At 70.5% G+C, this 57204-nt stretch carries 51 protein-coding genes and 5 pseudogenes (1 of these 56 only partly in view); 29 read left to right on the top strand and 27 right to left on the bottom strand.

Annotated elements, in window-relative coordinates:
- From AB0L95_RS32430 to crcB (AB0L95_RS32380), 11 genes are all read right to left on the bottom strand, one after another.
- Positions 1–82 carry the start of a glycosyltransferase 87 family protein gene (locus AB0L95_RS32430; RefSeq protein WP_365167842.1) on the bottom strand. Its footprint begins 1283 nt before the window's first position, so the window shows 82 of its 1365 coding nt (coding positions 1–82); the start codon lies at positions 80–82; the stop codon falls past the left edge of the window.
- Positions 79–1467 (bottom strand): polyprenol phosphomannose-dependent alpha 1,6 mannosyltransferase MptB, encoded by a 1389-nt coding sequence (gene mptB / locus AB0L95_RS32425; RefSeq protein ID WP_365167840.1) that lies wholly within the window; start codon positions 1465–1467, stop codon positions 79–81. The genes AB0L95_RS32430 and mptB overlap by 4 nt, the downstream gene beginning before the upstream one ends.
- Positions 1468–1586: 119 nt before the next feature.
- On the bottom strand, positions 1587–2519 hold the full coding sequence (locus AB0L95_RS32420) for a glutaminase (RefSeq protein WP_365167918.1): 933 nt from the start codon (positions 2517–2519) through the stop codon (positions 1587–1589).
- A gap of 145 nt (positions 2520–2664) precedes the next feature.
- A complete protein-coding gene (gene aspA / locus AB0L95_RS32415; RefSeq protein ID WP_365167838.1) occupies positions 2665–4077 on the bottom strand; it encodes an aspartate ammonia-lyase in 1413 nt (470 codons plus the stop codon).
- A gap of 45 nt (positions 4078–4122) precedes the next feature.
- Positions 4123–5139, bottom strand: a complete 1017-nt coding sequence (locus AB0L95_RS32410; protein WP_365167916.1) for an asparaginase — start codon at positions 5137–5139, stop codon at positions 4123–4125.
- Positions 5140–5150: 11 nt separating this feature from the next.
- The gene (locus AB0L95_RS32405; RefSeq protein WP_365167836.1) at positions 5151–6593 is read right to left on the bottom strand and encodes an amino acid permease; all 1443 of its coding nucleotides are present in this window, start codon (positions 6591–6593) and stop codon (positions 5151–5153) included.
- Complete coding sequence (locus AB0L95_RS32400) at positions 6590–7267, bottom strand: FadR/GntR family transcriptional regulator (RefSeq protein WP_365167913.1); 678 nt, start codon at positions 7265–7267, stop codon at positions 6590–6592. Before AB0L95_RS32400 ends, AB0L95_RS32405 begins: the two co-directional genes overlap by 4 nt.
- A 187-nt stretch (positions 7268–7454) precedes the next feature.
- The gene (locus AB0L95_RS32395) at positions 7455–8288 is read right to left on the bottom strand and encodes an undecaprenyl-diphosphate phosphatase (RefSeq protein ID WP_365167833.1); all 834 of its coding nucleotides are present in this window, start codon (positions 8286–8288) and stop codon (positions 7455–7457) included.
- Positions 8289–8370: 82 nt separating this feature from the next.
- Positions 8371–8748, bottom strand: coding sequence for a fluoride efflux transporter CrcB (gene crcB / locus AB0L95_RS32390; RefSeq protein WP_365167830.1), 378 nt, complete (start codon positions 8746–8748; stop codon positions 8371–8373).
- Positions 8745–9188 carry a DUF190 domain-containing protein gene (locus AB0L95_RS32385; RefSeq protein WP_365167911.1) on the bottom strand — a complete coding sequence of 148 codons (444 nt, stop codon included), beginning with the start codon at positions 9186–9188 and terminating at the stop codon, positions 8745–8747. Before AB0L95_RS32385 ends, crcB (AB0L95_RS32390) begins: the two co-directional genes overlap by 4 nt.
- A 35-nt stretch (positions 9189–9223) precedes the next feature.
- Positions 9224–9700 (bottom strand): fluoride efflux transporter CrcB, encoded by a 477-nt coding sequence (crcB, locus tag AB0L95_RS32380; protein ID WP_365167828.1) that lies wholly within the window; start codon positions 9698–9700, stop codon positions 9224–9226.
- A gap of 313 nt (positions 9701–10013) precedes the next feature.
- On the opposite strand from crcB (AB0L95_RS32380), the gene AB0L95_RS32375 reads away from it, so the two are divergent.
- From AB0L95_RS32375 to AB0L95_RS32360, 4 genes and pseudogenes are all read left to right on the top strand, one after another.
- Positions 10014–10301 carry an ArsR family transcriptional regulator gene (locus AB0L95_RS32375; RefSeq protein ID WP_365167825.1) on the top strand — a complete coding sequence of 96 codons (288 nt, stop codon included), beginning with the start codon at positions 10014–10016 and terminating at the stop codon, positions 10299–10301.
- A 192-nt stretch (positions 10302–10493) separates the two neighbouring features.
- Positions 10494–11431: pseudogene (locus AB0L95_RS32370) on the top strand (LacI family DNA-binding transcriptional regulator).
- 191 nt (positions 11432–11622) lie between these two features.
- Positions 11623–11973, top strand: a complete 351-nt coding sequence (locus AB0L95_RS32365) for a VOC family protein (protein WP_365167823.1) — start codon at positions 11623–11625, stop codon at positions 11971–11973.
- A gap of 129 nt (positions 11974–12102) precedes the next feature.
- Positions 12103–12507 (top strand): MarR family transcriptional regulator, encoded by a 405-nt coding sequence (locus AB0L95_RS32360; RefSeq protein WP_365167821.1) that lies wholly within the window; start codon positions 12103–12105, stop codon positions 12505–12507.
- Between the two features lie 8 nt (positions 12508–12515).
- Here AB0L95_RS32360 and pqqB read toward each other — a convergent pair whose 3' ends face one another.
- The 5 genes from pqqB to AB0L95_RS32335 all read right to left on the bottom strand — a co-directional run bounded on the left by pqqB (position 12516) and on the right by AB0L95_RS32335 (position 16328).
- Positions 12516–13400, bottom strand: a complete 885-nt coding sequence (pqqB, locus tag AB0L95_RS32355) for a pyrroloquinoline quinone biosynthesis protein PqqB (RefSeq protein WP_365167819.1) — start codon at positions 13398–13400, stop codon at positions 12516–12518.
- Positions 13397–14575 carry a hypothetical protein gene (locus AB0L95_RS32350; RefSeq protein ID WP_365167817.1) on the bottom strand — a complete coding sequence of 393 codons (1179 nt, stop codon included), beginning with the start codon at positions 14573–14575 and terminating at the stop codon, positions 13397–13399. The genes pqqB and AB0L95_RS32350 overlap by 4 nt, the downstream gene beginning before the upstream one ends.
- 137 nt (positions 14576–14712) lie before the next feature.
- Entirely contained in the window at positions 14713–15114 is a 402-nt protein-coding gene (locus tag AB0L95_RS32345) for an SseB family protein (protein ID WP_365167815.1), read from the bottom strand.
- 237 nt (positions 15115–15351) lie between these two features.
- Positions 15352–16158, bottom strand: coding sequence for an Lrp/AsnC family transcriptional regulator (locus AB0L95_RS32340; RefSeq protein WP_365167812.1), 807 nt, complete (start codon positions 16156–16158; stop codon positions 15352–15354).
- A gap of 20 nt (positions 16159–16178) precedes the next feature.
- On the bottom strand, positions 16179–16328 hold the full coding sequence (locus AB0L95_RS32335; RefSeq protein WP_365167810.1) for an AsnC family transcriptional regulator: 150 nt from the start codon (positions 16326–16328) through the stop codon (positions 16179–16181).
- A 247-nt stretch (positions 16329–16575) separates the two neighbouring features.
- Here AB0L95_RS32335 and AB0L95_RS32330 point away from each other — a divergent pair.
- Together AB0L95_RS32330 and AB0L95_RS32325 are read left to right on the top strand one after the other, a co-directional pair.
- Positions 16576–16728 (top strand): annotated as a pseudogene (locus AB0L95_RS32330) (inositol monophosphatase); the annotation flags it as partial.
- 217 nt (positions 16729–16945) lie between these two features.
- A complete protein-coding gene (locus AB0L95_RS32325; protein ID WP_365167807.1) occupies positions 16946–17230 on the top strand; it encodes an inositol monophosphatase family protein in 285 nt (94 codons plus the stop codon).
- 59 nt (positions 17231–17289) lie between these two features.
- Here the strand turns inward: AB0L95_RS32325 and AB0L95_RS32320 are convergent, their stop codons facing one another.
- From AB0L95_RS32320 to AB0L95_RS32310, 3 genes are all read right to left on the bottom strand, one after another.
- Complete coding sequence (locus AB0L95_RS32320; protein ID WP_365167805.1) at positions 17290–19131, bottom strand: alkaline phosphatase family protein; 1842 nt, start codon at positions 19129–19131, stop codon at positions 17290–17292.
- A gap of 187 nt (positions 19132–19318) precedes the next feature.
- Positions 19319–20548: an iron uptake transporter deferrochelatase/peroxidase subunit gene (gene efeB, locus AB0L95_RS32315; protein WP_365167803.1), complete on the bottom strand. Its 1230-nt coding sequence runs from the start codon at positions 20546–20548 to the stop codon at positions 19319–19321.
- Positions 20545–21747 (bottom strand): peptidase M75 family protein, encoded by a 1203-nt coding sequence (locus tag AB0L95_RS32310; RefSeq protein WP_365167801.1) that lies wholly within the window; start codon positions 21745–21747, stop codon positions 20545–20547. The genes efeB and AB0L95_RS32310 overlap by 4 nt, the downstream gene beginning before the upstream one ends.
- Before the next feature lie 258 nt (positions 21748–22005).
- On the opposite strand from AB0L95_RS32310, the gene AB0L95_RS32305 reads away from it, so the two are divergent.
- Positions 22006–22956: a Ku protein gene (locus tag AB0L95_RS32305; protein ID WP_365167799.1), complete on the top strand. Its 951-nt coding sequence runs from the start codon at positions 22006–22008 to the stop codon at positions 22954–22956.
- Positions 22957–23481: 525 nt separating this feature from the next.
- Here the strand turns inward: AB0L95_RS32305 and AB0L95_RS32300 are convergent.
- Positions 23482–23952: pseudogene (locus AB0L95_RS32300) on the bottom strand (epoxide hydrolase N-terminal domain-containing protein); the annotation flags it as partial.
- Between the two features lie 451 nt (positions 23953–24403).
- Between AB0L95_RS32300 and AB0L95_RS32295 the strand changes: the two are divergent.
- From AB0L95_RS32295 to AB0L95_RS32270, 6 genes are all read left to right on the top strand, one after another.
- Positions 24404–24847, top strand: coding sequence for an ANTAR domain-containing protein (locus AB0L95_RS32295; protein WP_365167796.1), 444 nt, complete (start codon positions 24404–24406; stop codon positions 24845–24847).
- 354 nt (positions 24848–25201) lie between these two features.
- Positions 25202–27754 (top strand): discoidin domain-containing protein, encoded by a 2553-nt coding sequence (locus AB0L95_RS32290; protein WP_365167794.1) that lies wholly within the window; start codon positions 25202–25204, stop codon positions 27752–27754.
- Between the two features lie 133 nt (positions 27755–27887).
- On the top strand, positions 27888–28502 hold the full coding sequence (locus AB0L95_RS32285) for a cytosine permease (RefSeq protein WP_365167791.1): 615 nt from the start codon (positions 27888–27890) through the stop codon (positions 28500–28502).
- Positions 28503–28670: 168 nt separating this feature from the next.
- Positions 28671–29588 (top strand): site-specific integrase, encoded by a 918-nt coding sequence (locus tag AB0L95_RS32280; RefSeq protein ID WP_365167788.1) that lies wholly within the window; start codon positions 28671–28673, stop codon positions 29586–29588.
- Entirely contained in the window at positions 29588–29914 is a 327-nt protein-coding gene (locus AB0L95_RS32275; RefSeq protein ID WP_365167786.1) for a helix-turn-helix transcriptional regulator, read from the top strand. Before AB0L95_RS32280 ends, AB0L95_RS32275 begins: the two co-directional genes overlap by 1 nt.
- Positions 29911–31374, top strand: a complete 1464-nt coding sequence (locus tag AB0L95_RS32270) for a hypothetical protein (RefSeq protein WP_365167784.1) — start codon at positions 29911–29913, stop codon at positions 31372–31374. Before AB0L95_RS32275 ends, AB0L95_RS32270 begins: the two co-directional genes overlap by 4 nt.
- Before the next feature lie 31 nt (positions 31375–31405).
- Here AB0L95_RS32270 and AB0L95_RS32265 read toward each other — a convergent pair whose 3' ends face one another.
- Positions 31406–32035 (bottom strand): TetR/AcrR family transcriptional regulator, encoded by a 630-nt coding sequence (locus AB0L95_RS32265; protein ID WP_365167781.1) that lies wholly within the window; start codon positions 32033–32035, stop codon positions 31406–31408.
- Between the two features lie 107 nt (positions 32036–32142).
- On the opposite strand from AB0L95_RS32265, the gene AB0L95_RS32260 reads away from it, so the two are divergent.
- The 5 genes and pseudogenes from AB0L95_RS32260 to AB0L95_RS32240 all read left to right on the top strand — a co-directional run bounded on the left by AB0L95_RS32260 (position 32143) and on the right by AB0L95_RS32240 (position 39706).
- Positions 32143–33195, top strand: a complete 1053-nt coding sequence (locus AB0L95_RS32260) for an aldo/keto reductase (RefSeq protein WP_365167779.1) — start codon at positions 32143–32145, stop codon at positions 33193–33195.
- A 160-nt stretch (positions 33196–33355) separates the two neighbouring features.
- Positions 33356–33991, top strand: a pseudogene (locus tag AB0L95_RS32255) (cytosine permease); the annotation flags it as partial.
- Between the two features lie 273 nt (positions 33992–34264).
- Positions 34265–35665, top strand: coding sequence for a dihydrolipoyl dehydrogenase (gene lpdA / locus AB0L95_RS32250; RefSeq protein WP_365167908.1), 1401 nt, complete (start codon positions 34265–34267; stop codon positions 35663–35665).
- Between the two features lie 198 nt (positions 35666–35863).
- Positions 35864–37318, top strand: a complete 1455-nt coding sequence (locus AB0L95_RS32245) for a glyceraldehyde-3-phosphate dehydrogenase (RefSeq protein WP_365167778.1) — start codon at positions 35864–35866, stop codon at positions 37316–37318.
- Positions 37319–37462: 144 nt separating this feature from the next.
- The gene (locus AB0L95_RS32240) at positions 37463–39706 is read left to right on the top strand and encodes an FUSC family protein (protein ID WP_365167776.1); all 2244 of its coding nucleotides are present in this window, start codon (positions 37463–37465) and stop codon (positions 39704–39706) included.
- Positions 39707–39766: 60 nt separating this feature from the next.
- On the opposite strand, the gene AB0L95_RS32235 is transcribed toward AB0L95_RS32240, so the two are convergent.
- Positions 39767–40384 carry an FMN reductase gene (locus tag AB0L95_RS32235; RefSeq protein WP_365167774.1) on the bottom strand — a complete coding sequence of 206 codons (618 nt, stop codon included), beginning with the start codon at positions 40382–40384 and terminating at the stop codon, positions 39767–39769.
- A complete protein-coding gene (locus AB0L95_RS32230) occupies positions 40381–41478 on the bottom strand; it encodes an LLM class flavin-dependent oxidoreductase (RefSeq protein WP_365167772.1) in 1098 nt (365 codons plus the stop codon). The genes AB0L95_RS32235 and AB0L95_RS32230 overlap by 4 nt, the downstream gene beginning before the upstream one ends.
- Before the next feature lie 171 nt (positions 41479–41649).
- Between AB0L95_RS32230 and AB0L95_RS32225 the strand changes: the two genes are divergently transcribed.
- Positions 41650–42705, top strand: coding sequence for an AraC family transcriptional regulator (locus AB0L95_RS32225; RefSeq protein ID WP_365167769.1), 1056 nt, complete (start codon positions 41650–41652; stop codon positions 42703–42705).
- Here the strand turns inward: AB0L95_RS32225 and AB0L95_RS32220 are convergent.
- Complete coding sequence (locus AB0L95_RS32220; RefSeq protein WP_365167766.1) at positions 42691–43668, bottom strand: alpha/beta hydrolase; 978 nt, start codon at positions 43666–43668, stop codon at positions 42691–42693. The two genes, AB0L95_RS32225 and AB0L95_RS32220, sit on opposite strands and share 15 nt — an antisense overlap.
- A 356-nt stretch (positions 43669–44024) precedes the next feature.
- Here AB0L95_RS32220 and AB0L95_RS32215 point away from each other — a divergent pair, with 356 nt between their 5' ends.
- Positions 44025–45023: a helix-turn-helix domain-containing protein gene (locus AB0L95_RS32215; RefSeq protein ID WP_365167763.1), complete on the top strand. Its 999-nt coding sequence runs from the start codon at positions 44025–44027 to the stop codon at positions 45021–45023.
- 42 nt (positions 45024–45065) lie between these two features.
- Here the strand turns inward: AB0L95_RS32215 and AB0L95_RS32210 are convergent, their stop codons facing one another.
- Positions 45066–46019 (bottom strand): helix-turn-helix domain-containing protein, encoded by a 954-nt coding sequence (locus tag AB0L95_RS32210; RefSeq protein WP_365167761.1) that lies wholly within the window; start codon positions 46017–46019, stop codon positions 45066–45068.
- 404 nt (positions 46020–46423) lie between these two features.
- On the opposite strand from AB0L95_RS32210, the gene AB0L95_RS32205 reads away from it, so the two are divergent.
- From AB0L95_RS32205 to AB0L95_RS32185, 5 genes are all read left to right on the top strand, one after another.
- Positions 46424–48769 carry a glycosyl hydrolase family 65 protein gene (locus AB0L95_RS32205; protein WP_365167759.1) on the top strand — a complete coding sequence of 782 codons (2346 nt, stop codon included), beginning with the start codon at positions 46424–46426 and terminating at the stop codon, positions 48767–48769.
- A 48-nt stretch (positions 48770–48817) separates the two neighbouring features.
- Positions 48818–50002 carry a PP2C family protein-serine/threonine phosphatase gene (locus AB0L95_RS32200; protein WP_365167756.1) on the top strand — a complete coding sequence of 395 codons (1185 nt, stop codon included), beginning with the start codon at positions 48818–48820 and terminating at the stop codon, positions 50000–50002.
- 173 nt (positions 50003–50175) lie between these two features.
- The gene (locus AB0L95_RS32195; protein WP_365167754.1) at positions 50176–51171 is read left to right on the top strand and encodes a lysylphosphatidylglycerol synthase transmembrane domain-containing protein; all 996 of its coding nucleotides are present in this window, start codon (positions 50176–50178) and stop codon (positions 51169–51171) included.
- 294 nt (positions 51172–51465) lie between these two features.
- Positions 51466–52035, top strand: a complete 570-nt coding sequence (locus AB0L95_RS32190) for a hypothetical protein (RefSeq protein WP_365167751.1) — start codon at positions 51466–51468, stop codon at positions 52033–52035.
- Positions 52036–52120: 85 nt separating this feature from the next.
- Positions 52121–52537 carry an SsgA family sporulation/cell division regulator gene (locus AB0L95_RS32185; RefSeq protein ID WP_365167749.1) on the top strand — a complete coding sequence of 139 codons (417 nt, stop codon included), beginning with the start codon at positions 52121–52123 and terminating at the stop codon, positions 52535–52537.
- Positions 52538–52601: 64 nt separating this feature from the next.
- On the opposite strand, the gene AB0L95_RS32180 is transcribed toward AB0L95_RS32185, so the two are convergent.
- Together AB0L95_RS32180 and AB0L95_RS32175 are read right to left on the bottom strand one after the other, a co-directional pair.
- The gene (locus AB0L95_RS32180) at positions 52602–53771 is read right to left on the bottom strand and encodes an aromatic acid exporter family protein (RefSeq protein ID WP_365167747.1); all 1170 of its coding nucleotides are present in this window, start codon (positions 53769–53771) and stop codon (positions 52602–52604) included.
- Between the two features lie 90 nt (positions 53772–53861).
- Positions 53862–54749 carry a ferredoxin gene (locus tag AB0L95_RS32175; protein WP_365167745.1) on the bottom strand — a complete coding sequence of 296 codons (888 nt, stop codon included), beginning with the start codon at positions 54747–54749 and terminating at the stop codon, positions 53862–53864.
- A 671-nt stretch (positions 54750–55420) separates the two neighbouring features.
- On the opposite strand from AB0L95_RS32175, the gene AB0L95_RS32170 reads away from it, so the two are divergent.
- The 4 genes and pseudogenes from AB0L95_RS32170 to AB0L95_RS32155 all read left to right on the top strand — a co-directional run bounded on the left by AB0L95_RS32170 (position 55421) and on the right by AB0L95_RS32155 (position 56905).
- Entirely contained in the window at positions 55421–55708 is a 288-nt protein-coding gene (locus AB0L95_RS32170; RefSeq protein ID WP_365167743.1) for an IPT/TIG domain-containing protein, read from the top strand.
- Positions 55599–56000, top strand: a complete 402-nt coding sequence (locus tag AB0L95_RS32165; RefSeq protein WP_365167741.1) for an IPT/TIG domain-containing protein — start codon at positions 55599–55601, stop codon at positions 55998–56000. The genes AB0L95_RS32170 and AB0L95_RS32165 overlap by 110 nt, the downstream gene beginning before the upstream one ends.
- Positions 55967–56086 (top strand): annotated as a pseudogene (locus tag AB0L95_RS32160) (cell surface receptor IPT/TIG domain-containing protein); the annotation flags it as partial. The gene AB0L95_RS32165 and the pseudogene AB0L95_RS32160, both read left to right, overlap by 34 nt.
- A gap of 33 nt (positions 56087–56119) precedes the next feature.
- Complete coding sequence (locus AB0L95_RS32155; protein ID WP_365167905.1) at positions 56120–56905, top strand: beta-propeller fold lactonase family protein; 786 nt, start codon at positions 56120–56122, stop codon at positions 56903–56905.
- Positions 56906–57204 lie beyond the last annotated feature (299 nt).

The raw sequence follows: 57204 nt of genomic DNA, 5'->3' as shown, positions 1-57204 counted from the left end.
CCGTGGCGGTGAAGACGGCGACGGCGGCGGCGAGCGTCAGTACGAGGGCCAGTCGGCCCTTCTCGGTGCGCGGCGCTCTCACGCGGTCCGTCCCAGCACCGGCGCCTGGGCCGCCTGGTGCGCCTGCCAGAGCACCACGATCGCGAGGACGCCGCCGGAGACGGCCAGCAGCACCTGGGCCAGGTCCGGGGCCGAGCCGCTCGGCAGCACGGCGAGCGCGAGGACCGCGGTGGCGGCGGCCACCCGGTGGCGCACGGAGGTGCTGGGCGCGGCGGCGGCGATGAGGAACAGCCCCCACAGGGCGTACCACGGACGGATCGCGGGGCCGAGGACGGCCATGACGGCAAGGCTCAGGCCGAGCGCGTAGACCGGGGCGGGCCGCAGCCGCAGCCAGATGAGCAGCACGGCGATCATTGTCGCCAACAATCCGGCCGCGTGCCACACCGGCGTCGCAAGGGGCGCCAGGTTACTGCCGAGGTCATCGAGCAGCCGCCCGGTGACCCGCCCGAGGACGCTGGTGGGTGACCAGTTGTGCGGGGAGATCGGCGTCTTCAGGGCCGCCACCCAGCCGTAGCCCGTACCGGCGACGGCCGTGACCACCACCGTCGTGGCCAGCGCGACCGTCGTCGTCGTCACCACCGTCCGGACCACACCGCTCTGCCGCCGCAGTGCGACGACGGCCACCAGACCGAGCGCGGCCGGCGCCTTGACCAGTGCGGCGAGCGTGATCAGGACGACGCCGAGGAGGTACAGCCGGCCGCGCGCGGCGAGCAGGCCGATGCCGAGCAGGCCCAGCATGATGGCGTCGTTGTGGGCGCCGGCCACCAGATGCAGCAGCACCAGCGGGTTGAGGGCGCCGAGCCAGAGTGCCGCCGCCGGGTCGGCGCCGCACTGCCGGGCCAGCCGGGGCAGCGCCACCGCCATCAGGGCCACACCGACGAGCGCGACCAGCCGCATGCCGAGCAGCCCGGCCGGCAGTTCCCCGCGGGTCAGGCCGGACAGCGCGGAGGCGACGGCGAGAAAGACCGGCCCGTACGGGGCGGCGGTGTCCCGCCACACCGGGGCGACCTCGTCCGCCATCGGCCCGCCGAACTGTGCGGGTCCGTTCGCGTACACGTCTATATGGGCGTGGACCATGGCGCCCTGGGCGAGGTAGCTGTAGACGTCCCGGCTGAACAGGGGCGGCGCGAGCAGCAGTGGTGCGGCCCAGACGGCGAGGACGAGCAGCAGGGCGCGCGGCGTCGGCGGCTCGGGGCCGCGGATCACCCGGCCCAGCAGCGCCCACGCCGCGATCAGCAGCACCACACCGAAGTAGACCCCCACCAGTCCGAGGGCGGCGCGCCCGGACTCGGGGGAGACCAGGTCCGCGACCGGCAAGGCCCCGGCGGTCTCACCGCCCAACGCGAGAAAGGCGGTACCGGCCAAGCCAAGTGCCTGACAGCGGCGGAGATCGACGGGGAAAGCCATGGCCAACACTCGGGAAGCGTGTCAACACCGAATGGACGGAAGGCGACGTTCGACCCTCAGGGCAGCGACCTGCGTGTGACCGCCGTGTGACCGGTACCGCCGCGCACCCGGTAGCTCGTTCAGAACACGGACAGTCCCGTGAGGGTGGTGAACCGGTCCAGTGCCGCGACGCCCGCCACCGAGTTGCCGCGCTGGTCCAGGCCGGGGCTCCAGACGCACAGCGTGCAGCGGCCGGGCACGACCGCGATGATCCCGCCGCCGACGCCGCTCTTGCCGGGCAGACCGACCCGGTAGGCGAAGTCGCCCGCCGCGTCGTAGGTGCCGCAGGTCAGCATCACCGCGTTGATCTGCTTGGCCTGGCTGCGGGTCAGCAGCCGGGTGCCGTCGGTGCGGATTCCGTGGCGGGCCAGGAAGCCGGTGGCGAGGGCGAGGTCCGCGCAGGACGCCTCGATGGAGCACTGCCGGAAGTACTGGTCGAGCAGGAGCGGCACCGGGTTGTCGATGTTGCCGTAGGACGCCATGAAATGTGCGAGGGCGGCGTTGCGGTCGCCGTGCGCGGTCTCGGAGGCGGCGACCTCCTGGTCGAAGTCCAGCTCCGGGTTGCCGCTCTCCGCCCGCAGGAAGTCGAGCAGGGTGCCGGCCGCGTCGTCGGTACGGCTGTGCAGCCGGTCGGTGACGACGAGGGCGCCCGCGTTGATGAAGGGATTGCGCGGGATGCCGTTCTCGTACTCCAGTTGGACCAGGGAGTTGAACGGGTTGCCGGAGGGCTCCCGTCCCACGTGCTCCCACAGTTCGTCGCCCTCGCAGGCCAGCCCCAGGGCGAGGGTGAAGACCTTGGTGATGGACTGCGCCGAGAACGGCTGCCGCCACTCCCCCACTCCGTAGACCGTGCCGTCCAGCTCGGCGACCGCCATGCCGAAGCGGTGCGGGTCGAGGGCGGCGAGCGCGGGGATGTAGTCGGCGGCCCGTCCGCGCCCGGGCCGCTGCTCCATCTCTTCGGCGATGCGCTCCAGCACGGGCTGGAAGGTCAGCGAGGAGGCCATGGTCACTATCGTGCCGTCCCGTCGAGCGAGCTGCTCACCTGAGGTCCTCATGATCATGTTCTGGATCCTGAACGCCATGCCGGCGTTCCGATGCGGCGGGGCGGCCGCGCCCGGCGGCCGCCCCGAGGTGTGTTCTCCCTGGTCGGCGGGCGGGTCAGAGCTTCGGCGAGTTGCTGCCCGCGACCACCTCGGGCCGCAGCAGGTCCGCGAGTCGCTCGGCTGGCAACAGGCCCTTCTCCAGGACGAGTTCGGCGACCCCGCGGCCCGTGGCGAGGGCCTCCTTGGCGATGTCGGTGGCCGCCTCGTACCCGATGTACGGGTTGAGGGCGGTGACCAGGCCGATGGAGTTCTCCACCGCGGCCCGCAGCTGCTCCTCGTTGGCCGTGATCCCGGCGACGCACCGCTCGGCCAGGGTCAGGCAGGCGCGCTCCAGGTGCGTGATGCTCTCGGAGAGGGAGTGCAGGATCACCGGCTCGAAGGCGTTCAGCTGGAGCTGGCCGGCCTCGGCGGCCATGGTGATGGTGACGTCGTTGCCGATCACCTCGAAGGCGACCTGGTTGACGACCTCCGGGATCACCGGGTTGACCTTGCCGGGCATGATGCTCGAACCGGCCTGCACCGGCGGCAGGTTGATCTCGTTCAGGCCGGCGCGCGGGCCCGAGGACAGCAGACGCAGGTCGTTGCAGCTCTTGGAGAGCTTGACGGCGATCCGCTTGAGCACGCCGGACATCTGCACGAAGGCACCGCAGTCCTGGGTGGCCTCCACCAGGTTGGCGGCGGTCACCAGCGGAAGGCCGGTGATGTCGGAGAGGTGGCGGCGGGCCGACTCGGCGTATCCGGCGGGGGCGTTGAGCCCGGTGCCGATCGCGGTGGCGCCGAGGTTGATCTCGTGGACCAGCTCGACGGCCTCCGCGAGGCGGCTGCGGTCCTCGTCGAGCATGACGGCGTACGCCGAGAACTCCTGCCCCAGCGTCATCGGCACCGCGTCCTGCAGCTGGGTGCGGCCCATCTTCAGCACGTCGCGGAACTCGACGGCCTTGCCCGCGAAGGCGTTCTGGAGCACGGCCATCGCCTTCAGCAGACCGCGCACCGCGAAGACCGTGGCGACCTTGACGGCGGTCGGGTAGACGTCGTTGGTGGACTGGCCGAGGTTGACGTCCTCGTTGGGGTGCAGGTACTGGTACTCGCCCTTGGCGTGGCCGAGCAGCTCCAGCGCGCGGTTGGCGACGACCTCGTTGGCGTTCATGTTCGTCGAGGTGCCGGCGCCGCCCTGGATGACGTCGACGACGAACTCGTCGTGCAGCTTGCCGTCGCGTATCTCACGGCAGGCCGCGACGATGGCGGCGGCCTTCCTCGGCGCCAGCAGGCCCAGTTCCTCGTTGGCGAGGGCGGCGGCCTCCTTGACGGCGGCGAGGGCGTCGATGAGATGCGGGTACGCGGAGATCGGCGTCCCCGTGATGGGGAAGTTCTCCTTGGCGCGCAGGGTGTGGATGCCCCAGTAGGCCTCGGCGGGTACGTCGCGGTGGCCGAGCAGATCGTGCTCGCTGCGGTGGGCTGCGGCGGTCATGGTGGTGCGGTTCCTCTTCCGAAGGTGGTCGGGGGGCGGTGGCCGTCAGGCGTGGGCGTCGGGCGTGAGCGGGTCGAGGGCGCGGACCGGACGGACGCTGCCGACCGGCCGGCCGCCGCCGAGCAGCGGCTCCCCCGCGAACGAGGCGAGCGCCGCCTGGTCGACCCCGGCCCGGGCGAGGGCCGCCGCGGCGACCGGGATACGGGCCCGGTTCGCCCCGTCGGCTATCTTCACGGCGACGGCCCGGCCGTCGGGCAGCGCGGCGACCTCGACGCCCTCGAAGCCGTCCTTGGCCAGCAGTCCGGGCACGGCGCGCATCAGCGCGGCGACATCGCGCCCGGAGCCGGAGGCCATCTCGGCGTGCTCGCGCATCGCGTCCGCCACCCGTGCCTCCGGAGTGCCGGCCGGCGCGGTGGTGATCCGGGCCGCGGCGCGCGCGAGCCCGTGCAGGGAGACGGAGAACAGGGGGGCACCGCAGCCGTCCACAGTCACCCTGGCGATCGCCTGGCCGGTGAGGTCCTCGACTATCTCGGCGATGGCCTGCTGAAGGGGGTGGGCCGGGTCGAGGTACCCCTCAAAGGGCCAGCCGTTGAGCCGGCAGGTGTAGAGCATGGCCGCGTGCTTGCCCGAGCAGTTCTGCGCGAGCCGGGACGGCAGCCGCCCCTCTCGCACCCAGGCGTCGCGCACGACCGGGTCGTACGGAAGGTCGGGGACGTTGCCGAGGTCGTCCTCGGTGGCGCAGGCCAGCTCCAGGATGCGGCGGGTGCCGGCCAGGTGCCGCTCCTCGCCGGAGTGGCTGGCCGCGGTGAGCGACAGCAGCTCCCCGTCGAGCGGCAGTCCGGCCCGCACCATCGCCGCCGCCTGTACCGGCTTGAGCGCCGAGCGCGGGTAGAAGGCGGCCTCGATGTCTCCGAGTTGGAGCTCCACCGTGCCGTCGGCGCCGAGGACGACGACCGAGCCGTAGTGGATGCCCTCGATGACGCCACCGCGGACGAGATGGGCGACCGGTGCGTGCAGGGGCTCCCGGATCGCGGGAGCCTCGGCCGGCACGCTTCCGTACAGTACTGCGTGGTTCACGGATTCACCTTGTGGGATTCAGCGCGGGCGACCCGCCCGCGTATGCCGTACCAGCCGGCCACCAGGGCCGCCGCGATCAGCGGCAGGCACAGCACGGTGGTGCGGCCGGCGCCGCCGTCCGCGTACATCAGGACGAACACGGAGACGAGGAAGCCGAGCGTGACGATCTCGGTCCACGGGGAGCCGGGCAGACGGAAGCCGGGCCGGGTGAGTTCCCCGTCGCGGGTCTTCTTCCAGAAGAGCAGATGGCAGAGCATGATCATGCCCCAGGTGGACAGGATGCCGATCGCCGCGAAGTTGAGCACGATCTCGAACGCGTCGGCCGGGACCACGTAGTTGAGGCCCACACCGAGGACGCAGATCCCGCTGGTGAGCAGGATGCCGCCGTACGGGACCTGGCGGCCGCTCATGACCCCCGTGAACTTCGGCGCGGAGCCCGACATCGCCATGGAGCGCAGGATGCGGCCGGTGGAGTAGAGGCCGGAGTTGAGGGAGGACATGGCCGCGGTGAGGACCACGAGGTTCATGACCCCGCCGGCCGCGGGGACGCCGATGCGGGACAGGACCGTCACGAACGGGCTCTCGCCGGCCGTGTACTTGTTCCAGGGCAGCAGCATCGACAGCAGGACGACCGAGCCGACGTAGAAGAGGCCGACGCGCCACATGATCGAGTTGATCGCCTTCGGCATGATCTTCTCGGGGTTCTCGGTCTCGCCGGCGGCGACGCCGACCAGTTCGACGGAGGCGTAGGCGAAGACGACGCCCTGGATGATCAGCAGCATCGGCAGCACACCATGGGGGAAGATGCCGCCGTGGCCGCTGATCAGGGACGGGCCGGGGGTGGTGCCGTCAACCGGGTGCCGGGTGACCAGCAGGAAGATGGCGATCGCCATGAAGACCACGAGGGCGCTGACCTTGACGATGGCGAACCAGAACTCCAGTTCGCCGAATATCTTCACCGAGATGAGGTTCACGGTGAGCACCACGGCCAGGGCGATGAGCGCGATCAACCACTGCGGGATGTCGGAGAACAGGCCCCAGTAGTGGGTGTAGGTGGCCACCGCGGTGATGTCGGCGATACCGGTGGTGGCCCAGTTCAGGAAGTACATCCAGCCCGCGGTGTAGGCGCCCTTCTCACCGAGGAACTCACGGGCGTACGACACGAACGCGCCGGAGGACGGCCGGTGCAGGACCAGCTCGCCGAGCGCGCGCACCACGAGGAACGCGAAGACGCCGCAGATCGCGTACGCGACGAAGAGGGAGGGGCCGGCGTCGGCGAGCCGGCCCCCGGCGCCGAGGAACAGGCCGGTGCCGATGGCACCGCCGATGGCGATCATGTTGACGTGCCGGGACTTCAGGGACTTGCTGTAGCCCGCGTCTCCGGCGTCGACGTGACCGGACGAGGGACGCGTCTCTTCTTTGAGGTGCTGCTCGCTCACGCCTCGGGTCCGCCTTCCGTGGGGAGATCCGTACGCCCCGGGCGCAGGATGTCGGTGAGGGTCGTCTCGACGCGGTCGAGGTGGTGGGCCATGGCCTCGACGGCGTCGTGCTCGGAACCGTCGGTCAGCGCCTCGACGATCGCCCGGTGCTCGCGATTGGACTGCTCACGCCGGTCGCCCAGCTGGTTGAGGAAGGTCGACTGACGCGCCAGTGCGTCACGGATCTCCTCGATCACCCGGCGGAAGACCGGGTTCTGGGCGGCCTCGGCCACGGCGAGGTGGAAGAGCGTGTCCATCGCGACCCACGCGGTGGTGTCCGTCTCCCGCTCCATCCGGTCCAGGAGATGGACCAGGTGGTCGAGGTTCTCCGGGGTGCGGCGCAGCGCCGCGTACCCGGCGACCGGGATCTCCACATGGCGGCGCACCTCCAGCAGATCGCTGGCCGCATAGTCGCCGAAGGTCGGATCCTCGACGGCGTTCGCGACGACGAAGGTGCCCTTGCCGGTCCTGGAGACGGTCAGCCCCATGGTCTGCAGGGCCCGCAGGGCCTCGCGCAGCACGGGCCGGCTGACCTCGAGGGTCCGGCACAGCTCCGCCTCGGAGGGGAGCTTGTCGCCGATCGCGTAGTCGCCGCGCTCGATGGCGCCGCGAAGGTGGGTGAGGACCGCCTCCATCGCGCTGACGCGCCGCGGCACCCTCCCACCTGTCTGGCTGTCTGACAGGTTCACGGGGGTGATCCTGCGGGTTGCGCGACGGGGCTGTCAAGGGGTGTCGGCAGCGGGATCACCAGGGGCGGGAAGCCTGGACAACGGCTTCCCGCCCCTGGGTGACACGGCGGTGATCAGCGACGACGGGTGGCGCTCAGCTCAGCACCCCGGTCGCGAGCAGCCCAAGGAGACCCACGCCGATGACGATCCGATAGATCACGAACGCGTTGAAGGAGTGCTTGGCGACGAACTTCAGCAGCCAGGCGATGGAGGCGTAGGCGACCACGAACGACACGATGGTGCCGACGGCGAGCGGCGCGGCGCCCACGCCCGCGCCCAGGGCGTCCTTCAGCTCGTAGATACCGGCGCCGGTGAGGGCCGGGATGCCGAGGAAGAAGGACAGGCGGGTGGCGGCGACCCGGTCCAGGTCGAGGATGAGCGCGGTGGACATGGTGGCGCCGGAGCGGGAGAAGCCGGGGAAGAGCAGGGCGAGGATCTGCGAGCTGCCGACGAGCATCGCGTCCTTGAACGAGGTGTCGTCCTCACCGCGCTTGTGCCGGCCCATCTGGTCGGCGGCCCACATCACACCGGATCCGATGATCAGCGAGCCCGCGACCACCCACAGGGAGGCGAGCGGACCGTCGATCAGCGGCTTGGCGGCGAGGCCCACCACGACGATCGGGATGGTCGCGGCGATCACCCACCAGGCGAACTTGTAGTCGTGGTGGTACCGCTCGCGCGGGTTGAACAGGCCTCGGAACCACGCGGAGACGATCCGCACGATGTCCTTGAAGAAGTACAGGAGCACGGCCGCGATAGCGCCGACCTGGATGACGGCCGAGAACCCGACGACGGCCGGGTCGTCGACGGGGATCTTCATGAGCCCCTCAGTGATCTTGAGATGACCGGTCGAGGACACGGGGAGGAATTCGGTCACCCCCTCGACGACTCCGAGGACGACGGCCTGACCGACGCTGATGACACTCATGGGATCCAGTTCTGAGGAGTTGGTCGACAGTGCTGTAGACGGTGGTGCTCAGGAAGTTGTACTACGTACGGGCGGGGACCGCCTACCGGGGCCATACCGCCCCGGCGATCGAGGCTCCCGCGAAGGCCGCCCCGAGGCCCGCCGTCAGGCTCGCGACGACATTGGCGGCAGCGTAGAACCCCGCCCCGGTCTCGGTGAGCCGCAGCGTCTCGTACGAGAAGGTCGAGTACGTGGTCAGCGCCCCGCACAGGCCCGTGCCGATCAGGAGCTGCAGATGGGGCGAGGCATGACCGGACGCCGCGGCCCCGGTCAGCAGACCGAGGATCAGACATCCCGTGACGTTCACGGCGAGGGTGCCCCAGGGGAAGACGGTGTCATGTCTGAGCTGCACCGCGCGGTCGGTCAGATAGCGCAGGGGCGCCCCGACCACGGCACCGGTGATCACCAGCAGCCAATTCACAACGAGTTCTCACCTTTCCCGTCCGGCGTGCCGCCGTTCCCGTCCGCGGCGGGGCCCTGTCCGGTCCCCGCGTCGCCTTCCCCGGCCGCCGTGCGCGGGGTTCCCCCGCGTCCCGTGTAGGTGATCACCTCGCACTCGTCGAGGGTCACCAGCCCCTCGGTGACGAGTTCGTCGAGTTGCGGCAGAAAGGCTCGGACGCGCTCCTCGGTGTCGACGACGACCACGGCCACCGGCAGGTCCTCGCTCAGGGACAGCAGCCGCGAGGTGTGGATGAGCGAGGAGGCGCCGAAGCCCTCGACACCGTGGAACACACTGGCGCCCGCCAGACCCGCGGCGTGTGCCCGGTGCACGATCTCTGCGTACAGGGGCTTGTGGTGCCATCGGTCGTGCTCGCCGATGTAGACGGTCAGTCGCAGGGCCCTGCCGGTCAGTCGCGTCATCGCCGCCTCCGTGGGGCGCCGTCCGGTGGTCTCGTTCATCGCTGCCGCCAGGCCAGGAGCCGGCGTGCGGCTTTCATCGCGAGCCACACCACGGCGAGGGCCCCGGCCAGGGTCGCGAACAGATAGGCGAGCGCGGTGCGCGGCTCGCCCGCGTCCACCAGTCTCTGGATCTCGACGGCGTACGTCGAGAAGGTGGTGAAGCCGCCGAGCACTCCGGTGCCGAAGAAGGGGCGCACCAGCCGGTGGGCGGCCCACACCTCGGCGATCACGACCATGAACACACCGATCACGGCACAGCCGACGAGGTTGATCCCGAAGGTGGTCCAGGGGAATTGGCCGGTACGGGCGGGCCAGAGCAGCGAGGCGGCGTAGCGGGCGGTGGCCCCGACGGCGCCGCCGAGGGCCACGACCGCCACGACGGCACCCTGCCCCTGCCAGGGCGAGGGTGCCCGAGTGGGCTCGGGCGCGGGGGAACCGGCCCGGTCGGCGCTCTTGGGGTGCGGGACTGTCATGGATGTACTGCTCCTACTCGCCGGGGCCCTGCCGGACGGGCACGCTCGATCGCAAGTAGGGACCGTTGGCGGCAGCACTGCCGCGGTTCGGGTACGGCGGGCCCCACCACCGCGCCGCGGAATGTGATCGCGGCCGGGGAACAGCCTAACCCGGTGCGCGAGCGGCCCGCACACGGCGGCCGGGGACGCGGGGCCCCTCCCCGGCCACCTGCGTGACATGGCTCACCGTGCTGCCACTTCGGCCCGTTCCCCCCTCGGCCCGGGCCCGACCGGCACGCCACAGTGGTCGGGAGGGCGGGCACGGAGGGACGAGATGCTGAAGACACCCGCGAGCGAGCGACGGATGCGGATTCTCGAGTGGTTGAAGGACCCGGTCACGCACTTCCCGCCGCAGCGCCGCCGTGACCTCGTCGAGGACGGGGTCACGGCGGCGGTGGTCGCCGAGAAGCTCCATGTGCCCCGGTCCGTCGCCGCCACCGATCTGCGGATCCTCACCGCCCTCGGCCTGCTGCGCACCAAGAGGATCTGCCGGCACACCTGCTACCGCCGGGACGAGGTCCGTATCGCCGAGGTTGCGCGCCTGTTCGAGAAGGGGTGGTAGACGGCGGGCCGTGGGCGACGGTGGTTCAGCGGTGGCCGAACCAGTTCATCGCGGGCAGCGCCCGGTCGTCGTAGTCGAACAGGGCCTGGTTCTCCCGGCCGTTGCCGGAGGAGGGGTCGGTGGGGTGTCGCTGTCCGGGCGGAAGGGGTAGGCCGTCTCCGCGACGAAGACGGGCTTGCCACCGTCTCGCGTGTGCTCAACGGCGGCCACTACGTCAGTCCGGCCGCGCAGGAGGCGGTCAACGCCGCGATCCGCAGCACGGGATACGTCGTCAACCGGCACGCCCGCTCCCTGATCACCGGCCGCTCGGACTCGGTCGGCTTCCTGCTGACCGAGCCGCAGGAGCGGTTCTTCGAGGACCCCAACTTCAACGTCCTGCTGCGCGGGTGCACCCAGGCGCCGGCCGCGCACGACATCCCGCTGCTGCTGATGCTCGCCGGCACCCAGGACGAACGGCGGCGCATCACCCGGTACATCACCGCGGGCCATGTCGACGGGGTGCTGCTGGTCTCCAGCCGCTCGGGCGACCCGGTCGCCGAGGAACTGCGCGAGGCGGGCGTACCGCTGGTCGCGTGCGGCAAGCCCATCGGCATGGGCGCGAAGGTGAGCTATGTCGCGGCGGACGACCGGGACGGGGCCCGGGACATGGTGCGCCATCTGCTGTCGCTGGGGCGCCGGCGGATCGGTGTGGTCACCGGGCCGCTGGACACAACGGGCGGTGTGGAGCGGCTCGCGGGCTACCACGAGGTGCTCACCGAGGCGGGCATCGCCCTCGACGAGCGGCTCGTCGTCCCGGGCGACTACAGCCGGGCCGGCGGCGAGGCGGGCGGCGAGCGGCTGCTGGGGCAGGCACCGGACATGGACGCGGTGTTCGTTGCTCCGACCTGATGGCGCATGGGGTGCTCACCGCGCTCCGGCGGGCGGGGCGCCGGGTGCCCGAGGACGTGGCGGTGGGCGGCTTCGACGATTCCCCGGCGGCGACGGCGGCCCGTCCCGCGCTCGCCACCGTCCGCCAGCCGTGGGACCGGATCAGCAGCGAGATGGTACGGGTGCTGCTGGCCCGGATCGGCGGGGAGGAGCCGGCGGCGGTGATCCTGCCGACGGGGGTGGTCAAGCGCGAGTCGACGTGATCCGACGGTCCATCGACGGGCGCACCGCGGCCCGCCCCCCGGGCGGTGGCGGCAGCACCGGGGAGGACCGGTCAGTTTTGGAGAAGCACCCCCGCACTCCCCCGCCCTAACGTGAGAACAGCGGCGCACGACGCCGGACCCACGTATCTCGGATCCCGTGTCTCGGATCCCGTATCCCGGAGGAGTACGCCATGACCACCGGCGTCCAGACGATCATCTATCCCGCCAAGGATCTCGCCCGGTCGAAGGCCGTGTTCAGCGCCCTGCTGGAGGTGGAGCCCTACGCGGACGAGCCGTACTACGTCGGGTTCAAGGCCGCCGGGCAGGACATCGGCCTCGACCCCAACGGCCATGCCAAGGGGATGACCGGCCCGGTGCCCTACTGGAAGGTGGCGGACATCCGGGCGCGTCTCGGGGCCCTGCTGGAGGCCGGGGCCGAGCTGCTCCAGGACGTCCAGGACGTCGGCAACGGCCGGCTGATCGCGTCGGTGAAGGACCCGGACGGCAACCTCGTGGGGCTGATGCAGGACCCGGTCGCCTGAGTTCGGCGACCGCTCGGCGGACGAGGGGCGGCCGTGCCCGGGCCGGGCCGCCCCCGCGTCGCCGATTGCACATGCCGGCACACTAATTGCACAGTAAACAAAAAGGTCGTTCTCTGTTACCGTGCAGGCATGGCAGTGAAAACGGCCGGTGCCCGGCTCGAGGAGCGGTGGCGGGACATCCTGTCCGTGCACGCCCGCACCCTGTGCGAGATCGACCGGGTGCTGCACCCGTACGGACTCGGCGCCAGCGACTTCGAGGTGCTCGACATCCTGGCCACCGAGGCGCCCGCACTCGGCGAGCTGTACCGGGTGCACAACATCGCCGGATGCGTCCATCTGAGCCAGAGCGCCCTGTCCCGGCTGCTCGGACGGCTGGAGAAGGAAGGCCTGTTGGTGCGCTCCGTGTGCGAGGAGGACCGCCGCGGCGTCTGGGTCGCGCTGACCGAGAAGGGCCGTGCCCTGTACACGCAGGTGCTGCCGCTGCAACGCGAGGCACTGGCCCGCACGCTGAACGCCGGGGCACCCCAGTTCTGACCGGCCGGTCAGACGACGAACTCGGCCCCGTCCGCGAGGACTTCGACCCCGGCCTCGGTCACCTGGCGCCGGGCGGCCGACGCCGGGTCGAGCAGCGGGTTGGTGTTGTTGAGGTGGGTGTAGATCCGGCGCGGGCCGGGGTACCGGGCCAGATGACGCAGACTGCCGTACGCGCCCGCGACCGGCAGATGCCCCATGGCCGCCTGTCCGGCCGCCCCGCGCACCGCCGCACCCATCTCGTCGGCGGCGTGGAACGTGCCGTCGAGCAGCGCGCAGTCCGCCGTCTCCAACAGCTCGTCCAGCACCGGCGACCAGGCGCCCACGCACGGCGCGTACACGAGGACCCCGCCGGTGGCCAGGTCCTCGATGCGGTACGCGATCACCCAGGGGGCGTCCGCGGCGGTATCCGGGAGGTAACGGGGCGCCTTGGTGCCGACCGGGTGCGCGGTGACGACCAGTCCGCCCGCCAGGACGAAACCTCCCTCGGTCAGGGCGTCCGCCCACTCCCACCCGGTGTAGCGGCCGAGCGCCGCACGCAGCGGCGCCAGTGCGGCCAGCACCGGCGGCCCCGCGTACACCTTCAGGTCCGGACCGCCGCGCAGCACGCCCAGGCCCATGACGTGGTCGGCCTCCGCGTCCGTGAGCAGCACACCTCTGACCGGGCTGTCCCGGGGCCCCGGACCGGGCCAGAGCGGGGCGCCGGCGGCCAGTTGCGTACGGATGTCGGGTGAGGCGTTCAGCAGCCACCAGTCGCGCCCGTTGCCGGTGACGGCGGCACACTCCTGGCTGCGGGAAGGCAGTTTGCCGTCACGGGCGGCCGTGCACAGCGCGCACGCGCAGTTCCACTGCGGGAATCCGCCACCGGCGGCCGTGCCCAGCAGGATGACCCTCACGACCAATCCCCTCCCTCATCGGGCCGCTCCCCTGGGATCTTCCCGCCGCAGGGGCCCGGGCTACCCCGCCATGGGGGCAGTTCCGGCCGACCTTGGTCCTCGGGCCGCCGGTCCGCCGGGCGCAACGGCGGCAGGGGGGCGGCGGCGAAGTCGCGCGGACCGCTCCACAGGGCCGGTACGGCGTCGGAGCGGCGGCACAGCTCGTAGGCGATCGCCTCGTAGTTGACCCGCCAGCCGTGGAAGTGCGGCCATGCCTCCTTGGCGGACCGCTCGGAGGGGAAGCCCGCCGCCTCCACCACCGCCACGGCCGCGTCGAACTCCGCGAAGCTGAGGTGGACGGGCGCGTCCGGTGCCGGGTCCACGTCGAAGGGGAAGCGCACGGAGCGGGCGATGTCCCGCAGGGCGGTGAAGCCGGCCCGGAGCACCAGACGGGCCTCCGGCGGCGCGGAGTGCGGGGCGAGCGAGAGCTGCATGGCCGCCGCGTCCATGACGGCGATCAGTCCGACCAGCCAGTGCCGGTAGGGGCGGGGCGAACGGAAGGCGACCAGCACCGGGTAGGTCGAGTGGCTCTCGCCGATGTCCGAGGCCAGCCGCTCCCAGGCGCGGTAGAGCTCGGACAGCGCGGTCTCCGTCTGGACCAGCCACTGCCGGGCCAGGATCTCCGGCCCCCAGGAGGGTTCACCGGCCCGGGACTGCAGCAGGGTGACCTCCAGCTCACGACGGTTGTAGGCGGCGTACAGGGTGGGCAGGTACGCGATCTGCAAGGCGATGACCAGGGGCCCGGTGGCCGCCGCCAGGAAGTCGACGGCGGACAGGTTCAGCCGCTGACCGCTGGCGTAGCCGAGCGTGAAGAGGCTGGATCCCGCCTCGCGGAAGGAATTGGCCCAGTTCAGTGTGGACAGGGCGTGCATCAGCAGTCCGTAGCCGGCGAAGGCCCCGCCGAGCCAGGTCGCGAGCATGCCCATCAGGATCAGCGGACCGAGCCAGGTCTGCGTGCGGTCGATGGCCTGGTAGCCGCCGCGCAGGGCCCCCAGACGCAGCAAGACGCGCAGCACCCGCCACAGCCGGTACACGAGTGCCGAGTAGAGGCCGCGGGGCACCACCAGGGTACGCAGGATGCTGGCCAGGACGCTCCCGAGGAGCAGTACGCCGGCCACGCCGGAGATCCATCTCATGGCGTCATTGTCAGGCGGGCCCGGTCCGCCTCCCCGGGGTGGATCGCATACGGCGTCCAGGACGCCCCGGGCCGCCACCGGGCCCGGGGCCGGGGCGGGCGGCCGCTCTGTGGCGGAACCCCGGTCGGCCGGTCACCCTACGGGCGGGCCAGGAGCGTGCGGACCCCGTCGGAGTTGAGCGTCAGGCCGTGCGGCGAGGCGGCGTCGATGGTGAGCGTGAGATCGCCGGTGGGCCACTGGGAGGCGAGCGCGCCGAGCGGCACGAGCCGGTAGCGCGAGACGAACGGCAGCAGATCGGTCATCTCCGTCTCGGAGGTGAACACGGGTACCGTCTGCTCGCCGTCCGGCTGCTCCAGGACCGGCAGCGCCACGGCGTTGGGATTGGTGGCGTCCTCCTCCGTGGCGTCGTCCGGCACGGGGACGAGCACTTCGCTTCCGGCCAGCGTGTCCAGCGCCTCGGTGTCGGCGGCGTCCACCACGAGGGTGTCCAGCGCCGTCTGCGCCGCATTCGGGCGGGGCGTCTTCTCGGGTATGTCCATGGCAGATTCCCAGGTAGTGACGGCCAGGCGTCCGGAACCGCCGGCTCCGGACGACGCGTTCCCGACACGTACCCGCGCGGGGACGGGCCATGCATACGGCGGCGACCGGAATCGGGTGGCCCGGGGTCGGGCGGGCCCCGCCCAGGCCGTGGTCGATCAAGGTCGATGCGTCGAGTCCCACGGCCGGAGCAGGGCCAGTCTGTCCTGGCGGTCACGTGCGTCCCCCGCGTGTCCGGCTCACACGGTCCAGGCGGCCCGAGTCTTGCCCGGGCGCTTGACCGCCTGGCCGACGATCACGGTCTCCGCGCCGTCGACCCCCAGGGCGCCGAGGTCCTGGGTGATGAACCGGTAGAGGTGCTCCAGGTCGCGCAGCCAGACCGCGACATGCAGATTGGACGCGCCCGTGGTGGCGAACACGCCGTGCACGGCGGGGTGTGCTGCGAGCGCACGCCCCACCCCGTCGAGGCGGTCGGGCGCGACGCGCATCAAGACGTTCGCGTCGATGAACAGCCCGAGCCGCCTCGGATCGACCACGACCTGGGTGAGCAGGCGGCCACTCCGGGAGAGCCGGGCGATCCGGCGCCGGACCGTGGAGTCCGGATGGCCCGTGCGGGCCGCGACGGCCGCCGCCGGCGCCCTGGCGTCGTCCTCCAGCGCCGCGAGGATGTCGCGGTCGATGTCGTCCACCGGCCCCGCCGCGACGCCTCCCGGCTGCCGTACCGGCGTCAGTGCCGTGCGTTCGGCGTCGCTGAGGACGGCGTGCCGCCAGTCCGACGCCTCGCCGAACACATGCAGCACGGTGACGGCGGCCACCGAGGTGACGGCACGGGTGGCGGGCAGATCGCGGAACACCAGGTGGTCCCGGGTGCCGGGGCGCGTCCACGAGATGGCGAGGATCTCGTCGCCGGACGTCGACACATCGATGAACGGGATCTCGGGGCGGGCCGCCAACGCGGCCGTGAGGGCGTCCAGCCTGCCGCCGAGCACCCGGATCCGCAGGAACAACGCGCCGACCGAGTCCGGCCTGGACGGCAGGGCGATCACCCGGAAGACGCCGTCGGCGATCAGCGCCCCCAGCGCCGGTGGACGGTCCGCGGGCTGATGTCGAGGACCTCGCCCGCCCGCTCGGCAGTCAGCCGCCCGTCGCACTGCAGCGCTGCCACCAGCCGCTGATCGCGCCGGTCGAGCACCTGCTGCGCCATTTCCTGAACCACAAATGGCAGTATCGCTCACTCAGTCCCTGCGGGAGGACCCGAGGCAGCCGGAACCGCGGACGATCGTGTCGTCGATCCGAACTCGCACGCGAGCCCACGATGACGTACCGCAACCTGCTCGCCCCCATGGCCGCCGCCGCTCAGGAGGTGGGCACTGCTGCTGGCCACGCCGCGGCCCGCACCCGTCACCACCTTCGACGAACTCGCCGCCGTCTACGGCGCGTTGGAGGCGCCCGCGGTCGCCGTCATGCGCCGGCACCTGGACGCGCTGCGGCCCGGCGTCGGCTGGGCGGACGAGTGGGAGGACCGTGCCGCGCTGCCCGTCGAGGGCGAGGTGTGGGTCGTCGACGGCGCGGTGCAGTTCCTCCAGGACCTGCCGCAGTTCTGCGTGAGCCTCGCGCTGGTGCGGGACGGCGAGCCCGTGGCGGCGGCCCTGCACGCGCCCCTGCTGGGGAGACCTACCTCGCCGCCCTCGGCCACGGCGCCGTCCGCAACGGGGTGCCGATCGGTCCGTCGGCCAAGACGGACCCGGCCGTCGCCGTCGTCGCCGCCACCCATCCCCCGTTCGTCGCCCGGCAGCCGAGGCCGCCGCGCAGGCGGGACGGGCGCTCGCCGCCGTGCTGCCGCGGGTGGCCGCCGTCCGCAATCTGGGTCCCACCTCGTGGCAGGTCGCCGACACGGCGGCCGGACGCCTCGACGCGTTCTGGGAGTTCGATCGCGACGACGCCAATCTGCTGCCCGGCGCCCTGGTCGCCCGTGAGGCGGGGGCCCTGGTCACCGACGCCGCGGGGCGGCCCTGGAGCGCCGGGTCCGACAGCTTCCTGGTGGCGCCGCCGGGGCTGCACGGGCATCTGGTGGAGGCGTTGCGGGCGGACGCCGGGGCGGTCACCGGCGCCCGGTGAAAGCCGCGGGCGGCGGCCCCGGGATCACCGGAGCCGCCGCCCGCCGAAGCCGTGCCGCGTCAGGCGCTACGGCGCTCCCTGCGGCGCAGGGTGAGGTAGGTGCCCGTCGCACCGGCCGCCAGGAGGGCGCCCGCCGCGATGCCCACCGGGACGGCCGGGAACGAGGCGTCCGTCGTCGCGGCCGTGTTCTGCATCGCCGGTCCCGGGGTGATGCTGGTGGCGACCGACTTCACGGGGCGGATCGGACCGACCGACTTCACCGACCCGTCGGCGTTCAGCAGCACCTGCTTGTTGTTGGAGTGCCGGAAGTCGAACATGCCTGCGAGCGAGCCGGCCGCGGCGTCGAACGAGTGGTCACCGACCCGGCCTGTGTGCCAGTTGTCCTCGATGAAGCGGATGATCGAGGACTGGTCGGTGAGCGTGTGGTCGACCTTGTTCACCTTGCTGTACGGGGAGACCACGAGCAGCGGCTGACGGGTACCCGGGCCGCAGCGGTCCGCGTAGCCGCCGGCGGCCGCCGGACCGGACTGGCAGGCGGGGCTGTCGGTCGCCTTGCCGTTGGAGCCGGTCGAGGTGTCCTTGGAGCCGTTGCGGGGCTTGGCGTAGGCGTGGTCGTACCAGCCGTCGGAGTCGTCGTAGGCGATGACGACAGCGGTCGACTTCCACTGCGGCGACTTCTGGACGGCGTTGATCTGCTGAACCAGGAAGTGCTGCTCGTCGATGGGGTCGGAGTAGCCGGCGTGGCCGTCCTGGTACTCCGGGGCCTTGACGAAGCTGACGGCGGGGAGCTTGCCCGCCCTGAGCGCCGCGTCGAAGTCGGTCAGGTCGTAGTTGTGGTTCGCCTGTCCGTTGTGGCCGATCTCGTCGACGCTCCGGGGCGGCAGGTGGTGCGGGTTGGACGTCGACTTGTAGTACTGGAACGGCGAGTGGTGGGGGCTGTAGTCCACCGCGGCGGCGCCGCCCACGTTGCTGTGCGTGGTGTCGCACTGGGCGTAGTGGCCCTGCTTGCCGTCCCACGCGGTGGACGGCCGGAAGCCGCCCTGGAACCAACCCCAGGTGATCTTCTTGGAGTTGAGCACGTCACCGATGTTGCGGCCCTGCATCGAGGCGAGCGCGTTCTTGCTGGTGTGGTCCTTGCCGGAGCAGTCGTCGTAGGCCGGGTCGGGGTCGTTGACGACCGTGCCGACGCCCTTGGCGTCGGGCGACTGGACGGTGTACGAGTCCGGCGTGGCGGTCCGCTGGGGGTTCTCGGTGCCGGAGGCGGGGTCCATGGAGACGACGCCGTGCGTCTGACCGGAGATCAGGTTGAGCGCGCCGGGCGTGGAGGGGCCGTAGACCGAGCCGTAGGAGCGGTCGCTCAGGGAGTAGTGCTGGGCGTAGTTCCACAGCGCGGTGACGGTGTTGCCGTCGTAGTAGTCCATGACCAGGCCCGGCTCGCCGAACAGGGCGCCGGAGCACTTGCCCGAGTCGGTGTTCTGCACGAACTGGTCGTTCTTGCCGCCGTTGTACGCGTACTGCTCAGGCCCGTAGGCGTGGTTCTGGTCGCAGGTCATGGCCTGGGACGGGGTGAGCCGCTTGGGCGCGTACTGGTTGGGGTTCTTCGTCAGCAGCCCGGCGGTGCGCAGGTTGTCGACGTTCTTCGGGGTCTTCTTGGACGCCGTGAACTTCGTACCGTCGGTGTTGGCGGCCTTGGGGTAGGTCGCGAAGTAGTGGTCGAAGGAGACGTTCTCGTCGAAGAGGACGACCACATGCTTGATCGGCGTGGCCGTGGAGGAGGAGCCCCGGCCTCCGTCGGGCGCGGCGGCCCAGGCGGGCGCGTACGCGCCGAGGAGCGTCAGCGCGGCCGCTCCTGCGAGCGCGCTGAGGCTCCGTGTCGTTGCTCGTCTTCCTCTGCTGGCCATGCTGGTTCACCTTCCGGGCACGAACGTCATTGCCACATACGGTCAGGGATGATCCGCCCGGCGGGCGGCAACGCGGCGGAGTGATGGTGGCGTGTACATGAACAGCGAGTCAGGGAAGCCAGAGGAATTCTTGACCGTCCGTTGACCCCGAAAGTCCAGCGATGTGGCCTCAGTTGTCTGGACAGGTTCAGCTCACGAGAGCACGTCCGTACCAGTCCGCCCCGTCGCGCACGCCGGGGAGCGCGAAGAAGTAGCCGCCGCCGAAGGGCGAGATGTAGTCGGTGAGGGGCTCGCCCGCGAGGCGGCGCTGCACGGTCTCGAACTGGCGGGCGAGGTCCTGCTGGTAACAGCAGAACAGCAGGCCCATGTCGAGGTTGCCGTTGCGGTCCGTGCCGGCGTCGTAGTTGTAGGCGCGGCGCAGGATCCGCTGGCCGGCCGTGGCCGCCGTGCGCGGGTTGGCCAGCCGTATATGGCTGTCCAGCGGGATGACATCGCCCTTGGGGTCGCTCGGGTAGTCGGGGATGTCGTGCTCGGCGTTCCCGTCCAGGGGCGCGCCGGACTCCCGGGCCCGGCCGAACATGCGTTCCTGCTCGCTGAGCGAGACCCGATCCCAGAACTCCACGAGCATCCGGATCAGCCGTACGACCTGGTAGCTGCCGCCGACCGCCCAGTCCGGCTCGCCCGCGCCCCGGCCCACCCACACCAGCCGGTCCATCGCGCGCGTGTCGGCGGGGTCGGGGTTGGCGATGCCGTCCTTGAAGCCCAGCAGGTTGCGGGGGGTGCCCGAGGGGCGCGGCGGGCTGGCGAAGCCGTCCAGACGCCACCGGACCTGCAAGGCACCGCGGGTGTGCCGGGCGATGTCCCGCAGGGCGTGCAGCACGGTGTCGGAGTCGTCGGCGTGCAGTTGGAGGCTGAGGTCGCCGTGGCACCACTCGGACTTGAGGTCGTCGTCGGGGAAGGCAGGCATGGCCGTCAGCCGGCGCGGGCGGCGCGCGGCCAGGCCGAAGCGGTCGTCGAAGAGCGCGGCGCCGACGCCGACGGTCACCGCCAGTGCGCCCGGGGGGAGTTGACCGCCCAGGATGCCGGAGTCGGCGGGCGGGCCGGTGATACCGAGGGGCGGGGGCGTGCCGCCGGAGGTCAGGAAGCGGGCGCGCCCGGTGAGGGTACGCAGGAGATCGGCCAGTTCCCCGCGGTTGTCGACGGTGACGTCGAAGGAGGTGAACGCGGTGACCCGGCGCGGGGCGGCGAGCACCGACTGCTGGTGGGGGCCGTGGAAGGGGGCGACGGGTGGCGCGCCGGTGCCGGCGTCGTCCGACGGGGCGGCGGCGCCGCCGGCGGCGAGTCCGGCGCCCGCGAGGGCCGCCCCGCGCAGGAAGCCACGCCGCCCGACGCGGCTCGTGGGGCGCGGGGTGGTCATACCGTCCTCCGGGGATCGCAGAGCGTCGCCACCGGGGCGAGCCGCTCGACCAGGTCGCCCAGGACCGCGTCGACCCGTTCGCGCTGCGCCCGGTCCAGCCGGTCGAGCGGGGTCCAGCGGCCGTCGTGACGGAAACCGTCCAGGGTGCGCGCCGCGCGGTCCAACTCCCTTTCGAGAGCGGGCAGTCCGGGGTCGCGCGTGGCGAGCAGGGGGTGCAGCCGGGACAGCACGGCGCGGGTGCCGTCGATGCCCGCACGGGCGGTGGCGAGGTTGCTTCCGCTGCCGTAGTCGGTCCGTCCGGTCAGCTCGAACTGCACGGTGTTCTCCAGGATCTCGTGTGCCCGCAGACCCAACTGCGCCGGATCCATACGGGCTTGCGCCCAGTCGGCGCGCAGGGCGCGGACCGCCTTGACGAGGGCGCCCGCGGGAGCGCGGAGACCGGCGGCGGACTCGCCGTGCCACAGCCCGTACTCGACGCGGTGGAAGCCGGCGAAGGACGGATCGTGGACCCCGCCGGGCAGCCCCGCGTCCGTGCCGTTGATCTGCCCGTCCGCGTCACCGAAGGCGTCGTACGCCGCGCCCAGCCGCTCGTACTCGAGGTGGGCGGGGAGCCAGGCCTTGCGGGCCGCGTCGAGGTCCCCGCGGTCGATGGCGTCCTGGAGCCGTCCGGTCAGCCGCACGACCTGGTCCAGGCCGCCGGCGACCCATTTCTGGTAGTCGATCGCGAGAGGGATGAGATCGTGCTCGGTGATGGGGGCCGCCGCGGGCCCCGGTGTCCCCGCGGCGATGCGGACGGTGGGGCCGGTGACGGCGCCGGCGTCGTCGGGCAGACAGGTGAACGCGTACGAGCCCGCGCCGAGACGGACGGTCAACGGTCGGGTCGTGCCGGGCGCGAGTCCCTCGATCTCCCCGTAGACGGCCCGGGTGCGGGCGTCCTGGAGATACACCTCGGCGGCGCCGTCGGAGGTGTTGTGCAGCTCGAAGACCTGCAGACCGGACACCGGACGGCTCCAGCCGCGGCCGCAGCCGCTCGGCGACACCTCGACGGTGGTGTGCGGGAGACCGTCGGCGGCGGCCCGCGCGCGATGGTCCGGGGACAGGATGCCGACCAGCACCGCCGTCACCAGGGCCAGCACCAGGACGAGTCCGCCGACCGCCCGGAGTCGGGCCGGCCGTGATCCGAGGCCGGGCACCGGCATTTCCCAACGCCTCCCCGGGCGACGTACGAACGTGACCACGCGCCCGGCTGCCGCAGGACTCCGGGGCGCTGGCCTCATGCTAGGCAGCACCCGGCGCCCGAACAGCCCGAACGCGGGGACGGACACCAAGATTTCCCCCGCGGTTCACCGAGTGCCCCCACCGGGACCGGACCCGCTCCGGCGGAGCACTCCGCCGTGCCGCCCGGCGGCGCCCTTCGTAGGCTGGTGGCCTCGGGGCACGTCACGGAGAGGTCTGCGATGCCCCGGAGCATCTGGTCAGGAGCGATCAGCTTCGGCCTGGTCACGATCCCGATCAACGTGGTCCCCGCGACCGAGGACCACAGCGTCCGCTTCCACCAGTACCACCTGGAGGACATGGGCCGGGTGCGCGTACGCAAGTTCTGCGAGATCGAGGACCGTGAGATCCCGCAGGACGAGATCGGCAAGGGGTACGAGATCTCCAGGGACCAGGTCGTCGCCGTTCTCGACGAGGAACTGCGGGAACTGCCCCTGCCCACGGCGAGGGCCATCGAGATCGCCGCGTTCGTGCCGGCCGAGTCCATCGACCCCCTGCGGATCGGCGAGGGCTACTACCTCCAGGCCTCGGGGACGGTCGCCACCAAGCCGTACGCGCTGCTGCGCAAGGCGCTGGAGCGATCGTCGCGGGTGGCGGTGGCCAAGTTCGCCTGGCACGGCCGGGAGCGGCTCGGCCTGCTGCGGGTGCGGGACGACGCGATCGTGCTGCACGCGTTGCGCTGGCCGGACGAGATCCGCGACCCCCGCGAACTGGCCCCCCAGCAGGTGGCGCTCTCCGACGACGAGATCGCCGAGGCCGAGCACCTGATCGGGCGCATGACCCGGGACAGCCTCGAAGGCCCCGACTTCGTCGACCACTACACGGAGGCACTGGAGCAGGTGATCGAGGCCAAGCGGGAGGGGCACGCCCTGCCCCAGGCACCGCAGCCGGAGGCCGGGACGGGCGCGGTGCTGGATCTGATGACCGCGCTCCGGGACTCCGTGGCACAGGCCAAGGCGTCCCGGGGCGAGGGCGCGGAGGCCGAGGTGCACGAGCTGCCGAAGAAGAGCGCGGCCGGGAAAGCGGCCTCCGGGAGGACGGCGAAGAAGGCACCCGCGAAGAAGACCGCAAAGGACACCGCGGCCAAGAAGACCACAGCCCAGAAGACGGCCCGCCGACCGCGCAGCGCCTAGGTGTACCCGGTCCCGACATTGGCGGCGCTCATAACCGCGTTCGGTCCAACTCCGTGGTGCCTGGTAGATTTCGCCAGGAAACACGGTGACTGCGGCCGGGACGGAAACCGACACGGCGCTGAAGTTGTTGGCGTTGTTCTCCCAGTAGAGCCGAGCGGAGGAGACCGCGGTGTTGGTCACCCAGTAGAGCGTGATGTCGTCCAGCATCTCGTCCACGGTGAGCACCTGCTCCGGTTCGCCGCCGCTGTACGTCCACGCGGCGAATTTGTCGTACATCCATGCGGCCAATCCCACGGGCGAGTCCAATGCGTCCCAGGCTCGCGCGATGCGGTCCGGGCCCCAGCCGGTACTCGTCGGCCTCTCCGAAAAGCCGTAGCCGGGCATCGAGGGTATGACGAGGTGGAAGGCATCGTCCGCGTGTCCCCCGTGAGCCGTGGGGTCGGTGAGCGGGTCGATCACCTCGAGGAATTCCAGGATCGAGCCCGGCCAACCGTGGGTCAGGATCATCGGCAGGGCGTGTGGATGACGAGAGCGCACGTGAAGGAAATGAATATCGAGCCCGTCGATCTCGGTCAGGAACTGCGGCAAGGAATTCAGCCTGGCCTCGATGTTCCGCCAGTTGTAGGACGTCCCCCAGTAGCGTGCGAGATCTTGGATCCTGGCCAACTGGACGCCCTGGGACTGATCGCGGACAGCCTCACGGTCCGGCCACCGCGTCGCGATGATGCGCCGACGGAGATCAGCAAGATCGCCTTCCGCGACACCGACATGAAAGGGGCGGATGTCCGTACTGCCGAGCGTCGCGGCCGGCTTCCTGGAAGGCGCGACGAAGGCTCCTGTGGTTGCCGCAGCATCGCGGCAGCCGAGGTGGAGAGAAACGTGCGCCGAGAGTGCCGCCGGGGAATTTCGGGCATGGCAGACCTCCTTGGGCGATGCCCAGGTTTTCGGGAGGGAGCTCTTTCGAGAGGGAGCTCTCGACGACACCACGCCCCACATCGGCCGGCGGCGAAGGTGGAGATCCGGCAGGGAATTCCTGCAAGCCTGGGCAGCGACATCCAGGAGGCAGCGGCAGGCACCGAGGAGATGCCGAGGTCAATCGCGGGCGTCGTGACTGAAAGTAACATTCTGCAGCATTGCGTGAACACGCAACCCGGGCCCCGGTACTGCCGGACGAGCAGCGCCAAGGGGATCGCGCCGGGCAGCGTTCGCCCTGATGACGGCCGCCCTTCCGGTGAAACCGACACAGCCGCCGGGCGCCGCGCATCGCGGGCCGAGGCCACCGTGCGCTGCTCCGCCCGCCCCCGCTTCCACCCGGGACCGAGCTCGTCGGTCCAGGCGACACACGCCGCCGTCCCGGCCTCGCGCGAGAGGCCGGATCCGATTCGTCTACGACGCCTGCCTGGGGGAAGCTGTAACCGCGACCGCCCGTCCGACCCGGGAACACACCATGGCGTTCTTTGCGATATCCGACCGGCACCCGCTGCGGCTGCTGTCCGCCGCTGACCTGGCAATGGAGCACGAACGGCTTCTCGAGGAGAACGCACAGCTCCGCCAGGCCGTCTCCTCGCACGCCCGCATCGATCAGGCGATGGGCGCCGTGGTCGCCATCGGGCGGATCGCGCCCGAGGAGGCCTGGCGCGTCCTGCGGGACGTCTCACAGCGTACGAACACCAAGCTGCGCGTCGTGGCGGAACACATCCTGAGGTACGCGCAGGACGGTGTCCTGCCGGAGCCCATCCTGATGGAGCTGGACAAGGCGCTGGACCGGTACAGGATCTACTCCCGCCCGACCGGGAACCGATCGCACCCGGCCCCGTCCACGGACCGGGGGGCCGCCCCGACGGCCCCCTCCCCTGCCCGTCCGTCACCGCGCAGACCGTCGCGTCCCTGACCCCCGCCCCTGAGCCGTTCGCCGGGCCCCGGGGAACGGCGTCAAGGGCTCCAGGGGCAGGACCGGTGCCCGGCACCCACCCACGCCACTTCTTGAACGCACGCCCTCCCTCCGCCCTCGCCCCCGTGGCCAGGAGTTGAAAAGATTCCTGTGTCCGGGGGCTTGCCCGCCCTCTAGCCTCATCCGTTAAATCAAGTCATGAACTAAGCCGGTTCTCGGGCCCGTTCACTCCCCACGCCGATCGGGGAGGCACAGGCAGCCGCACTCCGGGCCCATCTGCGCACCAGGCAACGCGGTTCCGCACGCCATCGCTCGTCGTGATCACCCGTTCACCGCACCCGCAGGGAACCCCATATGAGACTCAGATCCCTGGGTGTCGCGCTGGCCGCCACGGCAGCGCTCCTCACCCTGCCCGCCATCCCTTCCCCGGCCGCCGCGGCGGCCGCGGCCGAGACCCCGCTGTCCCAGGGCAGAACAGCCACGTCGTCCTCCGACGAGAACCCCGGGACGCCCGCCGCCGACGCCGTGGACGGCGACACCGGCACCCGCTGGTCGTCCGCCGCCGGCGACACGCAATGGCTCCAGGTCGACCTCGGCTCCACCGCCTCGATCACCAAGGTCGTCCTCAACTGGGAGGCCGCCTACAGCAAGGACTACAAGATCCAGGCCTCCCAGGACGGCAGCACCTGGACCGACCTGAAGTCAGTGACAGGCGGCGACGGCGGCATCGACGCCCTCGACGTGTCGGGACAGGGCCGCTACGTCAGGATGTACGGCGTCCACCGCGCCACCCAGTGGGGCTATTCCCTCTGGGAGTTCCAGGTCTTCGGCACCTCCGGCACCACTGCGCCCTCCTGCGACTCCGCCGACGCCGCGAAGGGCAGGCCCGCCTCCGCCTCCTCCACGGAGAACGCGGGCACCCCCGCCTCCGCCGCCTTCGACGGTGACACCGGCACCCGCTGGTCCAGCCAGGCCTCCGACCCGCAGTGGGTGCAGGTCGACCTGGGATCGGTGCGGAACCTGTGCAAGGTCGACCTGATCTGGGAGGCCGCCTACGCCAAGGAGTTCCAGATCCAGGCCTCGGACGACGGCGGGAGCTGGACCACGCTCAGGAGCGTGACCGGGGCAAGCGGCGGCACGGCCTCTTACGACGTCAGCGGCTCGGGGCGCTATCTCCGGATCTACGGGACGGTCCGCGCGACCGGCTACGGCTACTCCCTGTGGGAGGTCGCGGTCCACACGGCCTCGTCCGGCGGCACTCCTCCCGTCCAGGGCGGTGGCGACCTCGGACCCAACGTCATCGTCGTGGATCCGTCCACGCCCGGTCTCCAGCAGAAGTTCGACGAGGTCTTCGCCCAGCAGGAGTCGAGCCAGTTCGGCTCCGGCCGCTACCAGTTCCTGCTGAAGCCGGGCACCTACAACGGGATCAACGCCCAACTCGGCTTCTACACCTCGATCTCTGGACTAGGTCTGAACCCCGACGACACCCAGATCAACGGTGACATCACCGTCGACGCGGGCTGGTTCAACGGCAACGCCACCCAGAACTTCTGGCGCTCTGCGGAGAACCTCGCCCTCAAGCCTGCCAACGGCACCGACCGGTGGGCCGTGGCGCAGGCCGCGCCGTTCCGCCGCATCCACGTTCAGGGCGGACTCAACCTCGCCCCGAACGGCTACGGCTGGGCCTCCGGCGGCTATATCGCCGACTCGAAGATCGACGGCACGGTGGGGCCGTACTCCCAGCAGCAGTGGTACACCCGTGACAGCTCGGTCGGCGGCTGGACCAACGGCGTGTGGAACATGACGTTCACCGGCGTCCAGGGCGCCCCGGCGACCAACTTCGACTCCGGCCCGTACACCACGCTGGACACCACCCCGGTCTCCCGCGAGAAGCCGTTCCTGTATCTGGACGGCAGCAACTACAAGGTCTTCGTGCCCGCCAAGCGCACCAACGCCCGTGGCGTGTCCTGGCCCGCCGACGCGGGCACCTCGATCCCTCTGGACCAGTTCTACGTGGTCAAGCCGGGCGCGACCGCCGCGACGATCAACACCGCGCTGGCCCAGGGCCTCGATCTGCTGTTCACCCCGGGGATCTACCACCTCGACCAGACCCTCGACGTGACACGGCCCGACACGGTCGTGCTCGGCCTCGGTCTGGCCACCCTCGTCCCCGACAACGGCATCGACGCGATGCACGTGGCGGACGTCGACGGAGTGCGGCTCGCGGGCTTCCTCATCGACGCCGGCGCCGTCAACTCCGACACGCTCCTGCAGATCGGCCAGCCTGGTTCGACGGCCGACCACTCCGCCGATCCCACCACCATGCAGGACGTCTTCATTCGCATCGGCGGCGCGGGCCCGGGGCTGGCCACCAACTCCGTCGTCGTGAACAGCGACGACGTCGTCATCGACCACACCTGGATCTGGCGCGCCGACCACGGGGACGGGGTGGGCTGGAACACCAACCGAGCCGACTACGGTCTGCGCGTGAATGGCGACGACGTCCTGGCCACGGGACTCTTCGTGGAGCACTTCAACAAGTACGACGTGCTGTGGAGCGGCGAACGGGGCCGCACGATCTTCTTCCAGAACGAGAAGGCCTACGACGCCCCGAACGCGGCCGCCATCACCCACGACGGCATCGTCGGCTACGCGGCCTACAAGGTCGCCGACACGGTGAACGTCCATGAGGCATGGGGCCTGGGCAGCTACTGCAACTACACGGCTGATCCGACGATCGTCCAGGCCCACGGCTTCCAGGTGCCCGTGAAAGCGGGGATCAAAATGCACGACCTGCTGGTGATCTCGCTGGGCGGCAAGGGCCAGTACGCCCATGTCGTCAACGACACCGGCGCCCCCACCTCGGGCACCGACACCGTTCCGTCGAAGGTCACCCAGTTCCCCTGACGACGGGGTCCCCGGATGTCGTAGGGCATGATCACCCGGACCGCGTGGCGCGGTCCGGGTGGTCGACGGCCTTGACCCGGGACGTCCGGGGGCGAATGTGGCCCCAGTGATGGATCAGCACCCGGGAGGCGCCGTGACCACTGCTTCAGAGCCCCGGGTGTCGGGCCTCGAGAGCCGGTCCATCGACTATGTCCCCCTGGACGAGCGACACGGCAAGCTGTGGCATCTGGGCCCGTTGTGGTTCATGTCCAACGCGCAGATCGCCACCCTCGCGGTGGGTCTGATCAGCATCACCGAGGGCGGCAACCTCCTGTGGTCGCTCGTCGCGATCATGGCGGGCACCGTCATCGGCACCTTCTTCATGGCCTTCCACTCGGCCCAGGGCCCCCGGCTCGGCCTGCCCCAGATGATCCAGTCCCGGCCCCAGTTCGGGTATGTCGGTGCCCTACTGGTGTGGCTCTTCGCCTATGTGCAGTACGCGGGGTTCAACGTCTTCAACACCATCCTCGCCGGCGACGCGCTGCACACCACGGTGCACGGCAGCGTCAGGCTGTGGGTCGTCGTGGTCACCCTGGTCGCCTTCGTGATCGCACTCGTGGGCTACGACATCATCCACCGGGCCGAGCGGATCCTGACGTACACCTTCCTGGTCATCTTCGAACCGGCGCGTATCGCATCCGATGCGAACTGGCGGCGTCTGTGCCGCGTTGGTGAAGCAGGCTCTGTGAAGCTGCTGATCAGCAGGTAAGCGGTTCGCCAGGGTCTATTGGGACGGTAGCTGACCGGCCGGGGCCACGTCGTTCCGGTTCACTCGATCGGATGGCTGACCTGCTGCTCCGCTCCACGCTTCGCATCTGATGCGAGATTTCCGCGGCGAATGCGATCTACGGAGCGTGACAATTTGGTAAGCGACAACGTGGTGACTCCTGGGGCCGCACGGCTCCACCTGGCCGACGGGGTGCCGCTGCTGCGGCCGGAGGAGCAGGTCTTCGAAGCGATGCTGGACGGCTGGCGCAACCAGCAGCTGGCCCGGAACCTCGCGCTGTCGACCATCAATGGCCGCGAGCGAAAGGTGCGGGCGTTCGCCGCGCACGCGGATGCCTTTCCGTGGAGCTGGTCCTCGATGCTGGCGGACGAGTGGTTCGGTGACCTGCGGGCTGTCCGTGGCTGTGTCCGCTCGACGCTGCGCGGCTACCAGGTGGCGGTGCGTCTGTTCTGCGATTACGCCACCGACCCGGCCTACGGCTGGGCGGCGGAGTGTGAACGCCGCTTCGGCACCCATCCGATCCAGGTGTGTCACGAGTGGAATACCGCCGTGCCCATGCAGGAGTGCGAGGCAGAGGCCCCGAAACGGGCCTTCACCCGGGATGAGTTACAGACGTTCTTCGACCACGCCGACGACGAGGTGAGCCGGGTCCGCGGACGTGGCCGCAAGGGCTGGCTGCCCGCTTTCCGCGACGCGATGCTCTTCAAGACTGCGTACGCCTATGGGCTGCGGCGCAACGAGACGCGGATGCTGGACACGGCCGACTTCGGCCGCAACCCCGACGGGGCGGAGTTCGGCGAGTACGGCATCTGCTATGTCCGCCACGGCAAGGCGAAGAAGGGCTTGCCCCCGAAGCGCCGCAGCGTGCTGACCGTGTGGGAGTGGTCGGTCGAGATCGTCGACCAGTGGATCAGCGAGGTGAGGCCCGCGATGCGGCAGGTCGGCCACGATCACGCGTCCACCACCTCCATCTACACCTGCGTGTCTTCCGACTTCCGCACCCGCACCCTGCGTCGCGCCCCGGACGCCACGGTCGAGGCCGCGCTCAAGCCTGCGAGGAGGGCCTGATGAAACGCCAGGTCAGCCACCAGTGGCGTCTGCGCGAAAAGATGGCTGCCGCCGGGATGTTCACCACCAGCGAGCTCGCTTCGCCGCTTGCCGAGCGCGGCATCACCCTCTCCCTCTCGCAGGTCCACCGCCTGGTTACCGGGACTCCCGAGCGGCTGTCCCTGCCGGTGCTGGCCGCGCTCTGCGACATCTTCGACTGCACCCCAACCGATCTGATCGCTACCAAGGCGGAGAACGCCGTCATCCGCAAGGTCGCCACCGGCGATGCAGTCGTCGACCTGTCGGCCGTCCGTCCTCAACGTGCCCGCATCCAACCCGAAGGATGAGCCGCACTCGCGTCCGTGACGAAGACCTGTTCTGCGCGCGATGCCGCCGGGCCGTTCGGCTCGGGGCAGCCCACTGGCCCGAGGGTTACCTCTGCGCGGGCTGCTACGCCCAGGCCCTGGAGACCTACGGAACCTGCACAGGCTGCGGTGTCGAGCGGCTCCCCCCGGGCCTCGCGCCGGACGGCGGCAGGCTCTGCCCCGACTGCGCCGGTGGCCTCGGCGACTTCACCTGCGGACAGTGCGGCCAGGAAGCACGACGCTACCGCCGCGGAATCTGCGGCCGATGCGTCCTGGCCGAGCGCCTCCACGAACTCCTCGACGACGGCACCGGCCGCATCCGGCCCGAACTCCTCCCGCAGTTCGACACGCTCCGACAGATGAAACGCCCCTGGGGCGGGCTGACCCGGACCAACCAACCGCGCGTCCAGCAGAACCTGCAGGCCCTGGCCCGCAACCAAGTCCCACTCACCCACGAGGGACTGAGCCGGCTCACGCCGTGGCGATCGGTCGCCTACCTGCGCGACCTGCTCATGCAGTGCGACGTCCTGCCGCCGGCCGACCGGCATCTGCTGCTGTTCCAGCGGTGGCTCGCCGAGAAACTGCCTACCGTCAGCGACCCCGAGCACCGCAAGCTCTTGGACCTCTTCGCCACCAGGCACATCCAACGCCGCCTCCGCACCCTGGCCGGCAGTGGCCCGCTCACCAGCAGCCAGACCCAGCAGGCCCGCAACAAGCACTACCTTGCAATCAACTTCCTCGACCACCTCGCCCAGCGCGGACACGCCCTCGCCAACTGCACCCAGGCCGATGTCGACACCTGGTACGCAGGCGGCTACACCGCCCGGCGCCTCACCCACTCCTTCCTCCGCTGGGCCATGCAGTCCAAGCACATGCCGACCGTCACCATCCCGCACCGCTCGACGGCGAATCCCGCTCCGATCACCCAGCACCAACAGCTCGCGCTGCTGCGACAGCTCGTGAACCACGACGACATCCCGCTCCAAGACCGCGTGGCCGCCGTCCTTGTCCTCCTCTACGCCCAGCCGCTTACGCGGATCGCCAGACTCAGCAGCGACGACGTCCAGCACGAGGACGGCAAAGTCCTTGTCCGGCTCGGCGACCCACCGTCGCCCGTTCCCGCCCCGTTCGACGGAATGCTGCTCAACTACCTGGGGCAGCGACCGAACACCAAGACCGCGACCAACCCCGAAGCCCGATGGCTCTTCCCCGGCCGCCGGGCCGCACAGCCCATGACCCCGGAAGCCATGGCACCTCGGCTCCGCCAACTGGGCTTCCCGACCCGGCCAGGACGCACAGCGGCGATCCGCCAACTCGTCCTCCAAGCCCCCGCTCCGGTGATCGCCCGGATGCTCGGCTACAACGACGACCACACCACCCGGCTCGCCGAAGAGGCCGGAGGAACCTGGAAACGCTATGCCCCCGGAGATCACGCACGGTGACCCCCGCTCAGCGACGGATGCGGGAAGCCGGTCACGCACGACCTTCGTCGCCCCGCAGGTACGCTCCCGCACGCGCTGCAGCCACTGCGGCCCCGGCGGCCTGGTCTGCGGCGGCTTCGTCGAGGCGGTCGCTGCTGGTCAGCAGGCGGTAGTAGAGGGGGGCGGAGACAGCACGGATCACCTCGTGGACATCGGTGCCCTCGGGCACCTCGCCCCGGTCGACGGCCTGTTGAACGCAGGGTGCCCACTCCTTGACGCGGATGTCGTAGAAGCGGTGCAGGGCTTCGGCTGTCTTCGCCTCGCAGGTGGCGGCGGCGATCACTGCCTTGAACAGCGCTCCTTGCCGCGGGTCGGCCAAGGTGCGCTGCACGAGCCGGGCGTTGGCCTTGAGATCACCGAGCAGCGAGCCGGTCTCGGTACGCGGCAGTGACTGCTCGGCCATGTCCACCAGCAAATCGGCCACCAGGCTGGTCACCGTTCCCCAGCGACGGTAGACGGTGGTCTTGCCCACCTCGGCCCGGCGCGCGATGTCGGCGAGGTCCAGATGGGCAAAGCCATGCTCCGCCAAGGCGTCCCCAGCCGCCTGCAGCACCGCCGACCGCACCCGCGCCGTGCGCCCTCCAGGACGGACGGTCCCCGGATCCGCACCCTCAAACCCCATAACGGGACTCCAGTTTCGTTAATCACTCGCGCCTGCTATGTTGAGACTCCACACTAACGGAACTCCAAGCCCATTAGTTAGGTGCGGGCGGCGAGAGAGGAACAGCCATGGAATACAGGCGGCTGGGCGCATCCGGCCTCAAGGTCCCCGCACTGAGTTTCGGCGCCGGAACCTTCGGCGGCCAAGGGCCGCTGTTCGGCGCCTGGGGCAACAGCGATGCGCACGAAGCACGCCGTCTCGTGGACATCTGCCTCGACGCCGGGATCACGATGTTCGACACCGCTGACGTCTACTCCGGCGGGGCCTCCGAGGAGGTGCTGGGCGAAGCGATCAAAGGCCGCAGGGACCAGGTGATCGTGTCCACCAAGACCAGCCTGCCGATGGGCGAAGGCCCAGGCGATGCGGGCTCCTCTCGTTCGCGCCTGATCACCGCATGCGAGGACGCCCTGCGCCGGCTCGGCACCGACTACATCGACCTGTTCCAGCTGCACGCCTTTGACGCCGGCACGCCGATCGAGGAAGTCCTGTCCACACTCGACGATCTCGTACGAGCAGGGAAGGTCCGCTACCTCGGCATCTCCAACTTCTCCGGCTGGCAGGCGATGAAGTCCCTCGCGAGCGCGGAGAGATACGGCCACCCGCGCTATGTCGCACATCAGGTCTACTACTCCCTCATCGGCCGCGACTACGAATGGGAGCTGATGCCCCTCGGGCTCGATCAGGGCCTCGGAGCCCTCGTCTGGAGCCCCCTCGGCTGGGGACGGCTCACTGGCAAAGTCCGCCGCGGCCAGCCGCTACCGACCAACAGCCGACTGCACCACACCGCGGACTACGGCCCGCCGGTCGAGGACGAACACCTCTACCGCGTGGTCGACGCCCTCGACGAGATCGTGCAGGAGACCGGCAAAAGCATTCCGCAGATCGCCATCAACTGGCTGCTGCAGCGACCGACCGTCTCCTCCGTCATCATCGGCGCCCGCGACGAGAACCAGCTTCGCCAGAACCTCGGTGCCGTCGGCTGGACGCTCACGCCCGAGCAGATGGCGAAACTCGATGCGGCGAGCGGCAAGACAGCGCCCTACCCGTACTTCCCTTACCAGCGTCAGGAAGGCTTCGCCCGCCTCAACCCACCAGCTGTCGCGCCTCCGCCCGCTGCATGACATCCGCGTCAAGTAGCTGGAGCGGTATAGCCGCGCGTCCCAGACTCGGACTGGGGACTGTCTCGCTCAACGCCTGCCCGGGCCGGGACACCTGCGGTGACAGCCCCTCCCCCTGTTGCCAACTGGTCGGCACGACCACAGACGGTCACCAGGGAACCTCATGCAGAGAGAAATACGCGACAGCCGAATACGCGAGGTCGCCAGTGGGATCTTCACCGTGGCTGCCCTGGTCAACCTGCACTACCCGCCGGGCTCGTTCGACCTCGGCGGCTTCCGGTGGACGCCGTTCCTGGCCCAGTTCGGTGTCGTCGCCGGTTACCAGATCAGCTGGGCCATCTACGTCTCGGACTACTCGCGCTGCCTTCCGCCGCACGTGACGGTCCGCAAGACCTTCTACTGGACCTACTTCGGCTCGGCGCTCGGCGGCGTCTGGCTGATGACCCTCGGCGCCCTGCTCGCCGCCTGGGCGGGCAAGGACTTCGAGACGATCCGCTCGATCAACGCCGCGGGCGACACGGTGTTCAGCGGCTTCGGCGCCATCGTGCTGCTGTTCGCCGCGCTGGGCCTGGTGTCCGTCACGGCGCTCAACATGTACGGCGGATCGCTCACGCTGATCAGCGGCATCGACTCCTTCACGAGGGTGCGGCCGACGGTGGGCGTACGGCTGGTCACCCTCGGCCTCACCGCAGCGCTCTCTGTCGTCGGCGCGCTGGCCGCGACGTCCCACTTCCTGCAGAACTTCAACAACTTCCTGCTGCTGGTGCTCTATCTGTTCATCCCGTGGACCTCGGTGAACCTCATGGACTACTACGTGGTGCGCCGCGGCCACTACGCCATCGCCGAGATCTTCAACCCCCGCCGGGATCTACGGACGCTGGGGTCTGCACGGCATCGTCGCGTATCTGGTGGGATCGGCCGAGGCGGAGGCGACGGCGCTGGAACAGGCGGCGCACGAGCGCCGCGAGCCCTGACCGGCCGTTCCGCGAAGGGGCGAGCCCAGACAACGCCCGGGGGGCGTACGGCGGTTGAGGTTGCGTACCGGAGCTCATCGGAGAAGGATCGATGCCTTGTGAGCCAACATTTTGATGTTCTTGTTCTGGGAGCGGGGCCCGGCGGCTACACCGCCGCGGTCCGTAGCGCGCAACTGGGTCTGTCCACCGCGGTGGTCGAGGAGCGGTACTGGGGAGGCGTGTGCCTGAACGTGGGCTGTATCCCCTCCAAGGCCCTGTTGCACAACGCCGAGATGGTGCAGTTCGTCGCGAACGAGGCCAAGGCGTACGGGATCAGCATCGGCGGGGAGGTGTCCGTCGACTACGGGGCGGCCTTCCAACGCAGCCGTAAGGTCGCCGACGGCCGGGTCAAGGGCGTTCACTACCTGATGAAAAAGAACGCCATCACCCAGTTCGACGGGCGCGGCACCTTCACCGACGACCACACCCTGGTGGTGACCCTCGCGGACGGCAGCACCGAGACGGTGACGTTCGGCCACTGCATTCTCGCGACCGGCGCCCGTCCCCGGCTGCTGTCCGGTACCGCCCTGTCGGAGCGGGTGGTCACCTTCGAGAGCCAGATCCTCAGCGAGACCCTGCCCGGCAGCATCGTCATCGCCGGCGCGGGCGCGATCGGCGTGGAGTTCGCCTACGTCCTGCGCAGCTACGGCGTGGATGTGACCATCGTCGAGTTCCTGGACCGTATGGTCCCGCTGGAGGACGAGGAAATCTCCAAGGAACTGGCCAAGCACTACCGCAAGCTGGGGATCGAGGTCCTCACCGGAACCGCCGTCGAAAGCATCGACGACTCCGGCCCCCGGGTGCGCGTCACCGTCAACAAGGGCGGCGAGCGGCGGACGCTGGAGACGGACAAAGTCCTTCAGGCCATCGGTTTCGCCCCGAACGTCCAGGGCTACGGTCTGGAGAACACCGGGGTGCGGCTGACCGAGCGCGGTGCGGTCGAGGTCGACGGGCGCTGCCGCACCAGCGTGCCGCGCATCTTCGCGATCGGGGACGTCACCGCCAAGCTGATGCTCGCGCATGCCGCCGAGTCCATGGGCATCGTGGCCGCCGAGACCATTGCCGACGCGGAGACCATGGAACTCGACTACACCATGATCCCGCGGGCCACTTACTGCCAGCCGCAGGTCGCCAGCTTCGGCTGGACCGAGGCCCAGGCACGCGAGCGGGGCTTCGACGTCAAGGTCGCCAAGTTCCCCTTCACCGCCAACGCCAAGGCCCACGGCCTGGGGCAGCCCGTCGGCTTTGTGAAGATCATCAGCGACAACACCCACGGTGAGCTGCTGGGCGCGCACCTCATCGGCCCCGAGGTCACCGAGCTCCTCCCGGAACTCACCCTCGCCCAGCAGTGGGACCTCACCGTCCACGAGGTCGCCCGCAACGTCCACGCACACCCCACCCTCGGCGAAGCGGTCAAGGAGGCCCTCCACGGCCTGGCCGGCCACATGATCAACATGTAGTGCCCGACACCCTGCGCTCGACGCCCGGCGACCACGTGCCGCCGGGCTCTTCGCCGTCCCGGGCCGGGACAGCGGGGGCGCGAGGCCGGAACGGGGCCCGGTCGCGCACCGTTGCACGACCCCCCGGCCCACCCACCGCAAGATCGAAGTCAACGTGGGTTTAGCATATGAGCGCCGCCTAGCTCGAAAGATAAACCTGTGACTGTCAATGACGACTCGTTCACCAACTGGAAGAACCGCGAGGAGACCGCGGAGGCGATGATCCCGATCATCGGGAAGCTGCACCGTGAGCGGGACGTCACCGTCCTGCTGCACAGCCGCTCCCTGGTGAACAAGTCGGTGGTCAGCATCCTCAAGACCCACCGCTTCGCCCGGCAGATCGCCGGTGAGGAACTCTCGGTCACCGAGACGATGCCCTTCCTCCAGGCCCTCGCCGCGCTCGACCTCGGCGCGTCCCAGATCGACATCGGCATGCTCGCCGCGACGTACAAGAGCGACGACCGCGGTCTGTCGGTGGCGGAGTTCACCGCCGAGGCCGTCGCCGGTGCGACGGGCGCCAACAAGATCGAGCACGGTGCGGGGCGCGATGTCGTCCTCTACGGGTTCGGCCGCATCGGGCGGCTCGTCGCCCGACTGCTCATCGAGAAGTCCGGCTCCGGCAACGGTCTGCGGCTGCGCGCCATCGTCGTGCGCGGGGGCGGCGGCCGGGCCGGCGAGGACCTCGTCAAGCGCGCCTCGCTGCTGCGCCGTGACTCCATCCACGGGCAGTTCCAGGGCACGATCACCGTCGACGAGGCGAACAGCGCGATCATCGCCAACGGCAACGAGATCAAGGTGATCTACGCCGACGACCCGACCTCGGTCGACTACACGGCGTACGGCATCAAGGACGCCATCCTCATCGACAACACGGGCAAGTGGCGCGACCGCGAGGGTCTGTCGAAGCATCTGCGCCCCGGCATCGACAAGGTCGTCCTGACCGCGCCGGGCAAGGGCGACGTCCCCAACATCGTCCATGGCGTCAACCACGACACACTCAAGCCGGACGAGCAGATCCTGTCCTGCGCCTCGTGCACCACCAACGCGATCGTCCCGCCGCTGAAGGCGATGGAGGACGAGTACGGCGTGCTGCGCGGCCATGTGGAGACGGTCCACTCGTTCACCAACGACCAGAACCTGCTGGACAATTACCACAAGTCCGACCGTCGTGGCCGGTCGGCGCCGCTCAACATGGTGATCACCGAGACCGGTGCCGCCTCCGCCGTCGCCAAGGCGCTGCCCGACCTCAAGGCGCGGATCACCGGCAGCTCGATCCGGGTCCCGGTGCCCGATGTGTCGATCGCGATCCTCAACCTTCAGCTCGCGCGGGAGACCACCCGCGAGGAGGTCCTCGACTACCTCCGCAACGTGTCGCTGACGTCGCCGCTGAAGCGCCAGATCGACTTCACCACCGCCCCCGACGCGGTGTCGAGCGACTTCATCGGCTCGCGCCACGCCTCGATCGTCGACGCGGGCGCCACCAAGGTCGAGGGCGACAACGCGATCCTCTACCTGTGGTACGACAACGAGTTCGGCTACTCCTGCCAGGTCATCCGCGTAGTCCAGTACGTCTCCGGGGTGGAGTACCCGACCTACCCGGCGCCGGCGGTCTGACCCCGGCCCACAGCGCGCACCGGTCCCCCGGCAGACGGGACACCGGTGCGCGCTGCGCTTTCCCAGGCACCCCTGCCGTCCCTCCCCTCGTGCGATGCTGGGAAGGGATCATGACGGGACACGGGCGAGTGCGGCGGAGGGTGCATGGCGAGCCGGTCGGTCGGGGCGAAGACATGGGCACGCATCGCGGCGTCGGACCCCGGGCTGCTGCGGCTCACGGCCGGGCTGCGGACCGTGTGCTCCATCGCGCTCACCCTCGCCGTCCTGGCCTTCCTGCGGGCCGACGTGTCGCATCTGGTGGCGGGGGCCATCGCGGCCATGGTCGCGACGTTCGCCATCCGCGAGAAGGAGCGGACACCCCAGGCCGTCACGCTGGCCCTGGGCCTTCCCGTGGCGCTGGCCTCGGTGTCGCTGAGCGCGCTGCTGCACTCCTACCGGGTGGCCGGGGACCTCGCCTTCGTCGGGCTCATCTTCTGCGCCGTCTACGGCCGCCGGTTCGGCGACCGCGGTACGGCACTGGGGCTGATCGTCTTCCAGGTCTACTTCCTCTCCCTCTTCGTCGGGGCGACCGTCCCGGCGCTGCCGGGGCTCTGTATCGCGATCGTCATCGCCTTCGTGTGCAGCGCCGTGGTGCGCTTCGCCCTGGTGCCCGACACCCCCGCGGGGATCCTGGACCGACTGCGCCGTGCGTTCAGGGCCCGCCTCGCGCAACTGATCTCGGCGCATCTCGACCTGCTCGACGCCGGGCCGGACGACCTGCAGAAGGTGCTCGACGAGGTGCGCCGCAGGACCGCGGCACTGCACGAGACGGCCATGATGATCCAGGGGCGGCTGGAGGAGGGCACCTCCGACGAGGCGGTGGCCCGGGCCGTGCAGCGCCGTATCGCCGATGCCGAGATCGCCGCCGAACGGCTGGGTCTGCTGCTGCTCACCGCGCGCAGCACGAAGCGGGCCGACACGCTCACCCTGCATCTGCCGGGGGCCCCTGTGCCCTCGGGCGGGCCGCTGCCCGAGCGGGACGAGACGACCGCCGCAGTGCGCCGCGACCTCGAAGCGCTGCATCTGCTTCTCCTGCGGCCCGCCACACAGAACACCGGGACAGCGGTGTCCCATCTGCGCAACCGGCTCCTCGGCTACCGCGAGGAGGAGAACCTGCCGCACGCGCCGGCCGCCGTCCAGGACGTCTTCCGCGGGATCGGCGAGCTGGGGCGCGCCATCCTGGCACTGCGGATCGCCTTCGAGGGACCCCAGGACGAGTCCGACGACACCCCCGCCACCGCCCGCTCGCGCGAGGAACTGGACGCGGAGAACGCCGCGATCGACGGCAGCGAGGAGGCGGCCCGCCCGGAGGCGGAGGCCACCGGGCTCCAGCGCCCCACCACCCGCGCCGCCGTACAGGTGGCCGTGGGATCGGCGCTGGCCATGGTCGGCGGCGAGTTCCTCTCCAGCCAGCGCTGGTACTGGGCTGTGCTGACCTGCTGGATCGTGTTCATCAACACCGCGTCCACCGGGGAGATCCTGGTCAAGGGCTATCGCCGGCTGGTGGGCACCATCCTCGGTGTGGTGGCGGGCATCCTGCTGGCCGGAGCGGTCGGGCACCACACATGGTCGGCGTTCGGGCTCGTGCTGCTGTTCATCTTCGCGATGTTCTACACGGCACCGCTGTCGTACACGCTGATGTCCTTCTTCGTCACGGCCATGCTGGGCCTCCTGTACACGGTCCTGCACACCTACACCGCCGCCGTGCTCCTGCTGCGCATCGAGGAGACGGCCCTCGGGGTGTTCTGCGGAATCGTCGCGGCGGCGGTGGTGCTGCCGGTCCACACCGATCGCCGTACGAACGAACTCCTCGGCACCACGCTGGCCCGGCTCGCCGATGTCACCGAGGCCGCCGTCGGCCAGCTCAGCGGTGGTCCCGCGGTCAATCTGCTCGACCGGGCACGCGATCTGGACCAGGCGCTGGCCGATCTGCGTTCCTCGACACAGCCGCTGACCCATCCGATCACGCCGATGCGGGCCCGCCGGGACACCGCCCGCTATGTCGTGGCGATGCTGGAGACCTGCGCCTACCACGCGCGCGCCCTGGCGGCGACCGCCGAACTGCTGCCCGCGCACCCGTCGATCGCGGCGGATCCCCGGCTGCGCGGGGCGGGCCGGCGTATCGTCCACAACATCGAGGCCATCGCCACGCACGTCAGCGACGAACAGTCCGACGCCGTGATCGAGACGGGCCCCAGCATCGCGTCCATGCTCAAGCCGGGCACCCTCGGGGCCCCCCGCTACGACCGCGTCACCGACCGGGTGCTGCGGCACCTTCAGCGTCTGGACGAGGCAGTGGCCGGACTGGCCCGCCCGTTGCACGTCCCCACCCAGCCGCCGAAGGCCTGACCACCGCCCGGGGTGCTCGTCGGCCGACCGCCCCGTCGCACCGGGGCCGTCCTCGGTGCCTCAGTCGAAGCGCAGGTCGGACAGCTGCCGTTCGAGCGCGGTGACGTCGTCGTCCTCGGGTGTCTCCTCGTCCGCACGGGCGGCCATGAGGGCGGCCAGCTCGCCGCCCGCCCGCCGGATGCGCGCGGGCAGACCCTCGGTGAAGGCGTCGCCGCCGGATCCCCAGTCCTCGGACGCCGCGTACACCGCGGTGGGGACGACCGCCGCACGCAGATAGGCGAAGAGCGGGCGCAGCGCGTGCTCCAGGACCAGGGAGTGGCGCGCCGTGCCGCCGGTCGCCGCGATCACGACCGGCTTCCCGGTCAGGGCGTCCGGGTCGATCAGGTCGAAGAAGGACTTGAACAGCCCGCTGTAGGAGGCGGTGAACACGGGAGACACGACGATCAGACCGGTCGCGCCCGTCACCGCGTCGATCGCGGCGGCCAGGGGCGGAGCCGGGAATCCGGTGACCAGGTTGTTGGCGACGGCGACCGCCAGTTCCCGCAACTCGATGACCTCTGTCTCCAGCTCCTGGCCCTGAGCGGCGAGTTCGCCGCGGACCGACTCGGCGAGGCGGTCCGCGAGCAGACGGGTGGAGGACGGGGTGCTCAGCCCCGCGGACACGGCGACCAGCTTCATGCCGCGGTCTCCCCCTTCGCGGACGCCGCGGCGGCGACCCGGGCCGCATGCGTCGGCGCGTCCGGAACATCGGCCGGGCGGCCGTTCGCGAACTCCTTGCGCAGGACGGGCACGACCTCCTCCCCGAGTATGTCGATCTGTTCCAGAACGGTCTTCAGGGGCAGGCCCGCGTGGTCCATCAGGAACAGCTGCCGCTGGTAGTCGCCGACCGTCTCCCGGAAGGTCAGCGTCCGCTCGATGACCTGCTGGGGGGAGCCGACGGTGAGCGGGGTCTGCTCGGTGAACTCCTCCAGGGACGGTCCGTGCCCGTAGACGGGCGCGTTGTCGAAGTAGGGGCGGAACTCCCGTACGGCGTCCTGGGAGTTCTTCCGCATGAACACCTGGCCGCCCAGTCCGACGATGGCCTGCTCCGGCCGTCCGTGACCGTAGTGGGCGTAGCGCCGCCGGTACAGCTGGACCATCCGCCGGGTGTGCTCGGCGGGCCAGAAGATGTTGTTGTGGAAGAAGCCGTCACCGTAGTAGGCCGCCTGGTCGGCGATCTCCGGGGAGCGGATGGAGCCGTGCCAGACGAACGGCGGTACGCCGTCCAGCGGACGCGGGGTCGCGGTGAAGCCCTGGAGCGGCGTGCGGAACTTGCCCTCCCAGTCGACCACGTCCTCGCGCCACAGCCGGTGCAGCAGCGCGTAGTTCTCCTTGGCGAGGTCGAGGCCCTGGCGGATGTCCTGCCCGAACCAGGGGTAGACCGGACCGGTGTTGCCGCGCCCCATCATCAGATCCATCCGGCCGTCAGCCAGGTGCTGGAGCATCGCGTAGTCCTCGGCGATCTTCACCGGGTCGTTGGTGGTGATCAGCGTCGTGGCCGTGGACAGGATCAACTTCTCGGTGCGCGCGGCGACATGGCCGAGCATGGTGGTCGGGGAGGACGGTACGAAGGGCGGGTTGTGGTGCTCGCCCATCGCGAAGACGTCCAGACCGGCCTCCTCCGTCTTGAGCGCGATGGCGACCATCGCCTTGATGCGTTCGTGTTCCGACGGTGTACGGCCCGTGGTCGGATCGGTCGTCACATCACCGACCGTGAAGATGCCGAACTGCATGGATCCCTCTTCTTCCGGCAATCGTGTGCGTGCGGAACGGTAGGCGTCGCCCGGGCGGTCGACATGCCCGAGAGCGCACGGCCAGGTGACCCCCAGCGCCCAGCTCTCCCCAGGACGTTGCGGGAGCGCGGGTGGGCCGCCAAGGATGCATGGTGTCGGTGGAGACGATCGGTGAGGGGGGCAGGGGTGCTGCTGCTCGATCTCGGCACAGTGGCGCCGCGCGAGCGGGTGGAGGCGTTTCGGCATGCGTTGACGGACTCGCTGGTACCCAATGAGATCGTCCACGAGGAGCCCCCGACGGGCATCCACGCCCGCATGGAGGCGTGGCAGGTGGGCGATCTGAGCCTCTTCGCCACCCGTAACTCCGGCTTCGAGGTGCGGCGCAACGAGCGGCATGTACGCCATCACCGCAGCCGTCCCGTGGTCTCCGTCTCGCTCCAGACCGCGGGCCTCCACCGAGCCGAAGTGGCGGGCCGCCGTACGTTGTTGGGGTCCGACGACATCTGTGTGTTCCACGAGCTGTCGCCCCGTACATACGGCTGGTCCGGCGACGCGGCCTCCCAGTCCATCATGTTCGACATGAACCGCCTGGACGTGCCGGTGGACATGGTGGTCAGGGCCTCCCTGCAACTGCGCGCCAGCCCGCTGTACGACCTCGTGCTCCAGCATCTGCGCGGCCTGTGGCGCGATCCGGGCGGTCTCGAGGCCGATCCCGGGTCGCCGGCCCTGGCGAGCGCCACCGCGGATCTCGTACGGGCGCTGCTGCTGTCGGCCGCGCACGTCGAGGAGACCGACACCGTGAGGTCGGCCATGGACGACACCCTGCTCACCCGGATCACCGGATACGCGCGCCGCCACCTCTCGGATCGTGATCTGACGCCCGGGCGGATCGCGGCCGAGCACGCCATCTCGGTGCGCCGTCTGTACCTCCTGCTCAACGAGGCGGGCATCAGCCTGGAGCAGTGGCTGATCGCCGAACGGCTCACCAGGGCACGGCAGATGCTGGCCGCGCCGCGCTACGACCGGCTCACCGTCGCGGCCGTGTCCGCACGGTGCGGATTCAGCAGCCCGAGCCACTTCAGCCGGCGGTTCCAGGCGGCGTACGGGCAGTCGCCGAGCGAGTGGCGGAGGCACCGCGACAGCGGCCCCCTCGGGGACGACTCCGGGCCGGGCGGCGAGGCGACGGACGGACCGGAGTCCCGCGCCGGCCGGTCAGACGGCGTGTAGGGCGGCATGCAAGGTGTCCGTCGCCTGGATGCGGGCCGCTCGGGACGCGTGCGTGCCGCGGAGCAGATCGAACAGGACGAACCCGTGAATCGTGCCGTGGTAGCGGGCCGATACGACCGGGACGTCCGCCTCCCTCAGCCGCGCCGCGTATGCCTCGCCCTCGTCGCGCAGCACATCGGCCTCGGCGGTGAGGACGAGGGCAGGCGGCAGGCCGCGCAGCCGGCGGGTGGCCGCGCGCAGCGGGGACACGGTGCCCAGTGTCCGGATCTCGGGATCCGGCGCGTACTGCCGCCAGTATCCGCTCATGGCGGCCCGGCCGAGGAAGTAACCCTCCCCGAACTGGTCGTAGGAGTGGGTGTCCATCGCGGCGTCGGTCACCGGGCAGACCAGCACCTGGTGGCTGAAGGCCGGCTCGCCGCGCTCCAGCGCGACCAGGGCGAGGGCGGCCGCCTGTTGGGCGCCCGCGCTGGCGCCGACGACCGCCATCCTGGTCCCGTCCAGCCGGCACTGTGCGCCATGGCGGGCGATCCACCGGGCCACGGTGTACGCCCGCTCGACGGCGCCCGGATACCGGGCGTCCTCCGGTCCGTCGTGCTCGGGGATCACCACGGCGGCATCCACGCCGAGGACCAGGTCCGCCACCAGCAGCCGGTGTGCGTGCGCGTCGGTCAGCATCCAGCCCACCCCGTGCAGGTACAGCACCACCGGCAGGAGTTCGTCGCTGCCGGCGGGGCGGAGGATCCGCACCCGGATCCGGTTGCCGTCGCCTCCCGGCAGGGCGAGCCATTCCTCCTCCACATCGGGCTCGACACGGCCGTCTCCGTTCCACAGCACCGCCATGCGGGCCCTGGAGGCGACCGGGTCGGTGTCGTCCGCCGCGGGACAGGCGTGCGTCTGGACGAAGGCTCGTACCGGCCGTTCGAGGACAGGCTTCGCCCCGAGGGCCGGAACGTCTTCTTCCACGGACAACTCCTGCCTGGGGCGGATCATGGGCCGTACGGGGGATCGGCTCCGCACCCGCTGCCGGGCAGGGAGGCACACGCTCGGCGGCGGAGGCGACTCGGCCCGGACGCGCGATCCAGCCTAGGGCGCCCGCTGCCGTGGAACGGGCCGGGGCACCGTACTCACCCGTGCCCCTGCGTGCACACTTCGGCTGCCGTTCGACACCTCGAACCCGTATGGCACGAGGTGCCGTCTGATGACCCGACGCCTCTCCCCGTGACCGCCGGGGAGTCGCGGAAAGAGGTGTGGAGAGCGGCGTCCGTCCCCCGCTCCGGCGCACCGTTCACCACATCACGGGGCGGCCCAAAGGAGTCCACGTGAGCACCCCGTCCAGGACGGCCGGTCGGCCGTGCGCCGCGGCATCCTCCGATGTCGGCGCCGTCGTGGCGCGATGGCTGGCACCCGTCCACGATCATCCACGGCAGGGCGAACCCGTACCGGGCACCGTGACACTGCATCACTTCGGCTACGTCCGCCTGATCGCCTGTGCGGCCGGGCCGCTGCGGCTCACCCGTGGCTCGCACCCGTACGCGGAGGGCGCCGCGGACGCCACGGACACCGAGGACGCGGTCGCCCTGGTGGTCCCCCGGGGCGCGGCGGTGCGGCTGGTCCAGGACGGCCGTGGTGCCGAGGTGGAGAGCGGGCAACTGGCGCTGCTGGACCTGCGCCGGGCCTTCTCGGTCGAACAGCGGGATGCGGCCCGCGTGTTGTTCTTCCGCCTCCCCGCACACGCCCTGCACATCCCCGGGGACGTCCTGCGGGCCCTCACGGCCCACGCCCTCACGCCGTCGGACGGGGTGGCCGCGCTGCTGGCTCCCCTCCTGCGGCGCCTGGACGACACGGCGTCCCGCATCCCCGCGGCGGTGGGCGAGCGGCTCGGCGGCATCGTGACGGAGCTGGTGGCCGCCCTGGTCGACGATGCCTACGAGGCCCACGACTCCGTAGACAGGTCTCCTCGTACAGGGCCCCAGCAGCTGATCGTGACGATCCGCCGGTACATCGACCAGCACCTCGACGACCCCGGCCTCTCGGCGGAGGGCATCGCCCGGGCGCATCTGATCTCGGTCCGCTATCTGCACCGCCTCTTCCAGGGCGAGGGAGTCACCGTGGGCAGGCTGATCCTGCGTCGGAGGGTCGAGGAGTGCGCGCGGGAACTCGCGCGGCGCGGCCGGGTGAGCCGCTCCATCTCCGTGGTGGCGACGCGCTGGGGTTTCCGCAACGCGGCGCACTTCAGCCGTGCCTTCAAGGCCGTCCACGGGCAGTCGCCGCAGCAGTGGCGGCGCCTCGCGGTCGCGTCCGCGGCGGGATCTCCCTGAAAGATCAGCCCCGGCCCCGACTCCGGTGGGTGCTCGGGCCGGTCAGCCGTTCGTGTCGCCGGTCCCCCGGGACTGCCGGGTCCGGTCCTCTCGCCAGTCGCGGGGCGACATGCCGTACCTGGCGCGGAAGCTGCGGCTGAAGTGTGTGGCGTTCGCGAACCCCCAGCGCCTCGCGACCGCGGACACCGTGGTGTCGTCCCGCCCCGGGCGCGCCAGCTCCCGACGCGCCTCCTCCAGCCGCCGGTGCTGGATCCACCGGCCGACCGTGCTGTCGTGGTCCTCGAAAAGCTTGTGGAGATAGCGGATCGAGATGTGCTGCGCCGTGGCAACACTCGCGGGGGTCAGGCCCCGGTCCCACAGATTCGCGTCGACGTGGGCACGTACCCGCTGGAGCAGGGCATCGCGCTCCGGCACCTCTGCGTCCCGCTCCTCGGCGTCCTGCGGTCCGGCATCGCAGTCCTCGACCGCCAGCAGGGCCACCCACTCGGCGACACTGCCGGCCAGATGGAGGGCCGTTCGGGGCGTGTACGCGTCCGGCGCGCCGACGAGCTCCCGCAGGAGGGGAACCAGCAGCGGTGCCACGGCGCCGTCGGAGAACGGGGCCCGCGCGCACAGGGCCCGTATCCGGTGGTCGGTGAGCGCGAGGACCCGCCTCGGTATCCGCACCAGATGCAGTGCGAAGTCCTCCCTCTCATGGAGTGTGAACGACTCCTCGCCGTCGCAGACGAAGAGGTCGTCCGGGCCGCAGGCCGTGCTGGTTCCCCGCCGGACCAGGACCGCCCGGCCGGCGGCGTGGACGCCCAGCAGCAGGCTCGGTTCGGCAGCGTCGTCGTCGGGCTTGTGGACGTGGGTCCGTGCCGCTCCCCTGACCGTGTCGATCCGCAGGAAACCGAGTGCGCGGACCTCGGCGGGCCGGCCGCCTCGGGCACCCTTGGCGCCGGCGTTCCGGGTGCTGTGCCTGCCGCCGAAGGCGACGGATGCGGATGTCTGGCTCATACGGCCCCCTTCGAAGCGTTCCTGCCAATGCCGGTGCGTTCCGGCGTCGGGAACACACGCCGGAACGCATCCCCGGACTCCAGCCTGCGGTGGCTCCGGCTGGAAAAGACGCTGGTCAGGCGGTCTGTGCGGACTAGGACATGAACGGTGCACCGTGGGGCAGCGCGAGCGCGGGACGGCGGTCCGGGAGCGCGGCCGACGGTCCGGCCACCCAGTCACTCTGAGCGTTCCGCCCCGTCACGTAGTGCACTCGCCCCGCCGTTCCCGGGACCGGCGAGGATGGAGGGACGCCCGAGCGGGAAGGTATGGAATATGACAGAACGGATCTTTGAGGACACCACCCGACACCGGCCCGCCCGGCGTCGTCGTCATGCCCTGGACGGCGGCGGGGAGGGGGACGTGCCGTGATCACCCATCCGCTGTACGGGGTGGAGCCCTGGTGCGTCCGCGAGTCCGGGCTGGACCTGGACGTCCTGGCGCAGAGCGAATCGGTCTTCGCCCTGTCCAACGGACACATCGGATGGCGCGGCAACCTGGAGGAGGGCGAACCGCACGGTCTGCCCGGCTGTTACCTCAACGGCGTGTACGAAGTGCATCCGCTGCCCTACGCCGAGGCCGGATACGGCTACCCGGAGTCCGGCCAGACGGTCATCAACGTCACCGACGGCAAACTCATCCGCCTCCTCGTCGACGACGAGCAGGCCGACCTGCGCTACGGCCATGTCCGCTCCCATGAACGGGTGCTGAATCTGCGGGACGGGGTGCTGCGCCGGGAGTGCGAGTGGGTCTCACCGGTGGGCAAGGCCGTCCGCGTACGCTCGACCCGTCTGGTCTCCCTCACCCATCGGGCCATCGCCGCGATCGTCTACGAGGTGGAGCCGCTGGAGGACGAGGTGGGCATCGTCATCCAGTCCGAACTCGTCGCCAACGAGCCCATGCCGCAGCCCAGCGCGGACCCGCGGGTCGCCGCGGCCCTGGACTGTCCGCTACGGCCGGAGGAGCACGACGCCGTGGGGATGCGGCTGCGGCTGATCCACCGCACCGAGCAGAGCGGGCTTCGGATCGCGGCCGCCGCCGATCACCTCGTGCAGGGCCCGGCCGGCACCCGGACCACCAGCGAGAGCACGGACGACGTCGCCCGGCTCACGGTGATCACCGACCTCAAGCCCGGCGAGAAACTGCGGCTGGAGAAACTGGTCTCCTACTGCTGGTCCGGGCTGCGCTCGCTCACGGCCCTGCGGGACCAGGCGGAGGCAGCGCTCGCCGAGGCCGGCAGCACCGGCTGGCAGGGCCTCCTCGACGAACAGCGGGCCGTTCTGGACGACTTCTGGCTCCACGCCGATGTGGAGGTGGAGGGCGACCCGGAGATCCAGCAGGCCGTCCGCTTCGCGCTCTTCCATGTACTCCAGGCGGCCGCCCGGGCCGAGCAGCGGGCCATCCCGGCCAAGGGCCTGACCGGTTCCGGATACGACGGGCATGCCTTCTGGGACACCGAGATCTATGTCCTGCCGCTGCTCACCTTCACCCATCCGCGCAGTGTCGCCGCGGCACTGCGCTGGCGGCAGGACACTCTGCCGGCGGCGCGTGCCCGCGCCCGCCAACTCGGCCTGAAGGGCGCCGCGTTCCCCTGGCGCACCATCAACGGCGCGGAATGCTCCGGCTACTGGCCGGCCGGTGCCGCCGCGTTCCACATCAACGCCGGGATCGCCCATGCCGTCCTGCGCTATGTCGCGGCCACCGGCGACGAGGACTTCGAGCGTGACACCGGTGTGGAACTGCTCGTGGAGAGCGCGCGGTTGTGGCTCTCCCTCGGCCACCACGACTCCGGCGGCCGTTTCCACATCGACGGTGTCACCGGGCCCGACGAGTACAGCGCTGTCGCGGACGACAACACCTACACCAACCTCATGGCCCAGGCCAATCTGCGGGCCGCCGCCGATGCCGCCGACCGCCATCCCCGGCAGGCCGAGGCGCTCGGCGTGACCGCCGAGGAGACCAGGGCGTGGCGGTGCGCCTCCGACGCGATGAGCGTGCCGTACAACAGCGCGCTGGGCATCCATGAGCAGGCCGCGGACTTCACCCGCCACGAGGTCTGGGACTTCTCCCGCACCCGGCCCGAGGACTATCCGCTGCTGCTGCACTTCCCGTACCTGCAGCTCTACCGGAAGCAGGTGGTCAAACAGGCGGACCTCGTGCTGGCGATGTTTCTGCGCGGCGACGCCTTCGACGAGGGGCAGAAGGCCCGGAACTTCGCCTACTACGAACCGCTCACCGTTCGTGACTCCTCGCTGTCGGCCTGCATCCAGGCCGTCATCGCGGCCGAAGTCGGCCAGTTGCACCTTGCCTACGACTACCTGGGCGAGGCGGCCCTGATGGATCTGGACGACCTGGAGCGCAACGCCCGCGACGGACTGCACATCGCCTCGCTGGCGGGCTCCTGGATCGCGCTGGTCGCCGGCTTCGGCGGAATGCGTCACCACGAGGGAACCCTGCACTTCGCACCCCGGCTGCCCGCGAACCTGAGCCGGCTCGCCTTCTCGGTCCAGGTCCGCCGCCAGTGCCTGCGGGTGGAGATCACCGAGTCCCTGGCCACGTACACGCTCATGCATGGGGAAAGCGTCCGGATCAGCCACTACGGGGAGCCGGTGACGGTGTCCCTCGACGCCCCTGAGAGCCGGCCCGTCAAGCCGCCGCCGCCCTTGCCGACCCCCGCCCAGCCACCGGGGCGCCGCCCCGAGCGTCCCTGCTGACAGCCGACCGAGTGCGCGCGGGCCGACGCCTGGGTGTATCCAGGAGGTATGCGCCTCCAGCCCCGCGGAGGTGTCGGTTGGTCGTGGCTGTCGAACCGGGGACTCGTGGCCATCCCGGTCGCGCTGATCGCAACGATCGCGCTCGCCGACATCCTTACGCCCCAGAACATCCACCTCGGGCCGCTGCTCGTGGTCGCACCGGCACTCACCGCCTCTTTCGGCGGCTCCCGGCTCACGGCCCTGATCGGAGCCCTCGCCGTGGCGGCGCTGGTGGCGATCTCCGTGCTCCGCAGCAGCATCTTCACCACCAACCACGAGAGCCAGCTCATCGCGCTGATCGTGATCTGCGCCTTCACCGTGCTGTTCTGTCGGCTGCGGGAGCGGCACAGCGCGGAGCTGAGACAGGTACGGTCGGTGGCCGAAGCCGCACAGCAGGTCGTTCTGCACCCCCTGCCCGACCGGATGGGCTCGCTGCGCATCGCCAGCGCCTACCGGGCCGCCACGGACCAGGCTCGAATCGGCGGCGATCTGTACGCCGCCGTGCGCACCGCGAACGGGACCCGTCTGCTCCTCGGAGACGTCCGCGGCAAGGGCCTGCCCGCCATCGAGGAGGCGGCACTCGTGCTGGGCGCGTTCCGCAGCGCTGCCCACCGGGAACCGGAGCTCCGCGCGCTGCGGAACGAACTGGATGCCATCGTCGGCTGGAGCCGGTGCCAGCCGGGCAAGGACTGCCCTGACACGGACGAGTCCTTCATCACGGCCGTCCTGGTCGACGTCCCGGACAACACCCCCGTCGTCCATGTCCTGAACTGCGGGCACCCGCCACCGATCCGGGTGCACGACGCCCAGGCGATCCTGCTGGCACCCCAGCAGTACGCGACTCCCCTCGGGATGGGCCTGCCGCGGGCCCCCGAGGCGCTCGTGGACACCTTCGCCTTCGAACCCGGCGACACGCTGGTGCTCTACACCGACGGCGTCACCGAGGCCCGCGACCGGGCAGGCTGCTTCTATCCCCTCGCCGAGCGCATCTCGGCCTGGCCGGACACGGGCACCCCCGAGGGGCTCATCGAACACCTCCGCAACGACATCGTCGCGTTCTGCGACGGCAACTTCGCGGACGACGCCGCCGCGGTCGCAGTGCGCCGGGAGCCGGTAACCGGCGATCCCACGCAGCAGCCGGACAAGGTCGGCGTGTCCACCCTCTGTCCCAGCATCGTTCACCGGCCCCTGTAGGCGCCCCGCGCGCCTCGTCCGGCCCCCACCGGCCGCGATCGGTGTGTGCTCCCTTCGGCTGCCGGACACCGTGCGGTCACACCGAGCGGGAAGGTTTCCGCCGTCCCCCTGCCTCGCCCCTCATCCGTCCGCCGCGTACCAGGCGGATGTGACGTGGAAGGACGACGTGCGCCATGTCCCTGTTCCCGCTCGACGACCTCCCCCGGGCGCCGGCCGCCCTGGTGCGCTCCCCCGTTACCGCGCGCCTGGCCCGCCGGGCACTCACCCTGTTTCCGCTCGTGCTGCTGGCCGGGTGGGCGGTCGTCGACTGGCACGCCGTACGCGACGGCACCGCCCGGCTGGCCTCCGCCGACCCCCGGTGGCTGCCGGCCCTGGTCCTCCTCACCTGTCTGGGCTGGGTGAACGCGGCCTGGGTCCGCCAGGGCGCCGTACCGGAGAGGCTTCCGGCGGGACCGCTGCTGGCCTCGCAGTTCGCCGCCGGCGCCGCCAACCACGTACTCCCGGCGAGCATCGGCGCCCATGCGGTCACCCTGCGCTTTCTGCAGACCCATGGAATCCCCCTCGCCCGGGCCACCGCCTCGCTCGCCCTGTACTCGCTGGTCAAGCCGATCGCGAAGACACTGGTGCTCCTCGTCTTCCCCGTGTTCTTCCCGGGCGTGCTGATGCTGAGTCAACTCGTCCCCGGCCACCGGACGTTGATCCTGATCACGGCGGTTGCGGCTACGGGTGCCAGCACGGTCTGCGTCCTGGTGACGGTCGTACGTCCGCTACAGCGCCCGGTGTTCGGCTTCGTCCGCACCGCTCTGACCGACGCACGGATTCTGCACACCCGGCCCAGCCGTGTCCTCGCCCTGTGGGGCGGGGCGGCCGTCAGTCCGGTTCTCCAGGCGACCACGATCGCCGCGGTCGGGGGCTCGCTCGGCCTGCAACTGTCCTGGGCGCAGGTGGTGTTCGCGTTCCTCGCCGCCAGCACGGCCGCCGGGGCCGTGCCCGCCCCCGGCGGTATCGGTCCCGTGGACGCGGCGCTGGTGTTCGCCCTGGTCGGCTACGGCACGCCGCTGGACCTGGCCACGGCCACCGTCATCGGCTATCGCGTCCTGACGGTCTGGCTCCCGCTCCTGCCGGGCATGCTCGTCCTCACGGCCCTGGTCCATCGCAAGGTGCTGTGAGCACGCGGACGCAGAACGCGATCCGACCCATGCGATTTGCTCCAGGGAATAAATCACGGAGCTTGGATGCACCCTGCCACGCCTCACCGGGGGGCGAGATCACCCCTGTCGGCCAGCCACGCTTCGACGTTCGCCGGGTGACGGAGCAGATCCTTCGGTCCATGAAATATGTCACAGCGCAAACATTTAATCCTCAATTAATCAAGGAGTAACGTCGCTCCTGCCCCACCACCTCGGGGCACCGCCGGGGCCAACTCACCCACACGGCACCGGCGTACAGCAAGGAGAAAGATGATGAGTCACACCTTTGGACGGCGAGCCGCAACCGCGCTCCTCACCGTCACCGCCGCCGTCGGCACCCTTTTCGCCGCCGGAGGCTTCGCCTCGGCCGCTCCGAACCCCGCAGCCGACCGCCCCGCGGTCGTCGTGTCGCACGCCCAGGGCGTCACCGAACACGGCGGCGACCACAACGGCAGCGGCCGTGACAGCTGGAGCGACAACCGCGGGAACGGCGGCGACGGCCGGAACGACCAGCGCTCCAACCAGGGTGACCGCGACTCCTACCGCGGCGACAGCTACTCCTACCGCGTCTCCTACCGGAGTGACGACAACTCCTACCGCGCCTCCTACCGGAGTGACCGCGACCACGACGGCCGGGGCGACCACCGTGAGTTCCGCGGCGAGCGCCGCTGGGACGGCCACCGCTACTGGAACCACGAGGGCCGCTACTGGTACTGCGACGACGACCACGGCTGGCGCTACCGCTACGACGGTCACCACTTCTACCGCTGGGACCGCGGCGTATGGGTCATCGTGATCAGCGACACGCACGGCTTCGACTTCGACGGGGCCCTCTTCCGCTGATCCACGGACCGTGGCGACACCGAACCGGGCAGGGTGCACACTGCCCGGGTTCGGCGCCCGGCCCCCGACGCACACCGAGCCAGCCATGATCAGTTGCGTAGACCACATGCTCGACATGGAACTCGTGACTCCCCAGGGCCTCCGGGTCACCGTGCCGACGCACCTGCTCTACCGGGCGCAGGACCCCCTGTCGGTGGAGTTCCTCTTCCATGACATCCTTCTGGGCCCCGTGCCCTGGACCTTCGCACGCGAGTTGCTCACCACGGGGTTGCTGACACCCAGCGGGGACGGTGACGTGCGGGTCTGGCCGAGCGGAACAGGTTCAGAGGCTCTGTTGCACCTCGTCTTGTCCTCTCCCCACGGGTCCGCCCATCTGACCACCGCGCTGAAAGCGGTCGAACGATGGCTGTGTCGCACATACCGGCTGGTGCCGAGCGACCAGGAGGTCGAGGCACTCGACCTGGAGACCCGCCTCGCCCGGTTCCTGGAGGAAGGCGCCTGAGTCTTCCGGGAGAAGGCTTCCGAGTCCGCCGAGTGCCCCGTGTGGCCACTCGGCCGGCCCGGCATCACCGCACGGCGCTGTCACCGACGCCCTTGGCGTACATATGCGCGCGATCCAGGTCGGCCAGGAGTCGTTCCACGTCGGTCATGAGCGAGCCATACACATGCCACGCGCCCGGCCTGGCGAGACTCCCGCCCACGATCAGGCCCGTCATCGTCTCGTGCCAGTCCAGTGCGCCCTCGATCGCACCGCGCAGCCGCTCCCGGGGAGACATCTCGGCCCCGCCGTTCGACGCCGACGGTTCGACGAACGCCCGTACGGCCGCCCCCGCCCATTGCAGGGTCTCGGCGTACCGGTCGAGGAACTGCTGACCCAGATGGTGGTCGGCATGGCTGTCGGAGGCATTGTCCACCAGGGTCCGCGCGATGCCGCGCACCTGGAGCGAGACACCTCGCAACGCCTGGAAGGCCTCGCCGGAGGTCGTGTCCCCGCGCCGCGCCTGGGCGACACACCGGGTGTTCCACCGCAGGCTCTCATCGGCCTGCTGCACCTGTTCCTGCGCGTGGGCAAGGCGCTCCTCCAGCCTGCGCGCCCGGTGCAGCCAGCCGTGGGACGCGGCGCTCAGTCTCCTCTGGGCCAGACCGACACCCATGTCGTGCAGCAGCGTTCCCATTGCATGGGCCAGGCTGCGCACCGCCGAGTCGGACTCCTCCAGATACAGCGGGGGCAGGACGAGGGCGTTCACGAGGATGCCCACGACCGCGCCGACGAGCGTCTGGAGCACGGAGGACACCAGGCTGCCCATGGGGTCGGCCGCCGAGGCGGCCAGTCCGATGACCGCGATCGCGGCGACCTGCACCCGGTCATCCGCGCTACGGCGGGGACCCGCCAGGACCGCGATGACGACGATGACGGCGACGGCCGCCGTGGTCGCTCCGAGCAGCCGGGCGGTGACCAGCGCCAGGACCAGTCCGGCCACCCGCGCCGCCACGTTCTGCGCCGACTGCGTCACGGACCGGTACACCGTGGAGGCGTTGCCCATGAGCAGAGCCGTGGCGACCGCGAGGTAGGGGCGCTCTTCGGGGGACCACAGACTCACCGCACCCCAGGCGAGCAAGGCCGCCAGCAGGGCCTTGGCGCCGTGCACCACACGGCCCCGCCGCGCGACGCGAACCCGGTGGGCGAGCTGACGGACCAGTCGCACCGCGGCGACCGCTCTCTCCCTCGACAGCATGGTTGAACGTTGCACAACGTCGATGGTGACACCTTTTGTCCGACATAGTGAGGTGATGTCCGCCACGACCTCGGCGCCGAGCGGCGTACGTCACCAGCGCACCGCGGTGAAGTCGATCGGCCGCGGCGAGAGTTCCGCGGTGCGGGCGACCAGGTCGCGCATCCGGCGGGCGAACTCGTCAGCCGGCAGACACTTGCGGTCGCCGTGCCCGGGCAGGAGCCACTCGAAGCGCACTCGCGGTGCCGTGCGGGCCAACGATGCGGCCAGTTCGGTGACGGAGTACCAGGTGACCGACTCCGCGACGGCGACATCGCCGTCGGTCCGGGACCAGTAGAAGCTGTCACCGCTGAAGCAGTAGGTCTCGTCGGCGAGATACAGCACGCTGCCCTCGGTGTGTCCGGGCAGGGGGTGCGCGGTCACGCCGTCGGCGATCTGGATCGGCTCGGCACCCCGGAGAATGCCGTCGGCGTCCGGCGCGGCGGCCAGGTCTCCTTCGTGGATCCACAGACGGGCGCCGAACCGGTCGGCGTACGCACGACCGTGGGCGGCGTGATCGCGGTGGGTGAGCAGTACGTCGGTGATCGGGCCGAGGGCCGCGTATTCCGTGGCCAGGACGGAGCTCCAGCGCGGCGTGTCGATCATCATCAGGTTTCCGGCCGGCCGGCGCAGAAGGTAGGAATTCGCGCCGGCGGTGCGCGGCGAGTTGTGCCCGCACAGATGCACCTGCTCGGTAAGACGCAGCGGGAAGGGATCGCGTTCCGGGCGAGGTCCGCGCGCGCCGTGCCGGATCGAGCGGGTATGGCATGCGAATGCGGCGGCGTACAGCATCTCCTCCTCCGCGTCGGTGCGCGGCTGACGAATGACCGAGGAGCGACCGGCCACCTCGGCGACCAGATCCGGTGCGAGCTGCCGGGCGACGTCACAGTTGGTGCAGCGATGGTCCACGTGCCAAGTGGCGTCGGTCGATTGCTCGTTCATGGCATGACCCCTTTGCGCAGACTGATGACGATGAGCGCCCAAAGGGGTATCACGCGTCACGCGGGAGAATCAATCACTAAAAGCTGTTGACTTTGCTGAAAATTTCCACTCTCGCACGGCCGTTTCACTCGTGGTTGACAATTGTAGAAATAGCGCTCCGGCCCAGGCGGCGCAATCGTCCGCAGTTTAAAGGTGAGGCGATTGTCATAACGCGCCGGCCACTCAAGCCGTAACCCCTCACGCATGTTCTCCACAGTCGGACGATTTCGGCCGGATTTTCTCGATGCATTGACACGTTGCATTGCCCCAATGCAACGTGAAGGCAGCGTCGACGTTGACCGGCTCGCATGACCACACGGCCGAATGGCGTGACGTGCGCCGAGCCAGGGGATGCGACGCGCCGGACCGACACGAGGGCGACATCAGCCTTTCGGGTGATTCGACACACCACCTCTTGTCACTCACTTGACGCCACGCATCACTTTGCGTAGTGGAATCGATGGGTCTGCCCGTCCTGCCCTGTGGCGCGGCCCGCCTTTGACCCGACCGGGTCCCCGACGTGAGGGATCACCGCGGTCCTGGCGTCACACAGCGTCCGGTATGCCGATCACCGTGACCCTCACCGGCGGCGCTCGCGGTCATATGCAGAAGTGTTGGCAAGGAGTGTTGGCATGCCCATGTCCCCGAGCCAAGGATCCACCGCCGGGGGGACCCTGGTCACTTTCACCGGCACGAATCTGGTCGGCACCAGCGCCGTGACGTTCGGAACCAAGCCGGCCACCGGAATCACCCAGGATTCACCGACTCAGGTAACCGCTGTGTCCCCGGCGGGCTCCGGCACGGTGTTGGGTGACGCTGACCACGCCCGCAGGGACCAGCAACGCGATCCCGTTCCGCTACTCCGGGCCACCGTTCCCGTGTTCCTTGAGCGGTGCTTCGGGCCCCTTGGCGGGCGGTGACGTCATCACTCTGTACGGCACCGAGCTGTCCACCGCCACCAGTGTGCGCTTCGGTACCCAGACCGCCGTACCGACAGCGATCACCGACCGCCAGATCAGTGTGACCGTTCCGGCCGGGGCCGCGGCCGGAACGGTCGTCGTCAGCGTCACCACGGCCGGCGGCACCAGCAACCCCGCGACCTACACCTATGTCGCGCCCCCACCGCCACCGGCCTCTCCCCCACGTTCGGCACACCTTCCGGCGGTACCGTCTTCACCCTCACGGGGACGAATCTCACCGGCGCCCAGGTGACCTACAACAACGTGCCCGCCACCGGAGTCACGGTCGACGCGGCGGGAACATCACTGACAGGCACCACTCCAGCCGGCACCGGCAGAGCCACGGTCAAGGTCACCACCGCGGGCGGCACCGTGTCCGTGTCCGGCGGATTCACCTACACCCTGCAGCGTGCCTACGTGACCAATACCGGCTCGGGCACGGTGTCGGTCATCGACACCGCCGCCAAAGCCGTGACCGGTACCCCGATCCCTGTCGGTTCCAACCCGCGAGGGGTGGCGTTCACCCCGGACGGGACCCGCGCCTACGTCACCAACAACGGGGCCTCCACGGTGTCGGTGATCGCCACGGTCAGCGGCACCGTGTCAACGACCATCCCCGTGGCCGCGACCCCGCACGGCGTGGCGGTCACCCCCTCCGGCGCCCGTGCCTACGTCAGCCACAACGGCTCGAACAGCGTGTCCGTCATCGACACCAGTACCAATACCGTCCTGACCAGCATCACCGTCGGCGCCAACCCCTACGGCGTGACGGTCACCCCGGACGGCAGCCACCTCTACGTCACCAACCAGGGCGCGAACAGCGTGTCAGTGATCGACACTGCCACCAACACGGTCACCGGCATTATCGCCGTCGGCGCCAGTCCCCGGTGGATGGGCCTCAGCCCGGACGGTACCCGCGGCTATGTCACCAACTCCGGCTCGGGCACCGTGTCGATCGTCGACACCGCCACCAACGCCGTCACCGGCACCATCACCGTCGGCACCACCCCCTACGGTGTGGCGTTCACCCCCCACGGCACCCATGCCTATGTCGCCAACCAGGGCTCGAACAACGTCTCGGCCATCGACACCGCCACCCATACCGTCAGCGGAACCATCGCCGTCGGCACCGGCCCCTTCGCCCTGGCGACCGACTGACCGGCGACCGCGAGGCGGCACAGCCGAGATGAGGCCACTCGTGCGGAACGAGCCGACGGCTACGGCGACCTCCTGCGGCGGCGGGGGTGCCGATGGAGGAATGAGTACGCCAAGGCGGGACCCCAGCCCCCGCCCGGTGACCGAAGCGGGGGCCGGGGGCGAGTCGAGCCGACGCTGCTACTGCGTCCTAGGGCGTGTTTCGAAAGTAGCGTCGTCCGCCCGAAGGGCGGGGGCCGCGGCGTCTGGTGCGGTGCATCGCAAGGCGGAGGGTCGTGGGCGGAGAGGGGGGAAGCGCGCGA

The organism is Streptomyces sp. NPDC052036, from assembly GCF_040680495.1.
Classification (GTDB): domain Bacteria; phylum Actinomycetota; class Actinomycetes; order Streptomycetales; family Streptomycetaceae; genus Streptomyces.
Note: the sequence above shows the minus strand (reverse complement) of the source record. Positions and strands in the feature narration are given on the sequence as shown.

Coding starts and splice junctions, on each gene's coding strand:
- AB0L95_RS32290 (WP_365167794.1), top strand. CDS start 25,202: ATGAGACTCAGATCCCTGGGTGTCGCGCTGGCCGCCACGGCAGCGCTC.
- AB0L95_RS32400 (WP_365167913.1), bottom strand. CDS start 7,267: ATGGAGGCGGTCCTCACCCACCTTCGCGGCGCCATCGAGCGCGGCGAC.
- AB0L95_RS32190 (WP_365167751.1), top strand. CDS start 51,466: ATGAGTCACACCTTTGGACGGCGAGCCGCAACCGCGCTCCTCACCGTC.
- crcB (WP_365167828.1), bottom strand. CDS start 9,700: ATGACAGTCCCGCACCCCAAGAGCGCCGACCGGGCCGGTTCCCCCGCG.
- AB0L95_RS32185 (WP_365167749.1), top strand. CDS start 52,121: ATGATCAGTTGCGTAGACCACATGCTCGACATGGAACTCGTGACTCCC.
- AB0L95_RS32265 (WP_365167781.1), bottom strand. CDS start 32,035: ATGGGGTTTGAGGGTGCGGATCCGGGGACCGTCCGTCCTGGAGGGCGC.
- AB0L95_RS32235 (WP_365167774.1), bottom strand. CDS start 40,384: ATGAAGCTGGTCGCCGTGTCCGCGGGGCTGAGCACCCCGTCCTCCACC.
- mptB (WP_365167840.1), bottom strand. CDS start 1,467: ATGGCTTTCCCCGTCGATCTCCGCCGCTGTCAGGCACTTGGCTTGGCC.
- AB0L95_RS32200 (WP_365167756.1), top strand. CDS start 48,818: ATGCGCCTCCAGCCCCGCGGAGGTGTCGGTTGGTCGTGGCTGTCGAAC.
- AB0L95_RS32365 (WP_365167823.1), top strand. CDS start 11,623: ATGACCACCGGCGTCCAGACGATCATCTATCCCGCCAAGGATCTCGCC.
- AB0L95_RS32180 (WP_365167747.1), bottom strand. CDS start 53,771: ATGCTGTCGAGGGAGAGAGCGGTCGCCGCGGTGCGACTGGTCCGTCAG.
- AB0L95_RS32260 (WP_365167779.1), top strand. CDS start 32,143: ATGGAATACAGGCGGCTGGGCGCATCCGGCCTCAAGGTCCCCGCACTG.
- aspA (WP_365167838.1), bottom strand. CDS start 4,077: ATGACCGCCGCAGCCCACCGCAGCGAGCACGATCTGCTCGGCCACCGC.
- AB0L95_RS32170 (WP_365167743.1), top strand. CDS start 55,421: ATGCCCATGTCCCCGAGCCAAGGATCCACCGCCGGGGGGACCCTGGTC.
- AB0L95_RS32385 (WP_365167911.1), bottom strand. CDS start 9,188: ATGACGCGACTGACCGGCAGGGCCCTGCGACTGACCGTCTACATCGGC.
- AB0L95_RS32360 (WP_365167821.1), top strand. CDS start 12,103: ATGGCAGTGAAAACGGCCGGTGCCCGGCTCGAGGAGCGGTGGCGGGAC.
- AB0L95_RS32175 (WP_365167745.1), bottom strand. CDS start 54,749: ATGAACGAGCAATCGACCGACGCCACTTGGCACGTGGACCATCGCTGC.
- AB0L95_RS32240 (WP_365167776.1), top strand. CDS start 37,463: ATGGCGAGCCGGTCGGTCGGGGCGAAGACATGGGCACGCATCGCGGCG.
- AB0L95_RS32275 (WP_365167786.1), top strand. CDS start 29,588: ATGAAACGCCAGGTCAGCCACCAGTGGCGTCTGCGCGAAAAGATGGCT.
- AB0L95_RS32375 (WP_365167825.1), top strand. CDS start 10,014: ATGCTGAAGACACCCGCGAGCGAGCGACGGATGCGGATTCTCGAGTGG.
- AB0L95_RS32350 (WP_365167817.1), bottom strand. CDS start 14,575: ATGAGATGGATCTCCGGCGTGGCCGGCGTACTGCTCCTCGGGAGCGTC.
- AB0L95_RS32295 (WP_365167796.1), top strand. CDS start 24,404: ATGGCGTTCTTTGCGATATCCGACCGGCACCCGCTGCGGCTGCTGTCC.
- AB0L95_RS32345 (WP_365167815.1), bottom strand. CDS start 15,114: ATGGACATACCCGAGAAGACGCCCCGCCCGAATGCGGCGCAGACGGCG.
- AB0L95_RS32230 (WP_365167772.1), bottom strand. CDS start 41,478: ATGCAGTTCGGCATCTTCACGGTCGGTGATGTGACGACCGATCCGACC.
- AB0L95_RS32210 (WP_365167761.1), bottom strand. CDS start 46,019: ATGAGCCAGACATCCGCATCCGTCGCCTTCGGCGGCAGGCACAGCACC.
- efeB (WP_365167803.1), bottom strand. CDS start 20,548: ATGACCACCCCGCGCCCCACGAGCCGCGTCGGGCGGCGTGGCTTCCTG.
- AB0L95_RS32305 (WP_365167799.1), top strand. CDS start 22,006: ATGCCCCGGAGCATCTGGTCAGGAGCGATCAGCTTCGGCCTGGTCACG.
- AB0L95_RS32310 (WP_365167801.1), bottom strand. CDS start 21,747: ATGCCGGTGCCCGGCCTCGGATCACGGCCGGCCCGACTCCGGGCGGTC.
- AB0L95_RS32195 (WP_365167754.1), top strand. CDS start 50,176: ATGTCCCTGTTCCCGCTCGACGACCTCCCCCGGGCGCCGGCCGCCCTG.
- AB0L95_RS32395 (WP_365167833.1), bottom strand. CDS start 8,288: ATGAGTGTCATCAGCGTCGGTCAGGCCGTCGTCCTCGGAGTCGTCGAG.
- AB0L95_RS32270 (WP_365167784.1), top strand. CDS start 29,911: ATGAGCCGCACTCGCGTCCGTGACGAAGACCTGTTCTGCGCGCGATGC.
- AB0L95_RS32320 (WP_365167805.1), bottom strand. CDS start 19,131: ATGGCCAGCAGAGGAAGACGAGCAACGACACGGAGCCTCAGCGCGCTC.